Origin of the sequence: Massilia pinisoli (assembly GCF_024753285.1) — a bacterium.
GTDB classification, from domain to species: domain Bacteria; phylum Pseudomonadota; class Gammaproteobacteria; order Burkholderiales; family Burkholderiaceae_D; genus Telluria; species Telluria pinisoli.
In genome coordinates this window covers 1-57,350 of record NZ_JANUGW010000001.1, presented here as the reverse complement: position 1 = coordinate 57,350, position 57,350 = coordinate 1, and the positions used below count along the sequence as shown (strand labels likewise).

The window sequence follows — 57,350 nt, the reverse complement described above, 5'->3', positions numbered from 1 at the left end:
CGCAGGCCTACAACTACACGGTGAACGACGTCAACGGCAAGCCGCAGACGTTCGTCGTGACCGGTCCGGTCAACGGCGCCAAGGGCTTCGCCCGCGGTTTCGAGATCGCCCACCAGCAGTACTACGACTTCGTCCCCGACTGGCTGAAGGGCATCGGCACGCAGGCCAGCTGGACGTACGTGGAGAGCGGGCGCAGGCTGAACCACCCGGTGTTCTCCGCATGGTGCCAGGGTAACGATGCGTCGTCGAACTACAACCTGTACATCAACGGTTGCGACACCGATGCGCGCGCGTTCGGCAACACCCCGCTGCAGGGCTTGTCGCGTCACACGATCAACCTCGCGGTCATGTACGAGCAGCACGGCCTGTCGATGCGCCTGGCGTACAACTGGCGCTCGCGCTACCTGCTGGGCGTGACGCAGTGGGGCAGCCGCGGCAACAACGGCCTGAACACGAATCCGGATTCGGGTGCCGGCCGCTTCCTGATCCCGACGACGAACAACGACCAGGCGTTCGGCCTGCCGCTGTACCAGGCACCGTACGGCCAGCTGGACGGTTCGATCTTCTACGACTTCACGGACAAGTTCCGCGTCGGCCTAGAAGCCACGAATCTGACCAACTCGTACACGCGCCAGATCATGCAGCAGCACGCCGGCGACTTCACGCGCCAGGTGTTCATGAGCGGTCCACGCTACACGGTGCTCGCGCAGTACTCGTTCTGACGACACGAATCCCGCGCCAGCGGGAATCCGTCGGATTGTCTACAATCGACGCTTGAACGACACCGCCGCCGCCGCGGCCCAAGAGGCCACGGCGGCGGCGCCGTTTCCGGCGTTTCCACTTCGCTTGACACAAGGAGCCAACATGAACATCCAAGGCGACATGATCATCGGCCGGCAGGCCGTGCACGGCAGCGCGGGCACGGTGCGGGCCTTCAATCCGGCCACGCGCGCCGAGCTCGAACCCGCGTTCGGGGCCGCCACCATGGACGACCTGGCCGGCGCCTGCCTCCTCGCCGAGGCCGCGTTCGACCCCTACCGCAACGCACCGCTCGAGCGGCGCGCACGCTTTTTGGAAACCATCGCCGACCGCATCATGGACATCGGTCCCCTGCTCATCGAGCGTGCATCGGCCGAATCGGGACTGCCGGCCGCGCGCCTGGAAGGCGAACGCGCACGCACGTGCAACCAGCTCCGCCTGTTCGCCAAGGTCGTGCGCGACGGGCACTTCCTCGCCGCGACCCTGGACTCCGCCCTGCCCCAGCGCACGCCGCCGCGCCCGGACCTACGCATGGGCAAGATCGGACTGGGCCCGGTGGCCGTGTTCGGCGCGTCGAACTTCCCGCTCGCGTTCTCCGTTGCCGGCGGCGACACGGCATCGGCGCTGGCCGCCGGCTGCCCAGTCGTCGTGAAGGCGCACAACGCGCACCTGGGCACGTCGGAGCTCGTCGCGAAGGCCGTGCGCCAGGCCGCCGAGGAATGCGGCATGCCCGAGGGGACGTTCTCGATGCTGATCGGGACCGGGTTCGAGATCGGCCAGGCCCTCGTGTCGCACCCGGCCATCAAGGCCGTCGGCTTCACGGGCTCGCGCGCGGGCGGGCTCGCGCTCGTGACCGCGGCGCAGGCGCGCAAGGAACCGATTCCGGTGTATGCCGAGATGAGCAGCATTAACCCGTTCTTCCTGCTGCCGGGCGCCCTCGCCGCGTGCGGCGCGACATTGGCCCAGGGCTTCGTCGACTCGTTGACGATGGGCGTCGGCCAGTTCTGCACGAACCCCGGCCTCGTGATCGGCCTCGCCGGCGCCGAACTGGACGTGTTCCGCACGGCCGCCACCGAAGCGCTGGCCGCCAAGGGCGCTGGCACGATGCTCACGGCCGGCATCCACCAGACCTATGTCGACGCCGTCGCCCGGCGCTCGGGCCTCGCCGGCGTGGAACTCGTCGCGCAGGGCGGCGCGGAAGGCTGCGGCTGCGCCGCGCAGGCCGCGCTGTACCAGACGGACGCCGCGACGTTCCTCGCCAACAGCGCGCTGGAAGAAGAGATCTTCGGGCCGACGTCGCTGATCATCGCGTGCGCGAATGAGAACGAACTGCTGGAGGTGGCGCGCCACATCGAAGGCCAGCTGACGGCGACGATCCACGCGACGGCCGCGGACCGCGACCTGGCCGGCCGCCTGATGCCCACCTTGGAACGCAAGGCGGGCCGCATCCTGTTCAACGGGTTCCCGACCGGCGTCGAGGTGTGCCATGCGATGGTGCACGGCGGGCCGTTCCCGGCCACGTCGGACAGCCGCACGACGTCGGTCGGTGCGACCGCGATCGAACGCTTCCTGCGGCCCGTGTGTTATCAGGACGTGCCGGCGGAGCTGCTGCCGGAGGCACTGCGGGACGAGAATCCGCTGGGGCTGGCGCGGATGGTCGACGGAACGCTGCAGTAACGCTTGGGCTCACGCGGATGGTGGATGGTTCGCGGCGGTAACGTAGGGTGGACGGCTTGCCGTCCACGCGGCGATACGCGGCGGTTCTAAACCTCTTTCCGATATCGGAGCCGCGTTAACGGCTCCGATATCGGACGCATGCCCATTCACGTCAACTATCACCGCGTGGACGGCGGAGCCGTCCACCCTACGGTGCCAACGTCCACTCGACGGTGTCGGTGGACGCTCCCGCCTGCACCTCGATCCGGTTCGCGCCTGGCGTCAGGCGCACCGGCCACCGCGCGATATGCCCGTCGACCGCGCGCTCGCCCGCGTCGACGCCGTTCACGCGCAGCCGCACGGCCGGCTGGTTGCTGTACACCTTGACTTCCGTATCGGCCACCGTGCGCTTCACGGCACGCCGCGACGTGATGACCACCATCGGCTTCTTCGACCAGTTGGCCTGATACCAGTAATACGCATCCTTGCGCACCTGACGGTCCATGCTGACGAGGCCCTTGTCGTTGACGCCGCGTCCATCGCCTTCGTCGCGGCCGCTCGACGCGAAATCGAAACCCGTCCACACGAACGACGCCCACAGCCACGGCGCGGCCTCGATCTGGCGCCAGGCCGCCTCGTGGTACAGCGCCTGGTACTGCTCCGGGTGCCAGTGGCTCGGGGCCACCGGGCGGCGCGCCGGATCTTCCTGCTGCTGCGCGCTGCCCCCGGCACCGTATTCGCTCAGCGCTTCCGGCGTGCGCGGACGCGCCGCGTGGTTCGCCGTGAGGAACGGGCCAAGGTCTGCGAACTCCTTGTCGTACCAGCCGAAATACACGTTCGACGCGATGGCGTCCGTGTGCATGGCCTGCGGTCCGTCGATGGGCGCACAGCAGTTCGCATACACGGTCGGCCGGCTGGGGTCCTCGTCTTTCACGAGCCGCTGCATCGCGTCCAGCAGATGGGCGCTCGTGTCGTCCACCTTGTAGATCTCGTTGCCCAGCCCCCAGACGAACACGGACGGGTGATTGAAGTTCTGGCGCACGAGTTCACGCGCCTGCTGCGCGGCGTTCGCGGCGAACGCGGCGCTGGCCCCCACCTCCGACGTCAGCGGCAGCTCGGTCCACACGAGGAAGCCCTTGCGGTCGGCCAGCGCGTAACTGTGTTCGTTGTGCTGGTAGTGGGCGAAACGCAGGCCCGTCACGCCGAGGTCGTCCAGGATGCGATAGTCGGCGTCGATGTCGGCGTCGGACACGGCCGTGCCCTTGCCCGGCGCCCAGGTCAGGTGCACATTGACACCGTGGACGCGATACGGGCGATCGTTCAGCAACAGGCCGCGATCCGGATCCAGCCGCACGGTACGCAGACCGACCTCGCCGTCCACACGGTCGAGCGGCGCCGCGCTGCCGGCGCGCGCCACCGTCACCTCGCTGGCGTACAGGTACGGATCGTCGACGCCTTGCCACAGGTGCGGCTTGGCCAATACGGCATCCAGTTCGACAGGGATCGTCGCGCGGGCGGGCAGCACGGCCGTACCTCGCGTCGTCGCCACGATCTTGCCGGCCGCGTCGCGCAGGCGCGCCGTCACGGTCACGCGCTCGGGCCGCGCGCGCTCGTTCGTCACGCGCGCGCGCCAGTGCAGGCGCGCGCGTTCCGGCGTCATCTCGGGCGTGCCGACGTACACGCCGGGACCACCGAAGTCCAGCATGTCGATGTGGACGTCCTGCGTGGCCACAAGGCGCACGCTGCGATACAGGCCGCCGTACAGCGTGTAGTCGCCGCCCAGCGGTGCGACGTCGGGCTGGCGCGCGTTGTCGACCCGGACGACGAGCTCATTGGCGCCGGCATGCAGGCGTTCGGTGACGTCGAAGCGGAAGCGCGCGAAGCCGCCCTCGTGGCGGCCGACGTGTGTCCCGTTCAGCCACACGTCCGTCGACAGCGCGGCGCCGTCGAATTCGAGGAAGACGCGGCCCCGTCCCGGCCGCGGCGCGGCGAGGCTGCGGCGATACCAGCCCGCGCCGCGGTAAGGCTGCGCCGTCGTGCCGTCAAGCGCGTTGAACGTGTGCGGCAGCGCGACCTTCGTCCACGTGCCCTGTGCCGGCGCCGACGCGTCAGCGCCATCGCCCTTGATGAATTCCCAGCCGTCGTCCAGGCCGACGACCGTGCGCGGCGGCTGCGCCGCGTGGGCGCAAGCCATCCAGGCGCAGGCCAAGGTCAGCGTAAGGACGCGGAGGATGTGGTTCGCGAAAGCGCGCATCGATGTATCCGATATAAAAAAAGGGCCCGCGAACGGGCCCTCGTATGAACCGTGAGGATCAGTGGTTATGGCGCGGCATGTCGTGGCCCACGCCGCGGTACGGCAGTGCGAGCTCCATGCACGCACCCGTGTGCAGCTGGCCGACGGTGGCGCGGTAGATCTGCTGCCACGGCGTCTGGTTCGGCGGGATCGCCGGCGGCGCGTCCTTGCGGCGCGCTTCCAGTTCCGCGTCGGAGATCTTGACGTCGCAGCGGCCCGTGTTCAAGTCCACGCGCACGACGTCGCCCGTGCGCAGCAGCGCCAGGTTGCCGCCGGCCGCGCTTTCCGGCGACGCGTTCAGGATCGACGGGCTGTCCGACGTGCCGGACTGACGGCCGTCGCCCAAGGTCGGCAGCGCCGTGATGCCCTTCTTGATCAACGCATCGGGCGGTTGCATGTTGACGACTTCGGCCGAACCGGGCCAACCCACCGGACCCGACCCGCGGATCACGAGCATCGTGCGCTCGTCGATGTTCAAGGCCGGATCGTTGATGCGGTGGTGGTAATCGTCCGAACCGTCGAACACGACGACCTTGCACTCGAACGCATTTTCCGACCCCGGCTCCGACAGGTAGCGCGCGCGGAACGCGTCGGAGATGACGCTCGTCTTCATGATGGCGAAGTCGAACAGATTGCCCTTCAAGACCATGAAGCCGGCCTTGTCCTTCAGCGGTGCATCGAACGGCCAGATCATCTCGCGGTCGTGGCTTTCGCGGCCCACGAGGTTCTCGGCCATCGTCTTGCCGGTGACGGTCGGACGCTGCGAGCGCAGCATGCCCTTCTGCTCCAGCTCCCACATGATGGCGGGCACGCCGCCGGCACGGTGGAAACGCTCGCCCAGGTATTTGCCGGCCGGCTGCATGTTCAGCAGCAGCGGCACGTCGTAGCCGTATTCCATCCAGTCTTCGGGCGCGATCTCGACGCCGGCATGGCGCGCCATCGCCACGATGTGCGGCTGCGCGTTGGTGGAACCGCCGATCGCGGCGTTGACGACGATGGCGTCGATGAAGGCGTCGCGCGTGAGCACCTGCGACGGGCGCAGGTCCTCGAACGCCATGCCGACGATGCGGCGGCCCGTTTCATAGGCCATCTGGCCGCGCTCGCGGTACGGTGCGGGGATCGCGGAGCAACCCGTCAGCGACATGCCCAGCGCCTCGGCGACGGCGTTCATCGTCGATGCCGTACCCATCGTGTTGCAGTGGCCGGCGGACGGCGCGGACGCGGTCGCGATGTCGATGAATTTCTGTTCGTCGATCTCGCCCGCGGCCAGGCGGCGGCGGCCTTTCCAGATCGCGGCGCCGGAGCCGACCAGCTCACCTTCGAACCAGCCGTCCAGCATCGGGCCGCCGGACAGCACGATGGCGGGGATGTCGACGGTGGCGGCGGCCATCAGCTGAGCGGGCGTCGTCTTGTCGCAGCCCGTCGTCAACACGACGGCGTCGATCGGATAGCCATGCAGGATCTCGACGAGGCCGAGGTACGCCAGGTTGCGGTCGAGCGCCGCGGTCGGGCGGCGGCAGTTCTCGAAGATCGGGTGCAGCGGGAATTCCATCGGGATGCCGCCCGCGTCGCGGATGCCGTCGCGCACGCGCTTGGCCAGGTCCAGGTGGATGCGGTTGCACGGCGAGATGTCGCTGCCGCTCTGGGCGATTCCGATGATCGGCTTGCCGGAGCGGAGCTCTTCCGGGGTGATCCCGTAGTTCATGAAGCGCTCGAGGTAGAGCGCCGTCATGTCGATACGCTCCTCGTTGTCGAACCAGTCCTGCGACCGGAAGCGCTTCGGTTTGCTGTTCTGTTGTGTCATTCCGTATTACTCCTGCAGCCGCAGCACATGGTGCGGCAATCCGGCCGTCTCGGCGCGGAAGGTGAACAGCGCGCCCGCGAGCGGCTGCTGAGACAGTTCCTCGGCCGACAGGCCCTTGCGTGCCGACGTCGCGTAGACGGTGCGCAGGTCGTCGCCGGCAAAGGCCAGCTTGGTGATGTTCGAGCACGGGAAGCGCACTTCGCCCACCTTGCGGCCCGCGGGATCGCGGCGTTCGATGCGCCAGCCGCGGAACACGGCGATCCAGACGAAGCCTTCGGCGTCGACGGCCATCCCGTCCGGCCAGCCGCCGTCCGTGATCTCGGCGTACAACCGCTTGTTCGACAAGCTGCCATCTTGCGCCAGGTCGAAAGCATACACCCGTTTATCCAGCGTGTCGGTGTGATACAGCGTGCGCCCGTCCGGGCTCACCGCCGGGCCGTTCGTGATGATGTAGCCGTCGTCCATGCGCACGACGTGCTCGCCGTCGAAACGGTACAGGACACCGGACGGCGCTTCTTCCGCATCGTCCATCGACCCGAACCACAGGCAGCCCTGCGCGTCCACGTGGCCGTCGTTGAAGCGGTTGCCGGCGACGTGCTCCTCGACCTTCACGAACGGGACGAACTCCCCGGTCGCTTCCACGAAGCGGTACAGGCCATCCTCCAGCGAGACGACGAGGCCGCCGTCCGTGGCGCGCACGACGAAGCTGACCTGGCCCGGCGCGTCCCAGCTCTTCCGGTCGGAACCGTCGGCCGCGCAGCGGTGCAGGCGGCGGCCCTTGATGTCGACGAACCATACCTGCCCGTTCGGCGCATCCCACAGGACGCCCTCGCCCAACGTGGCGCCGACTTCCCACACGACGGTGGGTTGCGTGGCGATCTCGCTCATGCGCCGTACCATCCCGCGTCGACGAAATACTCGCGGCCGGAGATGTGGCGCGCATTGTCCGACGCCAGGAACAGCGACAGCGCCGCCACGTCTTCCATCTGGACGCGCTCGGGGATGCACTGGCCGGCCAGGATGCGGGCCTCTTCGTCCGGGTTGTGCCACAGCTTCTTCTGGCGCGGCGTGACGACGGCGCCCGGGACCACGGTGACGGCGCGGATGCCGTGCGGGCCGAATTCGCGCGCCATGTTGCGGGTCATGCCTTCGATGGCGGCCTTCGCCATCATGTACAGGCCCAATTGCGTGTGCGGCAGGTGCCACGAGATCGAGCCGAAGTTCAACAGCACGCCGTACTTGCGCTCTTTCATGCCGGGGATGACGGCCTGCGCGCAGAAATACTGGTGGCGCAGGTTCACGTTCATGCGGCTTTCCCAGTACGCCGGCGTCACGTTCTCGATGTCGTGGCGGTCGTCGTTCGCCGCGTTGTTCAGCAGGATGTCGACGCCGCCCGCTTCCTCTTCGATGCGCGCGAAGGTCGACTTCAGCTCGTCGAGGTTGGTCAGGTCGCATTTGATGAACTTCGGTGCGATGCGCGAGCCGGCCAGCGTGGCCTCCAGCTCGCGCGAGGCTTCTTCGGCGATGTCGAGGAAGTACACGCGGGCGCCCTGGCCGGCGAAGGCCGTGGTCAGCTCGGCGCCGATGCCGCTGCCGCCGCCGGTGATGACGACCCGTTTGCCTGCCAGGTCGGGGAACGTCGCGTAGACGAATGCTTGGTTTTGTTCGGACATGATTTTGATTATTTTGAGAGCAGGCCACGCTGGGCCAGGTTGGCGTACAGCGCGCGTACGCCGAAGGTCCACGGTGCGATCGCATCGCTGCGCTGGACAGTGTTGACCAGCGTGCCCAGCGACGGCGTGGAGATGCTCACGCGGTCGCCCGCGTGGTGGGTGAAGCCGCCGCCTTGCGCATCGCGGTCCTTGATCGGCGAGAACATCGTGCCGAGGAACAGCATGAAGCCGTCCGGGTACTGGTGGTGCTTGCCGCAGGTCTGGCGCACGAGGTCCAGCGGGTCGCGGCTGATCTCGCGCATGAAGCTGGCGCCTGCCAGTTCGAAGCCGTCGTCGACGCCTTCGATCCGCATGCGCACTTCCGCGTTGCGCAGGGTGTCGATGTCGAAGTCGCCGTCGAACAGGCGGATGAACGGGCCGATGGCGCAGGAGCCGTTGTTGTCCTTCGCTTTACCGAGCAGCAGCGCGCTGCGGCCTTCGATGTCGCGCAGGTTGACGTCATTGCCCAGCGTGGCGCCCACGACTTGCGCGCGGCTGTTCACGGCAAGGACGATTTCCGGTTCCGGGTTGTTCCAGTGCGACGACGGGTGCAGGCCGACGGCGGCCCCGTGGCCGACGGCGGACATCGGCTGCGACTTCGTGAACACTTCGGCGTCCGGGCCGATGCCCACTTCCATGTACTGCGACCACATGCCGCGCGCCGACAGGTCGGCCTTCAGGCGCATCGCGGCCTCGCCGCCCGGTTCCAGTTCCGACAGGTTGGTGCCGATGGTTTCCTGCAGCTGCTGGCGCAGCGCGCTGGCGCGGGCCGGATCGCCCTTCGCCTGTTCCTCGATCACGCGTTCCAGCAGGCTGACGGCGAACGTCACGCCGCAGGCCTTGATCGCCTGCAGGTCGCACGGCGCCAGCAGGCGCACGTCCGCGCCCTGATCGCCTTGCAGCGCGGCGGCGACCAAAGCGTTGACGTCACCGAGATCCTCGCCTTCCGCGCCGCGCGCGATGGCGACGAGGTCGTCGCGCTCGAGCAGTTCGGACACGGTCGAGGCGTGGCGCGTGATGTCGACCACGCGGCCCTTGCGCACGGCGACGACGGCCGGGCCGTTGATGTTACCTGCACGCCAGACACGGCCGACCATCAAGGCCTGGTCGAGGTCCTGCGGCAGCGGATTGGCTTGGATAGCTGTCATGTTGTTCTCTCTTGGTTTATGCCACCGTGAGCGTCGTCTTCTTCAAGTCGACGCTGTTCGGTCCTGCGAAAATGGTGAACGTCCCCGGCTCGACGACGCGCTTCATCGCGACGTTGTAGAACCACAGGTCGGAAGGTTTGATGTCGAACGACACCGTGCGCTGCTCGCCCGGCTCCAGGGTGACGCGCTGGAAGCCCTTCAGTTCCAGCAACGGACGGGTGACGGAGCTGACGTCGTCGCGGATGTACATCTGCACGACTTCGTCGCCGCGCGTTGCGCCCACGTTCTTCACGTCCACATGCACGCGCGTGGTGCCGTTGACTCCGATGCGGTCCTTGTCCAGGCGCGGCGCGGCGATCTCGAAGCGCGTGTACGACAGGCCGTAGCCGAAGGGGTACAGCGGGGTCGTCACGTCGTCGATGTAGCCGCGGCGGCTGCTCGGCTTGCGGTTGTAGAACATCGGCAGTTGGCCGACGTCGCGCGCGATCGTCACCGGGAGCTTGCCGCCGGGGTTCGCGCGGCCGAACACGAGGTCGGCGATCGCGTGGCCCGTCTCCTGTCCCATGTACCAGCATTCCATCAAAGCGTCGGCACGCTCGGCGAGGTAGTTCACGGACAGCGGGCGGCCGTTCAGCAGCAGCACGACGGTCGGCTTGTTCAGCGCGAAGATGGCGCGGGCAAGATCGTTCTGCTGGCCGATGAGGTCCAGCGACGTGCGGTCGCCCAGGTGGTTGTCGGCCCACGCTTCGCGCGCCGTCTGCTCGTTGTCACCCAGGACCATGACGATCGTGTCGGCCTTCTTCGCCGCTTCCACCGCCTCGGCGATCAGGCGCGCGTTGACTTCCGGCTTCGTCCACACGATCTCGTCCTGGCCCCACACATGGCCTTCCGTCAGGCGCACGCCTTCCGCATAGTCCAGCGCAAAGCCGTGCGCCTTCGATTCTTCCTGCAGCGCCTCGTACACGGAGACGACGTGGCGCGGCTTGTCGGAGTAGCCGCCGATCGGCGTGTCCTTCCCGTGCGTGCCGACCAGCAACAGCTTGCCGACCTTCTGCGGCGCGAGCGGCAGCAGGCCTTTATCATTTTTCAAGAGGACGGCGGTGCGCTGCGCGGCCTTGCGCGCGAGCGCGATGGCTTGCGGCGTGGCCGTGCGGGCATCCGCTTGCGCGACGTCGGCATACGGATTCTCGAACAGGCCGGCCTCGAACTTCAGGCGCAGGATGCGGCGCACGACGGCGTCGATTTCCTTCGTCGTGATCTTGCCTTCCTTGACCAGCTCTCCCAGCACCGCGTAACCGGCGGGGTCCGGCGTCTCGATGTCGACGCCGGCCTTGAACGCGGCGAGGCCGCCTTCCTTCACGGAGCCGACGAGGTGGTGGCGGCCGCCCAGTTCCGCGACGGCCATATAGTCCGACACGGTCAGGCCCTGGAAGCCCCATTCCTTGCGCAACACGTCCGTCAGCAGCCAGCGGTTCGCGTGCGACGGGATGCCGTCGATCTCGTTATACGACGGCATCACGGCCGCGATCTTCGTTTCCTTGATGATCTTCTCGAACGGGGGGAAGAAATCTTCGCGCAGCGCGCGCTCGCCCACGTTCGCGGGACCGATATTCGTGCCCGACTCGGGCTGGCCATGGCCCGTCATGTGCTTCAGCGTCGCATAGACCTTGTCCTTGGCGAGCGGCAGCGAATCCCCCGAGAAGCCCAGCACGGCGGCCTTGCCCATCGTGCCGCACACGTGCGGGTCTTCGCCGTACGTCTCTTCGATGCGGCCCCAGCGCGGCTCGCGCGCCACGTCGACGACGGGTGCCAGCGCGAGGTTGGCGCCGCGCGCGCGCATCTCTTGTGCGGCGAGCGAGAAGATCTGCTGCACGAGTTCCGGGTCGAACGTCGACGCGAGGCCGATCGCCTGCGGGAAGCTGGTCGCCTCCGGCGCCACATAGCCGTGCAGCGATTCCTCGTGCATGAAGACGGGGATGCCCAGGCGCGTCTGCTCCAGCGCCCATTTCTGCACGGCGTTCACGTATTCCGCGGTCTCTTTCGGGCCGCGGTTGCCGACGGCACCCGAGTTGCCGGCGTTGTTGTCGGCGCCGACCTGGCGGTCGGACGGGCGCGCGAACATGCCCATCCCGTTCGGGTGCACCTGTTTCGCCTTCTCGGCCGAAAAGCTCGTGTCCGCGTTCTGCAAATCCTTCTTGGTGAGCCACACGCACTGCAACTGGGCGATCTTCTCGTCGAGCGTCATGCGCCCCAGCAGATCGTCCACGCGCGCCGCCACGGGCGCGTTCGCGTTCTTGTACACCGGCGCGGCGGCCTTGGCTGCCAGCGCGCCCGGCACGACGGCCATGCCGGCCGCGCCGCCGACCGTGGCCAGAAACTCCCTGCGTTTGATACCCATCGACTTTGTCTCCAACTTGTTTTTGTAAGTGAGCCTGCCTGGCATGCGGTGGGTCTACGCCCAACATTCCAATAACAAAAATGTTACCGCAACCATTCCAGTCTAATCGGCGGATTTAGCCCTTGTCAATCAATTATTCGGAAGATGTCCGGCGAAGGCGACGCAAGCGGCCCGCGCGTCGGCGGAAACGGCCGGGAAAGAGGGAAAATGGGATGTTTGCGTGAACAGCTTATGCGCCTTGCATAAGCGGAGAAAGATGTGGCGGGGATGATGGCCGCGGCGGACGCCGCGGCCGGAAGGGTGATCAGCCGGCGCGCTTGGCCGCCGCGAGCGGCAGCAGTGCCGACGGACGGGTGCGCGGCGCGGCGTCGGACTGGCGGCGCACCAGTTCGAAGTCCATGCGGACCTGTTCGGGTTCCGCCACCTCGCCCTCGCGCAGCGCGCGCACGCGGCGCACGAGCGCCTGGACGGCTTCGCGCGCCATGCCGGCGATGGGCTGGCGCACGGTCGTCAGTTCCGGCCAGATCGTCGTCGCGAGCGCGGTGTCGTCGAAGCCGGTGACGGTGAGGTCACCCGGCACGTCGAGGCCCAGCCGGTGCGCGACGGCGACAGCGGCCGCCGCCATGTCGTCGTTGCTGGCGAAGATGGCGGTGGGACGCTCTTCCAGCGCCAGCAGGTGCTCGGCCGCATCGAGGCCGGAGCGGTAGGTGAACATGCCCGGCACCACCAGTTCCTCGGATGCGTCCGCGCCCATCTCGGCGATCGCCGCCCGATAGCCTTGCAGGCGGCGCGCGCTGGCGGTCTGGTTCGGATGACCGACGACGAAGCCGATGCGGTGGTGACCCAGGTTGATCAGGTGGCGCGTCATCGCGTGCGCGGCCTCGAAGTCGTCGATGCTGACGGCGCCCACGCGGCTGTCCGGCAGACCGCACGCGACGACGACGGCGGGGATGCCGGCACCGGCGATCGTCGACAGCACGGCCTCGCTGTCGCACAGCGGCGGCGGCAGGATGATGCCGTCCAGGCCGTTCTCGACGAGGCGCTTGGTCTGCTCGGCTTCCTGCTCGCCGGCCTCGCATTTTTCGACGAACAGCTGGACGTTGTTCAGGCCCGACTGGCTCAGGAGACCGACGAGGAATTCGCTCAAATAGGCGGCGCTCGGGTTACTGTACAAGAAGCCGACGCGGATCGGCTTGGAGCCGGCGAGGTTGCGCGCTTCCTGGTTCGGCGTGTAATTCAGCGCCGCCACGGCCTCCGCCACCTTGCGGCGCGTGCTCTCGCGCACGAGGCCCTTGCCGTTCATGACGCGCGACACCGTCATCGCGGACACGCCCGCGAGCTTGGCGACGTCCGCCATCGTCGGCTGGCCCCGGCGCTCCACCTCTTCCTGGACGGACTCTGCTTTGGCTTTGGTCATGTTCTCCCGCTTCCTGTCGATTTTTTGTTTGCGCTATCTTAACACTGCCGGGGCATGCAAAGATAGCCATAAAAGTGACCGTAAACACTCAGAAATCGATTTCGTAATTCAAGAGTTTGCGCTAACATTCGAACGCCGGGCGGGCCGCCGCACCGGCACCATAACGATAACGGAGACTACGATGCAGTATTTGATGCGGTGTGCACGCGCACGCCTGACGGCGGCGCTCGTGCTGACCGCCCTCCTCGGCCTGTTCGCCACGCACGTTGCCCGTGCCGCCGACGAAGACGGCTACGACTTGTGGCTGCGCTACCGGCCCCTGCCCACGGCCCCGCGCGCGGCACTGGCCGCGGCCGCCACCGGCATCGCGGCCCCAAGCGACACCCCGACCGTCCGCGCGGCCACCGCGGAACTCCGGCGCGGCCTCGCCGGCCTGCTGGGACGCACGTCCGACAAGATCGCCTTGGCCGCCCAACCGCGCGCCGGCACCGTCGTCCTCGCACGCGCCGCGAGCCTGCCCGCAGGCCTCGCCGATGCCGACGCGTTGCGCGCCGCGCTCGCCAAGGCCGGCACCGAGGGCTATGTCGTGCGTCGCGCGCGCGTCGACGGCGCACCTGTCACGCTGATCGCGGCGAACACGGACATCGGCCTCCTGTACGGCAGCTTCGCATGGCTGCGCCAGCTGCAGCTGGGCGCCGCGCCGGACCGGATCGCCCTTCTCGACGAGCCGGCGCTGCCGCTGCGCGTGCTGGACCACTGGGACAATCTGGACCGCACCGTGGAGCGCGGCTATGCGGGCGAGTCGATCTGGAACTGGTGGGAACTGCCGAACATCGTCGACCCGCGCTACACGGATTACGCGCGCGCCAACGCGTCGCTGGGCATCAACGGCGCGGTGCTGAACAACGTCAACGCGAAAGCCGAGATGCTGAGCCCCGCCTTCATCGCGAAGACGGCCGCCATCGCGGACGTGCTGCGGCCATACGGCATCCGCGTGTACCTGTCCGTGCGCTGGTCGACGCCGCTGGAGCTGAAGGAGACGAAGACGGCCGACCCGCTCGACCCGGCCGTCGCGGCATGGTGGGCGCGCAAGGCGGACGAGATCTACCGCACGATCCCCGATTTCGGCGGCTTCCTCGTGAAGGCGAATTCGGAAGGCCAGCCGGGGCCGCAGGACTACGGCCGCAACCACGCGGACGGCGCCAACATGCTGGCGCGGGCGCTCGCGCCGCACCACGGCGTCGTCATGTGGCGCGCGTTCGTCTACAGCCCGCCCACCCATCCCGCCCAGGCCAGCGACCGCGCCGCGCAGGCGTACGACCAGTTCCAGCCGCTCGACGGCAAGTTCGACGACAACGTCCTCGTGCAGGTGAAGAACGGCGCCATCGACTTCCAGCCGCGCGAACCGGCGCACCCGCTGTTCGGCGCCATGCCGCACACGCCCCTGATGATGGAATTCCAGGTGACGAAGGAATACCTGGGCTTCGCCACGCACCTCGTCTACCTCGGCCCGCTGTTCCAGGAAACGCTGCGCTTCGACACGCGCGCGGGAGGCCAGCCGATGACGGTAGCGCGCGTGCTGGCAGGCGCTCAGCAGGGACGCGTGGGCGGCATCGCCGGCGTCGCGAACATCGGATCGAGCCGCAACTGGACGGGTTCCACGTTCGACCAGGCCAACTGGTACGCGTTCGGCCGGCTCGCGTGGAGCCCCGACCTGGACAGCCGCGCCGTCGCGCGCGAATGGGCGGGACTGACGTTCGCGCCGGATGCGCGCGTCGTCGACCCCGTCGTCGACATGATGATGCGCTCGCGCGAAGCGGCTGTCGACTACATGACGCCCCTCGGCCTGCACCATATGATGGGCACGGGCCACCACTACGGTCCCGCGCCGTGGGTCGACGACCTGGGACGCGCCGACTGGAACCCCGTGTACTACCACCGCGCCGGCAAGGACGGCATCGGCTTCGACCGCACGGCGACGGGCAGTAACGCCGTGGCCCAGTACGCGCCCGAGGTCGCGCGCCGCTTTGCCGACCCGGCCACCACACCTCCCGAGCTGCTGCTGTGGTTCCACCACCTGCCCTGGGATTTCCGCATGCCGTCCGGCCGCACCTTGTGGGACGAGCTGGTCGCGCACTACGACCATGGCGTGGACGAGGTCGACGCGATGCAGGCCGAGTGGCAGCGCCTGCGGCCGTACGTCGACGCGCGCCGCTACGTTGACGTCGCCCAGCGCCTCGCCCAGCAGCGGCGCGAGGCGCAGTGGTGGCGCGACGCGTGCATCGCCTATTTCCAGCAGCGCTCCGGCCTGCCGCTGCCGGCCGGCGTGCGCGCGCCCGACCACGCACTTGATCATTACCGGTCGCTGTCTTTCCCGTTCGCGCCCGGTCACGGCTGACCCGCATTTACACCACCACGCAAAACAGAAGGACACAACATGACTACACGACGAGAGATCATCCAGGCGCTCGCCGGCGCCGCCCTGCTGCCGGGCATCGCGCCGTTCGCGCGCGCCCAAGGCCCCGCCGGGGAAGGACTGAAGGACATCGCCGCCCGCAAGGGCATGCGCTTCGGTACCGCCATCAGCGCCGGCCGCAACCAGCTCGGCGACGCGGCCTACCGCGGCCTCGTCGAGCGCGAATGCAATCTGATCGTGCTGGAAAACGAGATGAAATGGCAGGCGCTGGAACCGGCGCCCGGCAAAGCGAACTTCGGTCCCGCCGACGACGTGATCGCGTGGGCCAAAAACAAGGGCATCGCCGTGCGCGGCCACAACCTGTTCTGGCAGGCCGAGAAGTGGCTGCCGGCCTGGGTCGCCAAGCAGAACTTCGGGCCGCAGCCCGCGAAGACCGTCGAGCAGTTGATGCGCACGCACGTGAGCACCGTGTGCGGCCACTTCGGCAAAACCATCAAGAGCTGGGACGTTGTCAACGAAGCCGTCGACCCGGCCGACGGCAAGCTGCGCCAGAACGCGCTCACGCGGCCGCTGGGCGCCCTCGAGCAGATCGACCTCGCGTTCCGCCTGGCGCACGAATACGCGCCGCAGGCGCAACTCGTGTACAACGACTATATGCGCGGCGACGCGGGCAGTGCGAAGCACCGGGCTGGTGTCCTCGCGCTGCTGGCCGACCTCAAGAAGCGCGGCACGCCGGTCAACGCGCTGGGCCTGCAGAGCCATATCGGCTCCTGGGATGAAACGGACAAGGGTCATGCGGACCTCGTCGAATGGCGCAAATTCCTCGACGAGGTGACGGGCATGGGCTACGACCTCCTGATCACGGAACTGGACGTGAACGACCGCCGCCTGCCGGCCGACATCGCCAAACGAGACGCCGGCGTCGCGGCGGCCACGCGCGACTACCTGGACGTCACCTTGTCGTACCCGCGCCTGCGCGACATCCTCGTGTGGGGCCTCGCGGACAACGTCAGCTGGCTGCAGACGTGGGACGAGGCGCCGCGCACGGACAAGCTGCCGATGCGGCCCACGCCGTTCGACGCGCAATTGAAGGCGAAGCCAATGCGCCAGGCGATCGCCGATGCCATCAAGGCCGCGCCGCCACGCCAGGCTTGAGGCTGCGATATCATTTTGGACATCGGTTGGCGCAAAGTTGTTATTAGTGCGTCGGCCGAACCAACTCTATACTCGCGCGATAACTCAACTACAGGTTACGCCCCCCATGAACCCGAATCGCCGCCGTCTCCTCGCCACCTCCCTCGCCAGCGCCGCCGCCGCAGCGGCTGGCGTGCCCTCTTCCTCCGCCAACGCGGCGACGCCGAAAAAGACCGCCGCCGCGGCAGCAGCCGGCGCCGTGCTGGCACCGACGCCGCCGATGGGCTGGAACAGCTGGAACTCGTTCGGCCCCACGATCACCGAAGCGCAGGCGCTGGAAAACGCCGACATCATGGTCGCGAAGCTGCTGCCGTCCGGGTACACCGTCTTCACGGTCGACATCCAGTGGTACGAGCCGAACGCGAACAGCTACACGTACCGCAAGGACGCGGAGCTGACGATGGACCAGTACGGCCGCCTGCAGCCGGCACCGAACCGCTTCCCGTCCGCGGCCGGCGGCGCCGGCTTCAAGAAGCTCGCCGACCAGATCCACAAGCGCGGCATGAAGTTCGGCATCCACCTGATGCGCGGCATCCCGCGCCAGGCCGTGCAAAAGAACACCGCTATCCTCGGCACGAACCTGCACGCGCAGGACATCGCCGACACGAAGGCAATCTGCGAGTGGAACGGCGACATGTACGGCGTCGACGTGACGAAACCGGGCGCCCAGGAATACTACAATTCCGTCTTCAAGCAGTACGCCGAATGGGGCGTGGACTTCGTCAAGATGGACGACATGTCGCGCCCGTACGAGCGCAACTGGCCTGAAGTCGAGGCGGCGCACAAGGCCATCGCGGCCAGCGGCCGTCCCATCATCCTGTCGCTGTCGCCGGGCGAGATGGACCTGCGCTGGGACCGCCACGTGCCGCACTACGCGCAGATGTGGCGCATCTCGGACGACTTCTGGGACGAGTGGCGCCTGCTGGAAGAACAGTTCCAGCGCCTGGAAAACTGGAATCCCGTGATGGGTCCGGGCTCCTGGCCCGACGCCGACATGCTGCCGCTGGGCCGCCTCGCGCTCGGCGCGCGCGACACCAAGTTCACGCCGGACGAGCAGCAGACCCTGATGACCTTGTGGGGCATCGCGCGCTCGCCGCTGATCATGGGCGGCGACCTGCGCCACCTGGATGCGAAGACGCTCGCGCTGCTGACGAATCCCGAGATGCTGGCAGTGAACCAGCGCAGCCGCGAGAACCGTCCGCAACGCGCCGATACGGGCACCCGCATCTGGAGCGCCCGCTCGGCCGACCAGCACGACCTGCAATACCTCGCGCTGTTCAACACCTCCAACGCGCCGGTCGACTTCGCGTTCGACCTGTCGCGCCTGAACCTGGGCAACCGCACCGTCGCCGTGCGCGACCTGTGGGCGCGGCACGATCTGGGTACGGTGCGCGGCAAGATCAACGCCACCGTGCCGCCGCACGGCTCGGCCCTGTTCGGCCTGAAGGCCTGATCCGCTCCCGCCGGGCCGCAGCGGCCCGGCGGGCAGCGACGGACGCATGGCGCCGGGCGGCAGTATGCTATAGAATTTGTAGCACTCGCCGACCAGCGCGGCCGCCACCCTCCGTCGCCCCATGACATTCAATCCGCTCACCGGCGAGTTCGCGCAGCTCGCGCACGAAACCGCCTTCCTCGCCCACAAGCTGCCGCAGACGCGTGCCCTGCTCGGCTTCACGCTCGTATTCTGCACGTTGTTCTACCTGGCGTTCGCCGTCAGCGACTTCGCCGCGCTCGGCTACGGTCCCCAGTTCCTGCAGTTGTGCGCCGCGCGTGGCATCGTGGCCGCGACGGCCGGCACGTGCGCCTGGTGCGCGTACCGCACGCCGCTGTCCGTCCGCGCCACACGCGTCGCCGCGTCAACCGCCGAAATCGTGGCGCTCGGCTGCTTCATGTTCATCGCCGTGCGCCGGCCGGGCGAATTCCACTGGCATGCGATGTCGCTCGCGATCATGCTCATCGTGATCTACCTGTACATCCCGAACAGCTTCGCCAACGCGCTGCTGCTGGCGTCCGGCGCCACCGCCGCATTCCTCGCGCTGGCGCTGCGGTTCGGGCGCATGTCGGCCGCGGACGTCGTCACGATGGTCATGCTCCTGCTGCTGGCGAACGCGTTCGGCGCGCTGGCGGCGCGGCGCTTCAACTGCGCGTCGCGCGAAGAGTACCAGGCGCGCACGCAGTTGCAACACGCGGCCGCGCGCGACCACCTGACGGGCTGCTTCAACCGGCGCCACCTGCACGACCACCTGATGCGCCCCGGCCCGCGCACGGCGGGCGGTCCGCTGACGGTGGTCCTGTGCGACATCGACAACTTCAAGCGGATCAACGACACGTATGGCCACGCATGCGGCGACGCCGTGCTGCGCAGCTTCGCCGATCTGCTCGGCGCGATGACGCGCGACGGCATCGACAGCGTCGTGCGCTACGGCGGCGAGGAATTCCTCGCGATCCTCCCCGGTACGGACGTCGACGGCGGTATCCGCCTGGCCGAACGCTTGAGGACGCGTTTCGCGGCGACGGGCGTCGCAGCCGGCGACGGCACGACCCTGGTGCGCACGACCGCGAGCTTCGGCGTCGCCTGCGCCGACTCCGGGAGCGACGACGCGGACCGCGTCCTGCGCGACCTCATCGCCGCCGCCGACAAGCTGATGTACGACGCCAAGCGCGGCGGGCGCGATCGCGTCTGCGCCCTGCGGCTGGCGTCGCCACGGGCTCCGGTCAGTACGCCGTCACCGTGAAGTTCCGTGCGCCGAAGTTCATGCCGCCCGCGGACGACGTGATCTCGAACCCGAACTGCACGTCGCCGACGGTCACATTGCCCATCCAGCCCATGTTCTGCAGGTAGCGCAGGATCGCCAGGACGTCGACGTTCGGGCTGTTCGTGTTCGACGTGCGCAGGAACGAGAACACCTGGTTGTTGCCGTTACTGCCGCGGAAGACGTTCCACGTGCTGCCGCCCACGTTCACGTTCCAGTAGACCGGGATCGCGCACCCGTTGCCGTCCCAGTTGTACGAGATCGGCTTGACGTTGCCGCAGCCGTTCGACCAGCCCGTGGAATTCGCCCACAGCATGATCTCGTAGGCGTGGTTCGTGTCCCAGATGTCGTACGTCGTCTCCCACGCGCCGCCGCCTGGCGTGGTCGTCGTGACCGAGGACGTCAGGCGTGACAGGGAACCGACCTGCTTGCCGACGTAGTAACTGATGTGCGGGTACGACTTGATGCCGCCCGTGTTCGGGTGGTCGGCCCACACGCCCCAGTCGGTGGGCGAATTGACCCACAGCGTTTGTGGGCCAGCGCCCTGTCCCCAGACGTCGTTGTTGAAGTTGTATGGGCCGAACTGGGCCGAGCCGTACTGCGCGGAGGTTGCCCACGTCGCCGCGTGCGCCGGAAGGGTGAAGCCGATTGCGATTGCCAATGCTGTCGTGCAAAGTGCCTTCTTCATCGTATCTCCTCTTTGTATGCCCCACGTGATGCGGACGGACGTCCGCGCGGCAGCCGGGGGCGTGGCATGCCGCAGCCTGCATCGAGTCGAACGGCGGGCGAGCGGCCGCGGGCGCGGCGATGATCTTTGTGATTGTGGAGCGATCGTAGGGACGGCTGTTCAGCGAGTCAATCGTGCTAACACTCTTTGTTAACCGCTATCAGTCAGGCATGGCATCTTCGTATGGCAAAAGCGGTTTTCGATATAGGTCGCTCAGTCGCGCACTTTGCCGCGCAGCGCCTTGACCTGCCCGCTGCGCGTCTTGGCCTCGAGCCGGCGCCGCTGCGACCCCAGCGTGGGCCGAGTCGCCTTGCGCGCGCGGGGCACGTCGGCCGCGGCGTCGACGAGCGCCTGCAGCCGTGCGAGCGCGTCTTCCCGGTTACGTTCCAGGCTGCGCGAGCGCTGGGCCTTGATGACGACGACGCCCTCGCGCGTGATGCGCGCGTCCGGGAGCGCGCGCAGGCGGTCCTTCACCTGCGGCGGCAGCGACGAGGCCCCGATGTCGAAACGTGCCTGCACGGCGTTCGACACCTTGTTCACGTTCTGCCCGCCCGGCCCTTGCGCGCGCACGGCGCTGAACTCGACGTCGTCCGGGTCGATCGTGACCGCCATGCCGCGCCGGATCAGTGGACCTGGTTGCCCAGGACGGCGCCGTTGGCGGTGCCGTACACGTACGGTCCGTTCAGCGACGAGCCGTCCGCGTAGGTCTGCGCGGCCTGCTGCGTCCAGGCCGACAGGTTGAACGTCGCCTGCGACTTGAAGCTGTATTGCGGGGCAGTCGGATACGGCGATGGCTGCGCCAGCTGGGCGCTCATGCGGTAGACCTGGATGCCGGCGTTGTCGTTCAGCGGCTTGCCGGCCACGCATTGCGACGGCGTACGCACGATCTTCGTGAAATAGGCGGAGTTCTGCGCCGTGTACGACGGCGTCGTGTTGTCCGTGTTGTACGGATTGGCGACGAGCTGCGCCTTCACGCTGCCGCGCGGGCCGGACACGAGCAGCGCCGTCTCCTCGTCGATGCCGACGCCCACCACGGCATCGAACGCCTCGGCGCCGCCGGGACAGCCGTTGCCGATGCGGGCGACGAAGCCGAACAGGCGCCCCAGGCGATCGCGCGTGTTGAAGTGGTCGTCCGTGATCGTCTTTTCCAGCGACGGGATGGCGAGGAAGCTCCCGGTCTGCACGAATTTCTTCGACGACGTGTTCAGCGGATCGATCGTCATGGTGCGGTTGAACGGATCGGCCAGGGCCTGGCCGGACGTGACGCTGCCGTTCAGCGCCGCGAACGCGTACTGGCCCAGCATCGCATTACCGGCGCTCGTGCCGCCGACGGGAATGCCCGCGCTCATTGCCTTCTGCAGCGCGGTGTCCAGCGCCGTGCCCTGCCAGAAATTATAGTAGTCCGCCTGGTCGCCGCCGGCGATGAAGATGGCGCTCGCCTTGGCGATCACGCCCTGCACGAACGGGTCCTCCGCGGCCTTGCGTGTCGGGATCACGAGCGTTTCGACGGACGTCACGCCCAGGTCGATGCCGCCGACCGTCTCGTAGTTCTTCGGCGTCGTCGGGTCGACCTGGCCCAGATGGCTGTAGATATAGCCGTTGTACGCATCGGTGCCGGTGGCGCGCAGGATGACGAAGCGGCCGCCCGTCGCACGCGTGATGCCCGCCTGCGCGATCATCCAGCGGAACGCCTCGCCCACGTCGTAGCCGCCGCCCATCAGGACGACGGACGGTGTGCACGCCGTGCCCACGCACGACACGGGCTTCGCGCTGACGGGCGCCGACGGCGTGCCGACAGCGCTGTACGTATAGGTCGACCCGGCCCACGCGCCCTGGGCGGCAAGGAACGGGACGGCGGCGAGCAAGGTCTTGACGATGGCTTTCATGCGGACTCCGTGTGGTCGATGCGTTCGGACTGGTGGCGACGCCACCGTGGCTGGCCCAGCATATTATCTTTTTTGCACCGCTGGAACCAGAACTGCCAATCGAATGCCGTCATTCGACATTTGCGCCACAGGCACCGAGCAGGTATCGTCATGGTCCACGATGACCCGCACCGAAAGAACCGCACGATGAGTTACGACCTGATGGTGTTCGCGCCCGACGTCGCGCCCGCGAAACGCCCCGCCTTCCTCGACTGGTACGACGCGCAGACGGCCTGGGACGAAGGCCACGGCTACGACGACCCCGCCGTCGCCGCGCCCGCGCTGCAGGCGTTCTACGCCGACCTCGCGGCCGAATTCCCGCCCGCGCCGGCCGACGTGCCGGAGCCGACCCCGGAATCCGGCACCGACTACACGATCGGCCGCGCGCTGATCTATATGTCGTTCCTCGACTGGGACAAGATCGACGCCGCGTGGGAAGCCGTGCACCGGCTCGCGGCCAAGCACGAACTGGGGTTCTTCGACGTCAGTTCCGACCTGGCCGAAGTCTGGCTGCCCGACCGCAAGGGCGGGCTGCGTGTCGCGCATTCCGACTGATTAATCGACGCCGATGCGCGGGCTTTCCGGCGGGCCCAGATAGCTCGGCTTCAACCCGCCCGCATCGATCACGATCCGTTGCAGCACGATGCCCGGATCCAGTGCCCACACCTTCAGCGTATGGCGCCCGGCCGCGTTGACGGCGTGCGCCGTCGTGAACTGCGCCACGCCGTCCGACACGATCTTCTCCCAGTGCCGCAGCGAGCCGTCCGCGTGCACGTCGACGATCTGCGGCGGCTCGTCGTCGATGGCGACGGCGTAACGCAGGCCCGCTCCCGGCTGGAATTTCAAGGTCGGCGACAACGTGGCCTGCACGTCCACCTTGCCCGGCTCGAACAGATAGACGTCGTACTCGAGCCGCGGCGCCGCGGCAGGCAGCACGCCCGGCGCGACGGCGGGCATGGTCGTCATGCCCGACAATGTGCGGCCCAGGCCGGGCACGCGCAGCCATGACCGGCCTTCCGGCGCGACGGCGCGCGCGTAGTGCTCGGCCTCGATGGCGACAGTGCCGCCCGTCTCGACGAAGCCAACGACGGACGCGGCGCGCTGGTCCCCGTGCCGCAGCGGCACCTCGATGGTGGCGGCCTGCCCGTCCGGGCCCGTCACGACCACGTTGCCAGCCTGAGCACCTGCCGGCACCCGATCCCAGCGCACGTCGACCTCGATGCGCTGCGTCCCGGCCGTCGTGCCTTCAACCTCGCTCAGCGAAATCCACGGCGCGTCCGCGCGGGCATGCCACACGAGCGGTGCCGCGCCGCGGTCGAACACCTCGACATAGCGGGCCGATTTGTCGAACGGTTCGAACGGCGGCAGGCGCAGCGTGGCCGACGTGGGCCACGCAGCCTCGCTGCCCTCCACGGCCACACCCAGCGCAGGCGCTGCCGGAAGCGCGATCTCGCGCACGTCGGGCATGATGTTCGTGTCGGGGTCGCGCCAGCTCGTGTAGCCGATATGCGTCTGCGCCATCATGTGATTCCACTTACCGCCGTTGATCTCGTGGTACGCCCGCGAGATCGCCGCGTCCTCGGCGAACAGGTCGCGGGCGCGCGCTGCGAGGGCATTCGTGTCCGCACGGCCTTGCTGCGCGTGGATACGGTTGGCCTGCACCGTCGCATACAGTTCGCCGAGCGTGCCGGCCGCGCGCACGGGATGTTCGACGAGCTGGAAGAAGGCATCGCGCTGTGGAGGTGCGAGACGCGCCTTCACCCGCGCCGCGCGCGCGGCCAGGTCGCGCCAACCGGCGACGATGCGTTCGGTCTCGCGGTAGTTCGCAACGCTGTACGTGTCCGGCGTCAGCTGCTCAGGCTTGCGCCGGCCGTTGTAGCGGGCGTACGTGGCGACGATGTCCGCGATTTCCGCCGCGTCGGCCGCGCCGAATTCGCGCGTCGCCCACAGCTTCAAGTAGTCGGGCAGGCGCTCCGCCGGCCACGCTTGCGGGTTCCACGCATAGGTCAGGAAGAACTCGATCGGCACTTCCATCGGCTTCAGGTCGCCGACGTTCACGATCCACAGGCGGTCGGCCCCGTAGCGCCACGCCAGGTGCATCTGCTCCCACACTTTCGGCAGCGGCGTCACGTTGATCCATTTGTACGAGCGCGGGCCACCGACGTAGTCGAAGTGGTAGTAGATACCTGCGCCGCCTGCGCGCCGGCGTTCGTCCGGCGTCGGCAGGCGGCGGATATTGCCCCAGTTGTCGTCGCACCACAGCAACGTGACGTCGTCCGGCACGCGCATGCCCTTGTCGTAGTACTCCTGCACTTCCTTGTACAGCGCCCACAGCTGCGGCGTCTGTGCCGGCGGCTTGCCCGTTTCCTCCCCGATGATCCGGCGCTGGTCGGCGACGATGCGCTCGAGCAGGTGCAGGTCCGCGTGCTCGGCCATCGGCTCGTCGCCGTCGCCGCGCATGCCCATCGTGACGACCTTGTCCCAGTCGCGCGCGCGCTGGAAGCCGCCGCGCCAGAACGCCTGCAGCCTGTCCTTGTTCGTGTCGTAGTTCCACTGCTTCGGCCCCATGCCGATGCGGTGCCACTCCTGCTGGGCGCGCATCATCGGTTCATGGTGTGACGTGCCCATGACGATGCCCATCTCGTCGGCGAGCGGGCCGTTTTCCGGGTCGTCGTCGAAGAACGCGTTGTTCCACATCGCGGGCCACAGGTAATTGCCGCGCATGCGCAGGATCAGTTCGAAGACCTTGGCGTAGAACCGATGGTTCAACCCGCCGAATTTTTCCTTCGCCCAGCCGGACAATGCCGGCGCCTCGTCGTTCAGGAAGATGCCCCGGTAGCGCACGACGGGCGCGTCGACGACGCGCGTGCCGGCCGCCACGGCGAGCACGTCGTGGTGCGGTGCCGGCACGTCGGCCCACCAGTGCCACGGCGAGACGCCGATCTGTTCCGACACCGTGTACAGGCCGTAGATCGTACCGCGCTTGTCGCTGCCCGCCACGACGAGGGCGCGCGCGACGCCGGGCAGCGGATTGCGCACGGCCTGCACGAGATAGCCTTCCCATTTGCCGCGCAGCGCCTTCGTATCGATCTTGTGAGCACGCACCAGCCTGTCGATCAACGCGCTTTTACCGAGCGTGCCCACGATGACGACGTCGGATCCACGCGCCACGGTGTCGGATGCCACGAGCGGCGGGCGTGTGCCGGACACGCGCTCCACGTCGCCTTGCAAGTCCGCCGCGGCGCGGCGCACGCCGGCGAAATCGGCGGGGTCGACGACGATGCTCGCGCCCTGGCCGGCGCGCGCCAGCACGACGGCGTCGGGGCCAGGTTCGAAGGTCACGAACGGACGCTCGCCCAGCGCCCAGGCGGGTTGCGCGACGGCGGCGGCAAGCAGGAAGGCTGCGGCGAACGATTTCATGGGTTCCCTGGTCGTGGATGACAGGTCTTCAGGAGGTCCAGCGGGACGGCGTCCGCCATCGCGCGGTAGCCGGCCGGCGACGGATGCAGGCCGTCGTTGTCGAGCGCCTGACGCAGATGGTCGGGACGAGCGGAGTCGCGCAGCGCGGCATCGAAATCGACGACCCCGTCGACGACGCCCGCGCCGCGGATCCACGCGTTGTAGGCCAGTCGGTCGGCCTCGTTGTCCGGACCCGGCGCGTAATAGCCGCTGCCGCCGTACGGCGTGATCGTGGCACCCAGCACGCAGACGCCCCGCGCATGCGCATGCGCGACGATCTGGCGGTAGGCCTCTTCCAGGTCGTGCACGAGCCGCCCCCGTTCCGCCGGGCTGTCTTCCTTGCTCCGATGCTGCACGCCGAAGTCGTTCACGCCGATCATGACGATGGCATGCGAGACACCGGGCCGCGCCAGCACGTCACGGTCGAAGCGTGACACGAGGTTCGGCCCGAGCCCGTCGCGCAGCATGCGCCCGCCGCCGATGCCCGCGTTGACGACGCCGACCTCCGATACGCCCGCGGCACGCAGGCGCACGGCGAGGCCGTCCGTCCAGCGCGCATAGGTATCCGGCTGGACGCCGTAGCCGTCCGTGATCGAATCGCCGATCGCGACGACCGTGTGCGTGCCGCTACCCGCCAATACGTCGACGCCGGCGATCTGGTACCAGCGCGTGAACGTGTCGGCCCCAGGCCAGCTCGCCGCCCGCACCTGGTTGCCCGCAACGCGGAAGCTCGTCGCGCGCGCGCCCGGATGGCCCGTCTGGCGCGCGGGCGCCTCCGTGAAATGCAGCGAGATCGCGAGGTCGGCACCGGCCGCGTGGACCAGCTCGACGGGGTCGCTCACGTATTCTGCACCGGCGGGTATCGTCACGGCCGCAGCACCGCCGAAGCGCAGCGGCCGTACGCTGGCGGCATCGACGTCGGCCTTGCCGGGCGTGGTCGCCAGCGCGACGCTGCCCCCGTCGATCACGAGCGGCGCGGTGCCGAACACGTTGCTGAGCCGCACCCGCAGCCGGCTGCCGCCCAGTGACACGCGCACGACCTGGCGCAGGCTCGCGTCCCGCCACTGCGCGGCCGGCAATTCGTTCTGGCCTTCCGGCACGAGTTGTGCGCTACCCCAGGAGGCCACCCAGTGGGCACCGGCAGGCGGATCGGACGCTGCGCCGGATGGGGCGGAAACACAGCCGGCAAGGGCTACGCAGAGGAGGCTCGCAGCCAGAATCGATTGACGCGACATCGTTATTCCTTCACACTGAGCAAATGGTTGCGCTACCATTCTAGTGTAGAACAATGTTACCGGCAACGCGAACAATGTTTTTCGTATGCCCGTCATCACCAGGAGACCGTTATGCCCCTCATCCAGCGCGCCGTCAGCCCCATCGTCACCGAGATGCAGGTGATTCCCGTGGCCGGCCGCGACAGCATGCTTTTGAACCTGTGCGGCGCGCACGCGCCCTACTTCACCCGCATCCTCGTGCTGCTGAAGGACAGCGCCGGCAACACGGGCATGGGCGAAGTGCCGGGATCGAACGGCATCCTGCGCGCGCTGGAGCGCCTGGTGCCGCTCGTCACCGGGACCGAAGTCGCGCGCTACAACCTCACGTTGAACGCGCTGCGCGGGGCCGTGGCGGGACCCAGCCACCAGGTGACGACGAACGCGGAGGCGGCCGTCATGAAACAGCCGCACGAGATCAACCTGCGGCTGGAAAACGTCGTGACCGCGGTGGAAGCGGCATTGCTCGACCTGCTGGGCCAGCACCTGGGCGTGCCGCTGTGCGAGCTGCTCGGCAACGGCCGCCAGCGCAGCCACGTGACGATGCTCGCCTACCTGTTCTACATCGGCGACCGCACGCACACGGACCTGCCCTACGACGGCGACGCCGCAAAGGACGGCTGGTACAAGGTGCGCGACGAGGAAGCGCTGACGCCCGAACGGATCGCGGATCTCGCCTCGGCCGCCGTCGATAAATACGGCTTCCGCGACTTCAAGCTGAAGGGCGGCGTGATGCGGCCGGAGGACGAGGTCGAGGCAGTGGCCGCCATCAAGCGGCGCTTCCCGGACGCGCGCGCGACGCTGGACCCGAACGGCGCGTGGTCGCTGGCGCAGGCGATTGCCGCGTGCAAGGGCCAGGGCCACGTGCTGTCGTATGCGGAAGACCCGTGCGGACCGGAAGACGGCTATTCGGGCCGCGAGGTCATGGCCGAATTCAAGCGCGCCACCGGCATCCGCACGGCGACGAACATGGTGGCGACGGACTGGCGCCAGATGGCCCATTCGCACCTGCTGGGCGCCGTCGACATCCCGCTCGCCGATCCGCACTTCTGGACCATGCAGGGTTCCGTGCGCCTCGCGCAGTTGTGCCACGACTGGGGCCTCACATGGGGCTCGCACTCGAACAACCATTTCGACGTCTCGCTCGCCATGTTCACGCACTGCGCAGCCGCGGCGCCGGGCGACATCACGGCGATCGACACGCACTGGATCTGGCAGGAAGGCCGCGCACGCCTCACCAAGGAACCGCTGCGCATCGTCGGCGGCCAGGTCGTCGTGCCGGACGCGCCGGGCCTCGGCATCGCGCCCGACATGGCGCGCATCGAGGAAGCGCACGCGCTGTACAAGAAAGTGGCAGGCGCCGCGCGCGACGATGCGATGGCCATGCGCTACCTCGTCCCCGGCTGGACCTACGATCCGAAGCAGCCCAGCTACGCGCGCTGACGGTCAGTCGGCGGGCGCGCCGGCACAGACCTCGTAGACCCAGCGCCGCAGCCAGCGGTGCGCCGGATCGGCCTCCATGCGCGGATGCCACAACATCGACACCGTGAGCGGCGGCGTGCCGACCGGGAGTCCGAACGTGTGCATGCCGTCGCGCAGCCGCGCGGTGTGGCGCTCGGGGACGCTGGCGACGAGGTCGGACGCGCGCGCCAGCGCGAGCGCCGTGGCGAACGAGCCGACGAGCACCGCGACGGGCCGCTCGAGGCCCAGCGGGGCGAGGGCCGCATCGATGGCGCCCCGTTCGCGGCCGCGGCGCGATACCGACACGTGCCGGCAGGCGGCGAACCGCGCCGGTGTGACGTCGCCCGCCGCCAGCGGATGGTCCGCCCGCACGGCGCCGACGAACCGGTCGCGGAACAGCGCGCGCGTGCGGATTTCCGGCGCCGTCTCTTCACCGATCACGCCGATCTCCAGGTCGATCAGGCCTTCGCGCAGCGGTGCGCTGTCCTTGTTCACCTTTTGCACGAAGCGCAGGCGCACGCCGGGCGCGTCACGCTCCAATCTCTCCAGCAGCGCGGGGCCGTAGTTTTCCACGAAGCCGTCCGTCACGCGCAGCGCGAACATGCGCACGATGCTCGCCGGGTCCACGTCCTCGGCGGGACGCAGCATACGGCCTGCATCGAGCACGAGGCGGCCGGCCTGCTCGCGCAGTTCCAGCGCGCGCGGCGTGAGGACGAGGTCGCGGCCCGCGCGTACGAGCAGCGGGTCGCCCGTCGCGGTGCGCAGCCTCGCCAGCGCGCGGCTCATCGCGGAAGGGCTGAGCTTCAGCCGCCGCGCGGCGCCCGCCACGCTGCCTTCGGTCAGCAGCACGTCGAGGGTCACGAGCAGGTTCAGGTCGGGCATCGTCATCCGCGCACGATAGCACAGCCGTGGGGCGGCCGGCCCGGCATGGCGCCGCGTGCACGGTGTCATTGCGCCGCGCGCGCCTTCCGCCGGCGCGTCGGCTCGCCTACGCTGATGGCTCGACCACGACTGTCACGATCATGACCATTTCCCCAGCCACGCTGTCCCCGCCCGCGCGCACGACGGCGCCGGGCGCCCTGCCCGGCCTCGCGCTGTCCGTGCTGCTGTCGTCGTTCGGCGCGAGCAGCGTCAACGTCGCCCTGCCCACGTTGCAGCGCGCGTTCAGTACCAGCTTCGCGGCCGTGCAATGGATCGTGCTGGCCTACCTGCTCGCCGCGACGGCCGCCGCCGTCGGAGCGGGCCGCCTCGGCGATGCGATCGGCCGGCGCCGCGTGCTGCTGGCCGGGATCGTACTGTTCACGACCGCGTCCGGCGCCTGCGCCCTCGCCCCCTCGTTACCGCTGCTCGTGGCCGCACGCGCGCTGCAGGGACTCGGCGCCGCCGTCATGCTGGCCCTCGGCATGGCGCTGGCAGCCGGGCACACGCAGGGCCGCACGGGGCGCGCGATGGGACTGCTGGGCAGCATGTCCGCCGTCGGCACGGCGCTCGGGCCCGCGCTGGGCGGCCTGCTGCTCGCAGGTCCCGGCTGGCGCGCCGTGTTCGCCGCGATGCTGCCCGGCGCCGTGCTGGCGTTCGCGCTCGTGCGCCGCCTCCCGGACGACGCCACCGTCCGCAGCGGCGGACCGTTCGACGTCGCGGGCCTGCTGCTGCTCGTCGGCACGCTGCTCGCGTTCGCGCTGGCCGCCACGGGCGCCGGCGCGCATTGGTCGTACGGCGTCGCCGCACTGTGCACCGCGGCTTTCGTGCTCGTCGAGGCGCGGGCACGGGCGCCGCTCGTCCCGCTCGCGCTGCTGCGCGACCGCGTAACGGCGACAGGCTTTGCGACAAGCGCGCTGACGATGGCGCTGATGATGACGACGATGCTCGTCGGCCCGTTCTACCTCGGGCGCGCGCTGGGCCTTGGCGCAGGCGGGGTCGGCCTCGCGTTGGCGGCCGGCCCGCTCGTCGCGGCGCTGGCGGGCGTGCCGGCCGGACGCCTCGTGGATCGCCACGGCGCGCGCCGCACCGGCATGGCGGGTCTCGCGGCAATGGCCGTGGGAGCCGGCGTCGTGGCGCTGGCGCCGCGCGCGGCCGGCGTGGCGGGATGGATCGTGCCGCTGGCCGTGCTGACGACAGGCTATGCGCTGTTCCAGGCCGCGAACAACACGGCCGTGATGGAAGCGGCCGGCATCGACCGGCGCGGCGTCGCGGCGGGACTTCTCAATCTGGCCCGGCAGCTTGGGCTGATCGCCGGGTCCGCGCTGCTGGGGGCCGTGTTCGCGGCGGGCGCGCCCGATCCGGCGCATGCGGCGGCGGCGCAGGTCGCGGCGGCCACGCATGCGACGTTTGCGCTGGCCGCGCTGTTGCCGCTGCTGGGACTGGGCGCAGCGTCGCTGGTCCGCGCGCGCTAGTTCAGGCGGCGATGGCGCCCGGCACCTCGCACTGCAGGAATTTGTCGAACTCCGGCAAGGCCATGGGCCGCGCGAACAGATAGCCCTGCGCCTCGTCGCAGCGGCAAGCGCGCAGCGTTTCCATCACGTCTTCCGTCTCGATGCCTTCGGCGACGACCTTCAGGCCCAGCGCATGCGCCATGTGCACGAGGGCGGAGACGATTTCGTCGCCGTTCGCATCGAGCGACTGTTCGAGGAAGAACGAGCGGTCCAGCTTGAGCACGTCGACGGGGAAGCGCTTCAGGTACGACAGGCTCGAATAGCCGGTGCCGAAATCGTCCAGCGCCAGGGTCACGCCCAGGCGCTTCAGGCGGCGCAGCACGTCGACGGATTGTTCGGTGTCGTCGATCAGCGCACTTTCCGTGAGCTCCAGCTCCAGCGCGCGCGGCGGGAAGCAGGAGTCGCGCAACGCCTGCTCGACTTCCGTCACGAGGTCGGCGGAGCGCAGCTGGCGGGCCGACACGTTCACCGACACGTGCAGCACCGTGCCGTATTTGTCGCCGAGGCGCTTGCCGACGCGGCACGCCTCGCGCAGCACCCATTTGCCGATCGCCTCGATGTGCCCGCGCTCTTCCGCGATCGGGATGAATTCGAGCGGCGATACGCGGCCCAGCTCCGGATGCGTCCAGCGCAGCAGCACCTCCACGCCGCGCAGGCGCAAGGTACGTACGTCGATGCGGGGCTGGTAGTACAGCTCGAACTGGCCCAGCTCCAGCGCGCGCCGCAGCGCCGCCTCGATCTGGAGGCGGCGCCGCGCCTCGACGCTCATCTCCGGTTCGAAGAACTGGTACGAGCTCTCGCCCAGCGCCTTCGCCTTGTACATCGCCGTGTCCGCGTTCTGGAACAGGAGGTCCGGCGTCGCCGCGTCCTGGCCGGACAGGCTGATGCCGATCGACGCCCCCACGCACATCTCCAGGCCGTCGACGTAGAACGGGACGGTCAGCGTCTTGAGCAGCCGCTGCGCGATGCCGGCCGCCGCCTCGCGGCCCGTGCACGACGCCGCCACGACGAATTCGTCGCCGCCCAGCCGCGCCACCACGTCGCCCGGGCGCATGCACGACTGCAGCCGCTGGCCCACCTGCTGCAACAGCTTGTCGCCGGCCGCATGGCCCAGCGAGTCGTTGACTTCCTTGAAGCGGTTCAGGTCGATGAACATCACGGTCGTCCCGGCCTGGCTTTGCGTGCGGCCCAGCATCGCCTTCAGGTGACCGTTGAGCCACGCGCGATTCGGCAGGCCCGTCAAATCGTCGCGCGTGGCCAGCTCCTCGAGGCGCGCCTCCGCGCGCTTGCGGTCGGAGATATCGTGGAAGAATACGGACAGGCCGTCCTCGCGCGCGTACACGCGCAGGGTCAGCCACACGCCCGCGGGCGCGTAGAACGCTTCGAACGACGCGTTCTCGCGCCGGTCCATCGCGCGCCGGTACGTGGCGGCGATCGGCGTGTCCTCCAGTCCCACGGCCAGGTCCCATAAGACCTTTCCGCTCGACGAACCCGGCTCGACACCGGCGAAGACTTCGGCCAGCGTGTTCGCGTAGATGATCTCCCAGTTGCGGTTGACCGTGAAGAAGCCGTCCTCGATGCTTTCCAGGATCGTGCGCACGTCGAGTGCTTCCTGATGTTCGGTGACGTCGGCAAATGCGCCGCTGAAGCCTTCGCACGTGCCGTCGGCGGCACGGCGCGGCAAGCCCGACACGATGATCCGCCGTTCCCGCCCGTCCACGCAGGCGACGGCGACCTCGGCGTCGAACGCCGCCTGTCGCGCCAGCGCATCCGTCAGGCGCGCGGCCGCATCGTGCCCGTCGACGGCGTGCGCGCGCACCCAGTCGGCGAGGGGCATCCCGACCGGGAAAGCCGGCAGGTCCGCGTCCTTGTCGACGGCGGACGCGCAGGCGCCCTGGCGGTCCGTGGTCCAGATGCTCGCGATGAACGTGGTGGGCTGTTGCATAGAATGTGAAATGGCGACCGTCTTGCCTGCATTATGCGGCAGGAATATTGCCGTAGGAAAATTCCTACCAACATACGGACATTGGCTGTTGCCCCATTACAACTCAACGGCAGAAGGCAGAAAAAAGGCCGGTGAGCACGCGGGTGCTCATCGGCCTTCTTTCGGCGTGGCAGACGTATTTACTGGCGCAGCAGCGTGCGCAGCGTGCGCGACAGGTCCTCGGCCGAGAACTTGGCGACGTAGGCATCGGCACGCACGTTCTTCACGTGTTCCTCGTTGGTGGTGCCCGACAGCGACGAATGGATCACGACCGGCATGTTGCCGAAGCGCGCGTTCGACTTGATATTGCGGGTCAAGGTAAAACCGTCCATCTCCGGCATCTCGAGGTCGGTCAGCACGAGCGCGACCTTGTCGTGCACGCTCTTGCCTTCGGCCTCGGCCGCCTCGGCGATGTGGTTCAGCTGGTCCCAGCATTCCTTGCCGCTCTTCGTCATCACGAACGGCAGGCCCATCGCGTCCAGGCCTTGCTCGATCAGCGCGCGCGCGACGACGGAATCGTCCGCGGCGAGGATCACGGCGCCCGGCTTGAGTTTCATCTTGCCGCCGACGGCCTGCTCGATGTTCTCCGTATGGGCGTCCGGGTTCAGGTTGCGCAGGATCGTCTCGACGTCCAGCACCTGGGCCAGGCGGGCCGGCTGGCCGTCCGCCGCTTCCAGGCGCGCGATGCTCGTGACCATGCCGCTGCCGGCGCTGTGCTCGGCCGACATCACCTGCGTCCAGTCGAGACGCACGATTTCCTCGACGCTCTCGACGGCGAACGCCTGCGTGGTTCGCGCGAATTCCGTCACCAGCATGATGTTCAGGCCCGTCTTCGGCGTGACCCCGGCGATGCCCGGCAGGTCGAGGACCTGGATGATCTGGCCGCGCAGGTTGACCACGCCGATGACGTGGTCGGGCGCGCCCGCGACCTTCGTGATCGTCGGCATGGCGACGATCTCGCGGATCTTGAAGACGTTAATGCCGAACAGCTCGCTATGCTCGCCCTCGGCGTCGCCGCCCAGACGGAAAAGCAAAAGCTCGAATTTGTTCGTGCCCGTGAGGTTGCTGCGCTCGTCGACTTCCTGCTGAACCGATTTCATGTCCCGTCCTAAAATGGTTGATTCTTTTGGGAAATTCTAGACGTGAACCGGTCGTCGGTGTAAATGCAAACTTGAATCTCGGTAACTTTTCGGCGAATTCGTACCAAAAAACCACAGACATTTGACGAAATCGTAATGCGGGCGTTGCCAGGATCACAGCAACGAGCCGGCATCGACCTCGCGCAGCGCCTGCCGCGCCATCTCGAGGATGCTGTCGAACGACTTCGCGGCCGCGATGAATCGTCCATTATGGCAAAAGCCCGCGTCCGGCACGCCCGTGACGGCGGCCAGGTCGGCATCGCGCAGGCCGGCCCAGGCGGCCGGCAGGTCGGCCCTCGCGTCGAAACTTTCCGCGCTGACGGGCACCGTGTGGATCATGTGGCGCTGCTCGCCCACGTTGTAGCTGATGACGAACAGCACATTCGGCATTTCCTTGCGCACGATCGCGGTCCACGGCAGCGCGCCGTTCTTCAGGTACAGCACGCGGCCGCCCTCGAGCAGCTCGGCGTGGCGCACCTGCTCGACGGCGAGCAACGCGCCCACGCGGTATTTGACGGCATTGATCATCAAATCGGACAGCAACTCCAGCACGCGGCGGAACTGGGCGTCCCGATACGCTTCCGCCGGCGCGCCGTAGCCCAGCCGCTGCTCGTCCATCCAGTTCGGATTGAAGCCGGAGACGATGGCCGACAGGCCGTAGCTGCCGGGTGCGTTGCGCGCGGCCCCGACGTCGGACAGGTCGAGGTATTGCACGACGTCGGCATCGATCGCGTACGCCATCTGCTGCGCCGCGTCGTCCGACAGCTTGTGGCCCGCATGCCGTTCGGCCAGCAGCGCGACACAGCGGGCGCCGTATTCACGCCACACGAGGCCCGCGCTGGCATACGGCACGCCGCTGACGCGGGCGCCGTCGAAGCCTTTCTGGTGATGGTCGAACCGCCCCGCGGCGGGATTCCACTCGCCGCCCACGTCGATGACGACGTCGCCCTTGGCGATGATGGCCGGGTCGCGCGTGCGGACGAGTTCCGCCTCCGGGTACAACAACATCAGGACGGCCACCGCCCACGCGTCGTCCGCGTGGAATTTGCCGCTATGGGTCACGATCAACATGCTTGCTCCAGTTCGAATGGCCGGCCCAGCGCCGGCGCGCGCACCGCACGAGTGCGCCGCATGCCTGGATGATACCGGCTTTGGCCGGAGGGCCGGGCACGAGTATCATGTCGGGTGTCCACCGTCCAAGGAAACGCCATGCCGATCCGCCTGCCCGCCCTGCCCCTCGCGTTCGTGCTGGCGTTCGGCCTGGCGCCGGCCGCCACGCGCGCGGACGACGATGCCAAGGCCCGCGCGGTGAAGGGGTCGCTCGTGATCGCCGGGGGCGCACTGCGCGCCGACAATGCGCCCGTCTGGAGCCGGATCGTGGAACTCGCGGGCGGGCGCGGCGCGCGCATCGCCGTGTTCCCGACGGCGGCAGGCAATCCGGCACGCTCCGGCCGCGCGACGGCCGAGATCCTTGCGCGCTACGGCGCCCAGCCGTTCGTCGTGCCGGTGTCCGCGCTGCTGGCCGGCACGGACGTCAAGCGGGCCGCGGACGACCCGGCGCTCGCCGCCAGCGTGCGCGCGGCCGGCGGCGCCTTCTTCACGGGCGGCGACCAGGGCCGCATCACCGCGGCCCTGCGCCATTCGGACGGCACCAACAGCGCCGTGCTGGATGCAGTATGGGACTTGTACCGGCGCGGCGGCGTCATCGCCGGCACGAGCGCCGGCGCCGCCATCATGAGCAAGACCATGTTCTTCGAAGGCCGCGCGCCGCTGCCCACGCTGCGCGACGGCATCACGGACGGCCGCGACATCGCCCCCGGCCTCGGCTTCATCGGCGACGACGTGTTCGTCGACCAGCATTTGCTGATCCGCGGCCGCTTCGCGCGCATGCTGCCGGCGATGCTGGCCAAGCACTATCGCCTGGGCCTGGGCATCGACGAGAACACGGCGGCCGTCGTCGGGCCGGACCGCTCGATCGCCGTCATCGGCTACAAGGGCGCCCTGCTGCTGGACCTGGGCCATGCCACCGTGGACAACGCCCGTCCCGCGTTCAACGTGGCGGACGCCCGCATCAGTTACCTGGACAGCGGCGACCGCTACGACCCCGCGACGGACCGCTTCACGCCCGGCCCGGACAAGGAAAAGGTCGACCCGGCCGACCCGTCGTTCCGCGGCCCGCTGTTCGTCCCGGACATCCTCGGCAACACGGCCGTCGTCGACCTGTTGATGAAGCTGTGCGACAGCGACCAGGCGCGCGCCACCGGCATCGCGTTCGGCGACCCGACGGGCGCGACGCCCGACCGCGGCTTCGAATTCACCTTTACGCGCACGCCCGAATCCGAGGGCTGGACGTCGACCAAGGCCGACACGTATTCCGTCTACCGCGTGCGCATGGACGTGCGGCCGATCAAGCTGACGTTGCCGCTGTACCGGGCGGAATAGCGCCCCGCGAGCGAGACAGGGAGGATCTTCTATTTCCTGTCCGCGAACACCCGCTCGAGCACGAATGCGACCCGTCGTTCGACCGCAACCTGCGGAAGCACGCACAGCGTATAGCCGGCCTGCCGATAGGGCGCCACCGTCGCCTCGAACGACCGCGCGGCCCGCGCGAACGGCGCACGCCGCCATTGATCGCAGACGTAAATCTCGGGCCATGGCTCCGCCACGAACACGGTGTCGGCATAGGGACGGACTCCGGATTCCGCCCGATACGCGGGATCGATATCGAGCCCCAGCAGTTCCATATGCCCGATCGATTCCGGAATGCCGCGATCGAAGAACACGGGTCCCGGCAAGGATGTCGCCAGATCATATGCCCGGATGTTCCGCGCGACGACTGCATCCATGAACGCTTGCAGGTCGGTTGCCGGAAGGAGTCCGCCTCCGGACGCTTCCTGCTCCCGCACGATGGACAGTGCGGCTTCGGGCACGACGGAGAAGCCTCGTTGGGCGAGTGCGCTCAGCAGCGTCGACTTGCCGGCACCGGAAGCGCCCGTGATGACGTAAAACGTGTCGTCATTCATCCGATACGCCCTGCTAACGCGCGATCGACACGGCCAGCGTTTCCTTGACCTCTTCCATCACGACATAGCTCTTCGACTGCCCGCCATCGGCCACATGGAGGATCTCGCCGAGCAGTCGCCGGTATTCCGTCATCTCCGGGATACGCGCCTTGATCAGGTAGTCGAAGTCGCCCGACACGAGGTGACACTCCATCACTTCCGGAATCGCCAGCATGGCGCGGCGGAAGCGCTCGAACGCCCCTTCCGATTTCTGGTGCAGCGTGATTTCCACGAACACGAGGATCTGCAGGCCCAGCGCGCGCGGCGCCACGCGGGCATGGTAACCGGCGATGACGCCGTCGCGCTCCATGCGCTTGACCCGCTCGATGCAGGGCGTCAGCGACAGGCCGACGCGCTCCGCCAGGTCCTTCATCACGATACGGCCGTCGTCCTGCAGGATGGACAGGATGTGCAGATCGATACGGTCCAGCACACGATTCGAATCTTTTTGTACGCGCATGATTTTTCACTGAAAAGTGAATTACAAACCGAAACTATTATGGCAGTTCCACTACTACAATGGAAACATATTCTAAAACCTGCAGCACCAACGAGACACAGGGACAGCTATGCGCGTAATCGTACTCGGCAGCGGCGTGGTCGGCGTGACCACCGCATATTACCTGGCCAAGGCCGGCCACGACGTCACCGTCATCGACCGCCAGCCGGGTCCTGCCCTCGAGACCAGCTTCGCCAACGCGGGCCAGATCTCGCCGGGCTACGCATCGCCGTGGGCCGCGCCGGGCATCCCGCTGAAAGCCTTCAAATGGCTGTTCCAGCGCCATGCCCCCCTCGCGATCCAGCCGGACGGCTCGCTGTTCCAGTTGCAGTGGATGTGGGAAATGTATAAAAACTGCGACGCGGATCGCTATGCCGTCAACAAGGAACGCATGGTGCGCCTGGCCGAGTACAGCCGCGATCGCATCCGTGCGCTGCGCGCCGAGACGGGCATCGCGTACGAAGGCCGCCAGCAAGGCACCTTGCAGCTGTTCCGCACGCAAGCGCAGTTCGACGGCGCCGCGAAGGACATCGAAGTGCTGAAGCAGGCCGGCGTGCCGTTCGAGCTGCTCACCCGCGAACAGCTGGCCAGCGCTGAACCGGCGCTGGCCCACGTGCGCGACAAGCTGGTCGGCGGCCTGCGCCTGCCGAACGACGAGACCGGCGACTGCCAGCTGTTCACGACGCACCTCGCGCAGATGGCGCGCGAGCTGGGCGTGCGCTTCCAGTTCGATACGGCGATCGAGCGCCTCGACATCGCCGATGGGCAGGTCGTCGGCGTCCAAACGAGGCGGGGACAAGAGCGAGGCCGGGTCACGGCGGACCGCTACGTGCTGGCGCTGGGCAGCTATTCGCGCCTGCTGCTGAAGGACCAGTTCCGCGTCCCCGTGTACCCGCTGAAGGGCTATTCGATCACGGTGCCCATCGTCGACGGTGCCAAGGCGCCCGTGTCCACGATCCTCGACGAAACCTATAAAATCGCCGTCACCCGCTTCGACGACCGCATCCGCGTGGGCGGCATGGCGGAGATCGCGGGCTACAGCAAGGCGCTGAATCCGCGCCGGCGCGAGACGCTGGAACTCGTCGTGAACGACCTGTTCCCCGGCGGCGGCGACGTGTCGCGCGCCACGTTCTGGACGGGCCTGCGCCCCATGACGCCGGACAGCACGCCGATCGTCGGCGCCACGCCACTCAAGAACCTGTTCCTCAACACGGGCCACGGCACGCTGGGCTGGACGATGGCGTGCGGCTCGGCCAGCGTCATCGCCGACCTGGTGAGCGGCAAGGTCCCTGCGATCCACGCGGACGACCTGGCCGTGTTCCGCTACGCCGGTTCGCAACACGCCGCGATCCGTCCGGCGCTGGCCAAGGCATGAACGCGGCCGCCCATCCCGCCCACGTGGCGCAGGCCGCGCGCGCCGGCGCCGTGCTGACGGTCGACCTGGATGCCATCGCGGCGAACTATCGCCTGCTCGCCGCACGCGCGGCGGGCGCCGTCGTCGCCGGCGTCATGAAAGCCGATGCGTACGGCCTCGGCATGGACAGGGTCGCGCCCGCGCTCGTGCGCGCAGGCTGCCGCGTGTTCTTCACGGCGCACCTTGACGAAGGCATCCGGCTGCGCGGCATCGTACCGGCCGACTGCACGATCCACGTGCTGCACGGCCCGCCGCCGGGCACCGCCGCCGACTTCGTCCCGCATCGCCTGATTCCGGTATTGAACGACCCCGGCCAGGTGCGCGAGTGGAGCGCCCTGTGCGCGCGGCTCGGCCGCCGCCTCCCTGCCGCCGTGCAGGTCGACAGCGGCATGTCGCGCATGGGCCTGTCGCCCGCCGACCTGGCCGCGCTGGGCGATCCGCGCGGCTGGCTCGCGCCGTTCGACCCCGTGCTGTTGATGAGCCACCTGGCCTGCGCGGACGTGGCAGACCACCCGATGAACGCCCGCCAGCGCGAGCGTTTCGACGCGATCCGCGCCGCGTTTCCCCCGCTCCGCGCGAGCCTCGCGAATTCGTCGGCCGTGTTCCTCGGCGCCGACTTCCATTACGACCTCGTACGGCCGGGCGCTGCGCTGTACGGCATCAATCCACAACCTGGCCACACGAGTCCCCTGCGCCAGGCCGTGTCGCTGGACGCACGCATCGTGCAGGTACGGACGATCGCCGCAGGGGACGCCGTCGGCTATGGTGCCCGCTACGTGGCGGACGGCCCGCGCCGCATCGCAACGATCGGCATCGGCTACGCGGACGGCTGGCTGCGCGCGCTGTCCGGCCGCGGCTGCGCCTACATCGACGGCGTGCGCGTTCCCATCGCGGGCACCGTGTCGATGGACAGCATCACGCTGGACGTCACGGGCATCCCGGACGCGCGCCTCGCACCTGGCATGACGGTCGAGCTGCTGGGCCCGAACCAGCACGTCGATACCGTCGCGGCCGAGGCGGGGACGATCGGCTACGAGGTGCTGACGCGGCTGGGCGCCCGGTTCGAGCGGATCTACCTCGGCGAAGGCTGATCGGCAGCGGCGCTTGGCGCTTACGCGAGCAGGTCGGTGCCGTACGAATTGTCGACGGTGCACGCCCACCGTCCGCCGGCCTCGCGCCGGAACACGTACGTTGCACGGCGCGTCACGTTCACATGCCCGTCCGCCTCGTCGTAGGCGAGCGTGGATTCCATGACGACGAGGGCCGTGTCGCCGCCCTCGATCACTTCCATCCGGCCTTGCCCCACGACGAAGCTGTGCCGCACGTGCTCGACGATGCGGACGAAGGCCGCGCGGACGACGTGTTCGAGGGATGGGATGCCATGTAAGTCTCCTTGTGGGCGGGCCATGGAGACAGGTGACTGCACGACCCGCCTCCAGGCGGGTTGCAGTAACAAGCGCTAACCCACCATCGTGTCGATGGTGGTAATAATCGCCTGGCGGGTGACGCGGAATCGGTCCATGTTGCGATACTAGCAAACGCGCGCTGCCGTCGCAACGGCCGGGCTTGGGGCGCCGTCCCCGTGAGAATCCGCGCATTTTGGGCGGCCGCGCCATGATATCGTTGCGAACGACCCCACCGCACCACACGCCTTTCGTCATGAAGAACCTCGTCGCCGCCGCTTCCCTCGCCCTGCTGTCTGCCCACGCATCCGCCTGCCCGCTCTCCAAATCGCTGGCGGACCGCTACGGCATCACCTTCTCCGGTTTCGCGACCGCGATCCCGGCTGCAGCGGCCCCGGACACGGCGCACGGCGGCCCGTTCGTCCGCGTCGTGATCCCCGAGGACCCGTACGTCGCCGACGGCTTTCGCCACACGGCGGTGATGGACACGCGCACGAAGAAGGTCTGGATCCTGCGCACGGGCGGGTTCGTCGGCGTGTACGAATGGTATGGCCCCGTCGACGCCATCGACGCGTCGCTCGACCACTGCAACCTGGAACCCATGATCACGCCGCCCGCAGCTGCGCCACGGCAGGCGGCGCGGTCCTGATTCACTTCTTGCGGTGCAGCCGCTGCACGCTGACGGGTTTCCCTGCGACGTATTCGATGAACTCGATATGGCGCCGATCGTAAATCAACGGAAAAATGATCCGCACCGCGTCGGCGGGGTTGCCGCACGTGCCGTCGCCCAGCTTCAGCAGATATGTGGGAATGCTGCCGGGGACGCCGGCGACGAATTTCTTGCCGTGGCCATCCACGTACACGGTACCCGGGCGTTCCTTGTGCAGGTCGAAACGCCGCGTGCACGTGGGCGCCGAGCGTTTCGGCGGGCGCCACGACAGAGTCGCGTCGTCGATCGCAAGGATGGCGTACCGGCCTTGCGCCTGGTCCGGATCGTCCGCCACCCAGCGCCCGTTGAACAGCGGCGGCTCGGCGCCCAGGACCGGACCGCAGGCCAGGGCCGCGACGAAGGCAAGCAGCGGGACCCGGCAGCGCGGGCTGGAAACGAATGTCATGTCAATGTGGGTGGAGCGGCGCGACGGGCCACCATGATAACGTCTTCGCGCTGGAACGGCACCGTATGAACACACGAGCAGACACCATCGACGACATCGGCCGCTACGTCATGCCGTCGTTTCCACCCTGCCCGTCCGACCTCGGCTTCCTGTTCGGCACGCGCCACGGCGTGCCCGAATTCTGCGACGCCGCGCTCCGCCTGTGGCAGGACGGCATGTTCCGCCGGCTGCTCGTCTCCGGGGGCCGCACCGGTGGCGCGCCGTTCGCGGAAGCGGACGTCATCGCGGACCACCTCGTCGGCCTCGGGATACCGGAGACGGCGCTCATCCTGGAAACGGCCGCGACGAACACGGGCGAAAACGTGCGCTTCGGCCGGGCCAGGGTCGCCGAGGTGATGGACGTCGCGGCGATCGGCAGCGTCGTCGTCATCGGCAAGGTCTGCTCGACGCGGCGCTACCTGATGACGTTGCGCCGGCACTGGCCGGGCCTCTCCGTCACGGTCAGCCCCGTCAACTATTTCGGCGTACCGGCCGACCGCTGGCACGAGCACGATGAATTCCGCGCGCGCGTGCTGGGCGAATTCGCCAAGATCCCGCGCTACCTGGCCGAAGGCTTCCTGACGGAGATCGACGACACTTCGACCGCGGCCGAATCGTCGGAGCATACACCGCGCTAGCATGGGCGCATGGAACTCATCGACTACCTTAACACGCACTTCCTCACCCGCGCGCAACTGCTCGCGGCCTGCGCGACCGCCCCCGCGCGGCTCGACGCATTCACCGCGGCCGGTACGATGCCCGCGCGGTCGTACCGGCTGCAGGTGCACATCGACTGCACCTCGTATTTCGGCGCGCATGCGGAGGACCACGCCATCGACTGGCATGCGCGCGGCAACGTCGCCTGGCTGCGGATGTTGTTGGAAGGCGCAGAGGATCCGTATGCGTGCTTTGCGGCGCGCTACCGGGCGGCGCTCGACACGCTCGACTTGTACCGCGCCGCGCCCATGCCCGCGCTGATGGCGGACGCGCACGTGCGCGAGGAATGGGGCCACTTCATCGCCGGCACCTATGGCCTGTGCACGCGCACGGGCCTGCCGGAAGACATTGCGGCGAAGGAGCTGGCGATCCGCGTCATCCGGCTGCTGACGGACGATGGCCGGCCGCTGGACGGTACGGAACGCATGCGGCTTGGCGATGCGATCGACCTGCTCGACCATGCCAGCAGCCCGTTCGCCCCGCACGAACGGGCGCGCAGCTCGCGCGGCCGCTACGTCGACGCACTGCGCCGGCAATACGATCTCAAATAATTCGGGGAACCTGTCACGAACGGGCGCGCCGTTTCGTCTAATGGACAGGAGGATGCATTTCGCACCCTCGTCCATTCGAAAGGAACCGTCATGTTGCACGCTCCCCGCATCAACCTGTTCGCCAACGCCCCGTCCGCGCTGAAGGCCATGGTCAACCTGTCGCAGACCGTCAAGCAGGGCGTCCTCGGCCCGCGCCTCGTCGAACTCGTCAACCTGCGCGTGTCGCAGCAGAACGGCTGCGGCGTGTGCGTCGACATGCACTGGCGCGACCTCGTCAAGCAAGGCGCCGACCCGCGCCACCTGAACAGCGTGGCCGCCTGGCGCGAATCGCCGTTCTTCAGCGACCGCGATCGCGCGGCGCTGGCCTGGGCCGACGCCGTCAACGGCCTGCCCCACCGCGACGACACGGACGCCGCCTGGCCGCAGCTGCGCGAGCATTTCAGCGACGCCGAGATCGCGGAGCTGGGCTATACGATCGCCGTCATCCGTGGCTGGAACGCGATCAACCTGTCGCTGCGCAATCCGATTCCCGTCGAGCCGCCGGCCGGCATGTGATCAGCGCACGGCGGCGGAATCGAACAGCGGGTTCTCGATGAGACCGAGGACGTTGCCGAACGGGTCGTTCAATTCCGCCACCTTGATACCCTCGCCCACGTCCTGGATCGCCGTGCGGACGGTGGCGCCCAGCCCGACGATGCGCTCGACGTCGGCGGCGATGTCGTCCACGCCCCAGAACGCGGTGGACCCGGTCGTGCCGGGCGTGCCGTCGGGGACGAGGCCCAGCTCGAAGCCGCCGACGGCGAAACCGACGTAGAACGGCTGGTCGAAGTAAGGCTGGACGCCGAACACGTCGGCGAACCAGGCCTTGGCGCGGCCCAGGTCGGCCACGGGATAGGTCACGGTGCGTAATCCCTTGATCATGGAAGTCTCCTGTCGAAAAACCACATGATGCCCGTTCCATGGCCCGGTGGATTGGAAAAATGGAAGATGCGCCCGCGCGCACAAAAAAAGGGCAGCCGAAGCTGCCCTTTTGCACACGGTCGACCTTAGTTGCTGTAGATGATGCCGCGACCGGTACCGCTGAAGTAGATGCGGCCGTACGAGTTCCAGTCGCCCGCGATGGCGCCGATGCCGCCGTACTGGTGAGCGTCGTCGTTGAAGCGCGACCAGGTGGCGCCCGCGTCGTCGGAACGGTAGATGCCCCACACGCCGTTGCGCGTGCCCACCACGTAGACGGCGGCCGTGTACGATGCGCCGGCCTTGGCCTTGCCCAGGGCGATGGCGCTGGTGCCCTGCGCATCCCCCGTCGTGCCTGAGCCCTTCACCGTCGCGAAGCCGCTCAGCTTCGTCCAGGTCGCACCGGAATCGGTCGAGTGGAACAGAGCTTCACCGTCGGCCAGCCACAGGTCGCCCTCGGCGTTCGGGTTCGCCACCATCGACGTGGTCCAAAACGCGTTCGGCGCCAGCTTCGCCGACGTCGAACCCGCGCTCAGCGTGAACGTATGACCGCCGTCCGTCGAGACGTAGACCTTGCCCGCCGTGCCCCACGACGCGCCGCCCGAGTCGTAGGCGTAGACCTTGCTCGCGTTCTTGCGGTCCGCCACGAGGCGGTAGCCGCGATCCCAGCCGTTGGCGACGCTCGGCAGCGCCGGCAGGTTCGTTGCGGTCCAGTTCGAGCCGCTGTCCGTCGAGTACGACGGCACGGAATTGGCAGGCGCCCAGATCACGTTGTTGCGCGACGGGACCACCAGGCTCGACGAACCGCCCTTGTTCGTCGCGGCACCCGCGGGAAGCGCGGCGAAGTTCTTCCACGTTGCGCCGCCGTCGCCGGACCAGAAGCCAAACGCAGTCCCGGACGAGTTGACGACGCCCGAACCCGCGATGTAGTTCGGGTCGGCCCACGCCAGGTCGGCGGCGTTGCCGTTGCTCCAGTTGTTAAACGGCGTCTTCGTCGGCGTCGCCGCGAGGTCCGTCTGCAGCCACGTGCCGATGTCGCCCGCGCTGATGATGAACTTGTACGACGCACCCGGCGGCGGCGTGACGATGGCGTTGGTGGCCGTCTCCTCGAGGTTCGTCACGTTGCCGCTCCAGGTCGGCGAGGTCGCCGAGGCGTTCAGCGTCTCCACGATGCCGCCGCCGTGCACGTGCGAGATGTGGTCGGGGTTGCTCGGATCGATCTCGATGTCGTCCACCCAGCCGCTGACGGCGCCGCCGCCGCCGGCATGCGGCATGCCCTGCTCGATTTCCTTCCACGTCGCACCGCCGTCGACCGACAGCTGGACGACCTGGCCGGAGCCCCAGGTGTTGGAGACGCCCAGCGCGATGTGGGCCGTCGAACCGGAACCGTAGACGGACAGGCCGCCGTAGCCGCCATTGTCGTAGCTGGCGAGCTGCGTGAAGGTCGTGCCGTCGAACTTGTACAGTTTGCCCGGACCGGCGATCGACGGGCCGCCGCCCTGGCTGAACGGCACGTAGATCATGCCGTCGGACGCGCGCACCATGTGCGGGATGAAGCCGGAGACCGGCGTCGTGACCGGTGCCCACGACGCGCCGCCGTCAGTCGATTTGTACAGGTTCGATTTCAGCCCGGCCGCGGTGACGTAGTCGGGCGCGATGGCCACGTAGATCGTCTGCGTGGCCGTGCCGCTGCCCTTGGTGCTCGTGTCGAACAGGACCGTCTCGATGCCGCCGTCATGGGTCTGGTCCGACGTCATCGTGATGGACGACAGCGACGTGACCTGCGCCCAGGTCTTGCCGGAGTCCGTGCTCTTCCACAGGCCGGCCATGCGCGAGCCGAAGAACAGCGTCGACGGCTTGTTCGGGTCGACCATCAGGCGTTCGCCGAGCGGACGGCCGCCGTTGTTGCCGCCCATGGCGAACGGCACGTCGTAATGCGTCCACGTGGCGCCGCGGTCGCTCGAGACATAAATGCGGCCATTGCCTTCAAACGTGTACATCCCGGTCATCATGTACACGAGCTGGTCGTTGTTCGGATCGAGGGCGATACTTTCGATGCCGTGGAAGCGGCTTTCCGGTCCACTGAATCCAATGCCGTCCGTGATCGGCGTCCAGGACTTCGACGTGTCGTTCCAGCGATACGCGCCGCCGATGTCGGTGCGCGCATACAGCACGTTCGCCGACGTCGGGTGATAGATGAGGCCCGTGACGTAGCCGCCGCCGCCCCATTTCACGCTCGTCCACGTGGCAGATGCGCCGCTGGCGTCCGTGCCGGGGCTCGTGGTGCCGGTGCTCCCCGTGTCGGTGGTGCCGCCGGTGGAACCCGTCGAACCGGTACTCCCGGTGCTGCCCGTGCTTCCCGTGGCGCCCGTGCTGCCGGTGCCGCCCGTGCCGGCGGGCGTACCCGTACCGGCCGTGGTGCCGGAAGTGCCGGAACCGCCGCCACCGCCACCGCCGCAACCTGCGGCAAGGCTCATCGCGAGGATCGCCAGGACGATGGTGCGCTTCCTGTATGTCGTGTTCATGAAAGTCTCCGCCAAAAAGGGAAAGTTGTCATTGGAATGTGCCGGTATGGTGGGCAGCATGGCTGCGCCGGACCGATACGTCACCCGGCCGCTGGGGCGGTGACGGTTTCCGGCAGTCGGAGGAATCCAGCTTTGGCGCGACCTCGACATCGCTGTCGTGCCGGCCGTCTTTCACGCGTACGCAACGGCGTTTTGCGTTGCACGCGCGTTCACGGACCCGCGGCGTGGCCGATTGGACCCGTTGCGTCTCTTGCATACCTCGTACCCTTGCGGCATTGTGGGAGACGCCACAAGGGTTGGCAATTATCAAGACCGCCAAACCGCTGAATGAAATTTCTCAGTAGAAGCGGTGTTAGCGGAACGACAAGCGGCCCAGAAGGCCGACGAGCAGGCGTGCGTAGCGCCCGTCGGGATCGAGGTCGGGATCGAAGACGGTGACCGTCATGCCGGCGCACCGTGGATCGGGCAACAGGCCGGAAAGGACGAGCACGAGGTCGTCCGGCGCGATACCGGGCGAGCCAGGGCTGTCGACGGCCGGCATGACGGCGGCGTCGAGCACGTCGACGTCCAGGTGCACCCAGAAACGGTGGTGCGATGCAGCGTCGAGCGTGCGGCGTGCGCGGGCCAGCACGGCGTGCGCTCCCATCTCGTTTGCCGCGAACACGTCGATGCGTTCGATGGCCGTGTCGTTCACGTCCGGCCACGCGAAATCGGGGTCGCGCCCTTCCCGCTCGCCGATCTGAACGACGTGACGGTCGTGCACGAGCGGCGTCGGCACGCCGGGCCAGTCCGTCATCAACGCCTCGCCGCGACCCGTCGCCAGCGCGAGATCCATGCCGGCCACGGCACCCAGCGTGGTCGCCGGGTCGTAGTTGCCGGGATGACGGAAGTCGCTGTGACCGTCGGCGTGGACGAGCGCCAGCGGCCCATGGCGGCGCGCGCCCGCCAGCGCGCCGAGCAGGATCGAGCAATCGCCGCCGACGACGAGCGTGAACGCAGCGCGCGCACATGTGGCGTCCACGTGGTCGGCCAGCGCGAGGTTGAACGCGCGCATGGCGATCCCGTTGCGCAGCCGGGTGCCCGGATCGGGGCCGGGTTTCCATGCCGGCCGCGCCATCACGATGGGCGCGCCGGCACCGACCGCGTCCAGCAGGCCCGCGTCGAACAGGGCGTCGGGTGCGCGCCAGGTGCCCGGCTCATGCCCGGGCCGCAGGGGACGCAAGCCGAGGTTCGATGGCGCGGCGATAACCTGGACGATCCGCCCGCTCATGCGGCCACCCGGCGCACGAACGACTCCGGCGTCGCGTCGGCGAACTGGCGGAACGCGTGGATCAGGTGCGACTGGTCGTAATAGCCGCAGTCGCCGGCGAGCAGCGCCCAGTCGATGGCGCCGGGCCGCGCCCGCAGCGCCGCATGCGCGCGGCGGAAGCGGCATACCATGGCGAACGTCTTTGCGGGCAGGCCCACGCGCTCGCGGAACAGCAGCGCCAGGTGCTGGCGCGTGACGCCCAGATCGGACGCGACGTCATCGATGCGCTGCGCGCCGCCGTCCGCCTCGATCCGCGCGACGGCCGCGCGCGAGAGCAGGTCCGCGCGTACGGGCTCGCGTGCGCGCAGGCGCGCGAGCAGCGCCTGCTCGACGATCGCCAGCCGTGCTTCGGCCGTCTGCTCGCGCTCCCACAACGCGGCGGCCAGCGCCTCGGCATCCGCGCGCGGCCACAGGTCGGCGAGCGCGGGGTGGCCGTCCTGCAGTTCGCACAGCGGCAGGTCGAAGAACGCGCGCGCGGCACCGGGCAGGAAGCGCACGGCGACGGTCAGCACGGGCGTCGCCATCGACACGTGATGGGGACGCGACATCATGCCCGCGACCTTGCCCAGCGGCGCCGCGTCCTGCCACAGGATGTCGATGCAATTGTCGGGCAGGACGCGCGTGCGCACGGGCGCGCCGTCCGGCATGGCGAGGCTCGTCCACAGGCAGGCGACGTGGCCGGCCAGCGCCGGATGGGGCGGGAATTCGCGGTACAGGTGCATGGTGGTGCCAGTATAGACCGCCCGGCGGATGTCACGCCGCGACGCGGCGCGCGACACGGTGCTGGCGGTGAACGAGCGCGCAGCCGAGCGCGAAGCCGATGCCGGCCAGCCCCCACACGATGGCGGCGACGACCTGGAACGTGGTGCGCAGTTCCGGATGCGTGACGGCCAGCGGGACGAGGATCAGGGCGCGCGGCAGACAGACTGCGGCCATCGCGGCAAGGCCCGTCCGCAGCAACGGCGGACGGCGCACGATGCCCAGCGCCGCGCCGGCATACCAGCCGCACGTGGCCATCAGCAGCGCGATGGCCACTGCGCCCACGGGCGCGAGCCAGGTGCCGGCGCGGGCGGACGCGACGACGGACGGCGGGGCGCCGAAATAGGCATACCAGGCTGGGCCGGCCGGAATGGCAGCCACGTGGATCAGCGCGCCCACGACCGCAATGGCGGCGGCCAGGGCGATCCATGGCCGGCTCGAATCGTGCATGGCTGTCTCCTTGTCGTTGATTTAGAGGGAACCCACGTGATCATGCCATGGCGGCCACAGCCAAAGTGCGCGCATTGTCACGAGCACCCTATCAGAACGCACGGGGCCGCCGCGCTGGCGTCCGCGCGATGGGCGCCTATACTGGGGAGATTCGTCTCAGCCAGCGCGCCGGGTTTGCCCCGGTGCATGTCCTTCCCTCGCGTTCGCGTCGCAGGAAGCGATGTCGCACGCCTCGACCACAGGAGACACAGCATGCTTGCATCCCACCTGACCCACCGCCGCACGTGGCTGGCACTCGTCCTGGCCGCCGCCAGCGCCGCGCCGTACGCCGCCGCCCCCGACACCGACGCCGACCTCGCCACGGCCATGAGCGACACGAACAGCCGTGCCATGCGCGGCCGCGAGCTCGTGCCGCCGGGCGTGATCCTGAACCTGAAAGGCAAGCAGAGGAGTCTCGTGTGGCAGGGCAGCTACATCGTCAACACGACAGGTTGCATCGATTGCCACACGCACCCGAGCTATTCGCCCGGCGGCGACCCGTTCAAGGGTCAGCCGGAGCGGGTCAACGCCGAGCAATACATGTCCGGCGGGCGCCAGTTCGGCCCCTTCACGGCGCCGAACCTGACGCCGGACAACGCCGGCCGCCCCGCCGGTCTCACGCGCGACCAGTTCGTGCAGACGCTGCGCACCGGCCACGATCCGCGCGATCCGGCCGGCGACATCCTGCAAGTGATGCCCTGGCCGGCCGTCGGCAAGATGACGACGAAGGATTTGTACGCCATCTACGAATACCTGCGCGCGATCCCGTCGCTGCCCGACAATCCGAACCCCGGGCCGTGACGGGATCGTCGCTCACTGCATCGTACAGGTCTGCAGCGCCGTGTCGACAGCGTAGTTGCGCGCCGTGTCCCAGTACGTGAAGCTGTAGCGCACGACGTCGCCGATCTTCAGGCCGCCGGCGATGTACGTGTTCGTCGTGCCGTCCAGGCGCATGCGCACGTTCTGCTGGGTGCCGTTGTTCACCGTGTAGTGGACGTCGGCCCAGCCGCCCGTCGTCGTCGTGAACTGCAAGGTGGTCGCCGACGTCTGCGTCGCGTACGTCGGGCCGGATGGCGGCGGGGTCGAGGTGCCGGAGTCCCACACGATGTCGTCGATGGCGAACTGGAACGTCGACGCGGGCAGATTGTTCGCGTCGCTGGAGATCATGAAGATGTCCAGCAGCGACTGCAGCGCCACCTTGGGCCCGATCAGCGTGGACACGGGAATGCTGCCCTGCGCCCAATCGCCGTTGCGCACGAGGCCATAGGCCGTCGTGTTCGCGGGGAAGTTCACCCAGTTCTGGTTCGTGTACGTGTCGCCGACGCCGATGTTGAACGACACGTTCGCGGGGATCTTGATGCGGAACTTCATCGTGCCGTTGCGGTAGTTCGTCAGGTCGCGCGCCTGGCGCGTCTGCACGCCGCCGCCGAACCACTGGCCTGGCGCCGTGTACGCCCAGGCGATCACGTTGCTGCCTTCGTACGGCGGCATAGTGCCCGCGCCGGACGAGGCGCTGTTCCACAGGTAGATGTCGGAACTCGTGCCGGCCACGAGCTTGTTGTTCACCGGCGTGTTGTCCGTGAAGACGCCGAACTTGCCAGCCACTTCCGGCACGGTCTGGTTGCCCAGCTTGACGCTGCCCTTCCCGTCCAGCTGGTACACGCGGATGTAGTCGACGTACATCGTGCCCGGCAGCGGCGCCGTCACCTGGCCAGGGGTCGCGGCATCCGTGAAATTGCCGCCCACGGCAAGGTTCAGCAGCAGGTAGAACGGCGCCTGCAGCGACGTCGAATTCACCGGGAGCGGCGCATCGTACATATCGTGCTCGACGCCGTTGTCGACGGTCGTGAAGCGCATCTGGCTCTCGGTCCAGTACAGCCGGTACGTGACGAAGCGGTTCGCCAGCGACGTCGTCGGCACGTACCAGTTCTTCGTCTGCCACGCGGTCGACGCGGCACAGCTCTCGTTGCCCGGCACACACGCGGCCTGCTGCCACGTGATCACGTTGGAGCCGACGAAGTTGTTGGCCGACGGCGAGCCGGCCGCCGCGCGCACGGACGCCTTGTGGCCCATCTCCATGATGTCGATCTCGCCGTTGCGCGGCCACGTCTGCGCGCTCGTGCCCAGCATCCACGCGGCGGGCCACAGCCCCGTTGCGATGTTCGGGGTCGCCATGCGGATCTCGATCATCCCGTACTGCACCTGCACCTTGCCGTGGGTGTCGACCTTCCCGGAGGTGAACACATTGCTGCCCACCGTCTGGTTCTGCGCGCGGATCGCGAGCGCGCGCGTGCCCGGCTCGAACGGCACGTCCGCGATCGACACGTTGTTCGGGCTGTAGTACTCCAACTCCTGGTTGCCGTAGCCGCACAGGTTGATCTGGCAGCCGTTGCCGTCCGTGGCCGTCCAGCGCGACGCATCGAGACTCGGGCCATTGAATTCCTCGGACCACAGCAGCTGGCCGACGGCCGGGCTCGTGACACCGGCCGACGCGTGCATCGCACATGCGCACAGCCCGGCGGCAGCAACTGCGTGGAAAGCTTTCCATACAGAGCGAGATTTCTGGTTGTCGTTATTCACTTCGACTCCTCTGTTTCACTGCGAAGAATTGCGGACGTCCTGGACGCACGCCCACGCCGTGCCGGCTCGATCACCGGTCTTGTTGGGATTTTCGTGGATACTCGAGTTGGAATCGTTTCCAAAACGGAGACGAAAATATAGCCCTGTTCAGCCGATGCGTCAAATCGAATCGTGCGCGCCGTTGATCCAATCTCGGCCACGCCGGGGCGGCAGCGGCGTCAGCGCCGCAACGAAGGCAACAGGCGGTTGGTGCGCGCCTGATAGGCCGCGTAGTCGCCGCCAAAATGGGCGAGCATCATCGCTTCTTCGTGATCGATCCGGGCAAAGTACAACAGGCTGAATGCGAGCAGAAACGCCGGGGCCACGACGGCATTGCCGATCAACAGCAGCTGCGCAGTCGCGATGACGAACAAGGCGGTGTACATCGGATGCCGGATCCTGCTGTAGATGCCGTCGCAAACCAGGTGATGCGCCTCCTTGAGCTCCAGAGTCGAGGAAAACTGGCGGCCCAGGTCGCGATGCGATTTCCAGAACAGGAACACGCCGGCCACGGCGAGCGCCGCGCCCAATGCGCCTTGGGAAAGCGCGACCTCGTAGTCGGCGAAACGGAACCACGGCGTGAGGAAGTACAGCAGCGGCATCGTCGTCGAGCCCGTGAACACGAGCAGCAGGCAGAATCGCTCCATCGCCCCCTTGCGCGATTCGACGGTGCCGATCTTCTTGTTCCTGACTTCCAGCGGCGCGCGAATGATGAAGCACAGGACGAACATGGCGATGAAGACGCCGTCGAACACTCCCGGATGATGCATCGCTCCCCCGTCGATGGTTGGTTTGCGTGGATGGTACCATCCGCAGCCTTGCAGATCACTTGCTTTCGCGCCGCCGCGATGTGAAGATCGCTACCTGTACGGTGAAATCCGCGGGCTCGCCACCGCGCTCGCGGGCTTCGGCTTCCCATTCCTGCTCGTGCAGGCACACCTCGTCAACCTGGCGGAGACGGGCGGCGTGCTGCTGATCGCGCCGGGCATCCTCGTGCGACCCATGTGCGCGATCCTCATCCTCATCTTCGCCACGGGCGTCGTCCTGATCCACTGGCAGCTCGGCTTCTTCATCCTCGGCCCGGGCGAAGGCGGCTGGGAATTCAGCGCCCTCCTCATCGCCTGTTTCGCCGCCGTCGCCCTCGATCACGGGCCGGCTGGTACACTCGCGCGATCGACAGATCAACTCCAACCGAACCGACCATGAAGCATGCAAGCAGCGGCCTCGTTTACTCCACCGACGGCGGCCGCATGTGCCCCGGCTGCCGCCAGCCCGTCGCGTCGTGCGCGTGCAAGGCCGCCGCCGTACCCGCAGGCGACGGCATCGCGCGCGTGTCGCGGCTATCGAAGGGCCGCGGCGGCAAGACCGTCACCATCGTCAAGGGCCTCGCGCTCGATGCGGCTGCGCTGGCGGCGCTGGGCAAGCAGTTGCGCACCGCATGCGGCTCCGGCGGAACCGTGAAGGATGGTGTGATCGAGGTGCAGGGCGATCACTGCGACCTCGTGATGGACGTCCTCGGCAAGCAGGGGCATCGTGCGAAGCGCGCCGGTGGCTAAACCGCGGCCCGTCAGAACAGGGCACCCTGCGGGCTCGTGAGTCGCGCGAAGCTGTCGTCCAAAAAAGGCAGGATGCCGTCCGCGACGGGCTCCAGCTGCTTCGTCAGGTAGTGCTCGTAGTCGATCGGAGTGCGCCGCGGGTCCAGCGTGTCCATGGGTTCCGGGCCCGACGTCGTCATCACGTAGCGGATCCACCCGCCATTGCGATACGGCGCAGGGCGGCCCTGGCGCACGTGGAATTCGTCGGCCGCGCGCGCCGCGCGCACGTGCGGCGGGACGTTGCGCTCGTACTCGACGAGCGGCCGGCGCAGGCGTTTGCGGTACACGAGCTGCTCGTCGAATTCGCCGCGCAAGGTGCGCGCCACGTAGTCGCGCACATAGTCCTCGTACGGTTCGCCGCGGAACACGCGGCCGTACAACTCTTGCTGGAAGGTCTGCGCCAGCGGCGTCCAGTCCGTGCGCACGGTCTCCAGGCCCTTGAAGATCATCTCCTCGCCGCCGTCAGCGCCACGCACGAGTCCCGCGTAGCGCTTCTTGCTGCCCTCTTCCGAGCCCCGCACGGTCGGCATCAGGAAGCGCCGGAAGTGCGTCTCGTACTCGAGTTCCAGCGCGCTCTCCAGCTGCAAGGTATCGGCCAGGTGCGTCCGCCACCAGCCGTTCACGTGGTCGACAAGCGCGCGGCCGATGCGCGCGGCCTCGTCCTCGCCGTGCGCGCGGCCGAGCCATACGAACGTCGAATCCGTGTCGCCGTAGATCACCTGGTAGCCCTGCGCCTCGATCAGCTCCCGCGTGCGATGCATGATCTCGTGGCCGCGCATCGTGATCGACGACGCGAGACGCGGGTCGAAGAAACGGCATCCGGTCGTCCCCAGCACGCCGTACATCGAGTTCATGATGATCTTCAGCGCCTGCGACAGCGGCGCGTTGCGCGCGCGCTTGGCGGCATCGCGGCCCTCCCACACACGCGTGACGATGCCCGGCAGGCAGTGCTGCGTGCGCGAGAAGCGCGCGCCTCGGAAACCCGGCACCGTGTCCTGTTCCGGCTCCTCGAGACCCGCGACGAGGCCCACGGGATCGATCAGAAACGTGCGGATGATGGACGGGTACAGGCTTTTATAGTCCAGCACGAGCACCGAGTCGTACAGGCCGGAGCGCGAATCCATCACGAAGCCGCCGGGGCTGTCCGCACCGGGCACGTCGCCGATGTTCGGCGCCACGCGGCCGAGCCGGTGCATCAGCGGGATGTACGCGTGTTCGAATGCGGCGACGGACCCGCCGCTGCGGTCGGCCGCCAGGCCCGTCACGCTGGCGCGCTCCAGCAGGAAGGTCATGAGCCCCGACTTCTCGACGATGCGCGTGACGAGCACGCAGTCCTGCAGGTTGTACGTCGCCAGCGCCGGCTTGTCTTCGTCGAACATGCGGTCGATTTCCGCCATGCGGTCGTACGGATTGTCGATCGCCTTCCCTTCGCCCAGCAGGCTTTGCGCCACGTGCTCCAGCGAGAACGACGGGAAGCTCCACGTGGCCGAACGCAGCGCCTCGATGCCGTCGATGACGAGGCGGCCCGCCACGCCCGCGAACCAGTGCTCCTGGCGCCCGCCGTGTTCGCGCCATTCGATCGCGCTGCCGTCGCGGCCCAGCCGGAGCGGGCGCTGCATCTGCTGCGCGTGCTGCTGCAGGATGCGCAGGTCGAACTGCACGAGGTTCCAGCCGATGATGGCGTCCGGGTCGTGGCGGCGGAACCAGTCTTCCAGCCGGTCGAGCAGGTCGCGGCGCGTTTCGCACACCTCGTAGTCGAAATCGAGCCGGGACGCATCGCCGTTCGCGGGCCCCAGCATGTACACCTGGCGCTGGCCGCAGCCTTCCAGCGCGATCGAGCGCAGCTCGCCCTGCATCGTCGTCTCGATGTCGAGCGACGCGGTCGACAGCACGGGCCGATAGTCCTGCACGGGCTTCAGCTGCGCGTCGACGAGAAGCCGCGGGTCGGCAGCGTCGGGCGTGCCCGCATAGGCGACGGGCGCGGTAATAAAACGCTCCATCAGGTAGCGCTCGGGCGGGCGCACGTCCGCCTCGTACACGTCGATACCGTGCTCGCGCAAGCGCTTTTCCAGCCGGAGCAGATGGCGGTACTGCGTGCAGTACAGGCCCAGCACGGGACGGTGGTGGAAGTCGCGCAGCGACAGGTCGCGCAGTTCCACGCCCCGCTCGCGCGCCAGCAGCAGCTTCGCCGTGTCGCCCTGCTCCGCCGGGATGAACGCGACGGCCGGCTGCGGCGCCAGCCGCACGCGGCGCGGGCCGTCCGGCGTGGCGAGCCAGAACTCGACTTCGACGCCGGCATCCGTGTCGCGCCAGTGGCGCGTGAGCAGGAAGCCCTGCGCCAGGAAGCCCTCCGTGTCCATGGCTCAGGCGTCCAGCGGGTCGGCGTCGAAGCGCGCGACCTCCGCGTCGGTGAAGCCGGCCGCACGGCGGGCGGCCACGTTGAACGGCCCTTTCAGCACGGGCGCCTTGTACTGCGCCGTCAGCGCGTCGTACGTCGCCACCGGTTCCAGACCTCGCTGTGCGCACAGGTGGAAGTACCAGCGGTTGCCGATCGCCACGTGCCCGACCTCGTCGCGCAGCAGCACGTCGAGGATGCGCGCGGCCGCCTCGTCGCCGGCCTGCGCGAGCTTGGCACGCAGCGGCGGGATCGCGTCGAGGCCGCGCGCTTCCATCGTGCGCGGCACGAGGGCCATGCGCGCGAGGACGTCGCCGCTGGTCTTCGCGACCATCTCCCACAGGCTGTCGTGGCCGGGAAAGTCGCCGTACGCCCAGCCGAGCGCGCGCAGGTGCGCGGCCAGCAGGTCGAAATGACGGGCTTCCTCGGCCGCCACGCGCAGCCAGTCGGTGTAGTAGGCGTCCGGCATGCCGGCGAAGCGCCAGACGGCGTCCAGCGCGAGGTTCACGGCATTGAATTCGATGTGGGCCAGCGCATGGACGAGCATCGCACGGCCTTCCGGCGTGGCCATCGAGCGACGGCCGACGAGGCGCGGGGGCACGAGCTCAGGACGCGCGGGACGGCCCGGCACGATGGCGTCGTCCGCGTGCAGGACGGCTGCCGCGTCGAGCGTGCACGTACCGGCAGCGGCGGCCGCGGCCAGCGCGGCCACGCCTTGCGTCTTCGCGCCCGGATCGGTCTCGGTCAAACAGGCCAGCGCGCGTGCGCGCAGCGCCAGGGGAAGCGCCATGGTGGTCCTCTGCGACAAAAGGCGGCAGTTTACCATCCGGCGCCCCTCGGCGCGAGGCGGGACCCTGAGGTGGGCTCTCTTATTGCTGCTGGACGGGCGGCGGGCTGCTTTGCGGCGGAACGTTCGGCTCCTGCATGTCGGGCTGGTGCATGTTCTGCGGCGGCAGGCCGCTCGTCTGGCCCGTGCTCGGCGGGACGGCGTCGTCCTTGCCCGCGCCCGCGCCGGTGGCTCCCATCGTCGAGTTGCCGTAGGCCGTGGCGCCCGGCTGCGCGGGTGCGGCCGGGGCGGCGGTCGTCGTGGCGACGACCCGTTCCGACACCTCGCCCTTCGGTGCCTGGGCCAGCAGCTGCGGTGCATGGGCCATGTCGTGCTGGTAGATCTGGCGCGCCTGTTTCAGGCAGGCGGCGCGGCTGCCGGCCGACTTGTGCTTGCACGCCGTCTGCTGCTCCGCGTAGGCGGCATTGATCTCCTTCTTCAAGGTGGCCATGCGCTGGGCCTTCGTCGTGTCGCCCGTGGTCCAGCGGGCCGGGTCTTTCGCGGCCTTCGGATGGTTGCCGGCCAGTGCAGGCACGGTGGCCGCGCACAGCGCGCACGCGATCCATGCGCCGCGCAGGATACTTGATGCTTGACTCATCTCGACCTCCTGATAGCGTAGAAAAGGCGACGCCGGACGGCGTCGACCGGGATCCCGTCGGCTCGGGGCCGGGCCGCGGCGGCGACCGCGGCCGGGCCCGGAATCGACGGGTATGCGGTCAGTATAGTGCGAGCGCGCGGATGACCTGCGTTCCTTTCCTCTTGTCAAAATAATTAGTAAAAATTTCAACACCAATAACGCCGCCATACGAATATTTCATAGATGACGCGAAAAATGGATGGGGTCGCCATGGCGTTTCGTGCCTAGAATCCGGGCGTACTGGCCGATAGCGCCTTGACAATAACGATACCGGAGACCGATGACGCACCCTTTATTCGCTCTGCCGTCCCTTGCGCGCCGCTGCCGGCACGCCGCCTACGTTTCCGCTTGACGAGACAAACCTCATGAATCTGATTTCCCGCCTGGACTCCATCGTCTTCCTGATCTACTTCGTCGTCGTCGCCGGCTACGGCTGGTGGGTGTACCGCCGCAAAAAGTCTGCGAACACCTCGGCCTCGCACGACTACTTC

General features: G+C 68.3%; 49 protein-coding genes (1 of these 49 running past the window's edge). 19 read left to right on the top strand and 30 right to left on the bottom strand.

Annotated features, from left to right (window positions below):
* Positions 1-722: the end of a TonB-dependent receptor gene (locus NX784_RS00245; RefSeq protein ID WP_258814662.1), read on the top strand. Its footprint begins 2,341 nt before the window's first position; 722 of the gene's 3,063 nt are visible here — the last part of the coding sequence; its start codon lies off the left edge, out of view; it ends in the stop codon at positions 720-722.
* A gap of 142 nt (positions 723-864) precedes the next feature.
* Entirely contained in the window at positions 865-2,436 is a 1,572-nt protein-coding gene (locus tag NX784_RS00240; RefSeq protein WP_258814661.1) for an aldehyde dehydrogenase (NADP(+)), read from the top strand.
* Positions 2,437-2,623: 187 nt separating this feature from the next.
* Here the strand turns inward: NX784_RS00240 and NX784_RS00235 are convergent, their stop codons facing one another.
* The 7 genes from NX784_RS00235 to NX784_RS00205 all read right to left on the bottom strand — a co-directional run bounded on the left by NX784_RS00235 (position 2,624) and on the right by NX784_RS00205 (position 13,187).
* A complete protein-coding gene (locus NX784_RS00235; protein WP_258814660.1) occupies positions 2,624-4,669 on the bottom strand; it encodes a glycoside hydrolase family 2 protein in 2,046 nt (681 codons plus the stop codon).
* Between the two features lie 58 nt (positions 4,670-4,727).
* Positions 4,728-6,512: an IlvD/Edd family dehydratase gene (locus NX784_RS00230; protein WP_258814659.1), complete on the bottom strand. Its 1,785-nt coding sequence runs from the start codon at positions 6,510-6,512 to the stop codon at positions 4,728-4,730.
* Positions 6,513-6,518: 6 nt separating this feature from the next.
* Positions 6,519-7,400, bottom strand: coding sequence for an SMP-30/gluconolactonase/LRE family protein (locus NX784_RS00225; RefSeq protein ID WP_258814658.1), 882 nt, complete (start codon positions 7,398-7,400; stop codon positions 6,519-6,521).
* Complete coding sequence (gene xylB, locus NX784_RS00220) at positions 7,397-8,185, bottom strand: D-xylose 1-dehydrogenase (RefSeq protein WP_258814657.1); 789 nt, start codon at positions 8,183-8,185, stop codon at positions 7,397-7,399. The genes NX784_RS00225 and xylB overlap by 4 nt, the downstream gene beginning before the upstream one ends.
* Positions 8,186-8,193: 8 nt before the next feature.
* Positions 8,194-9,372, bottom strand: coding sequence for a fumarylacetoacetate hydrolase family protein (locus NX784_RS00215; RefSeq protein ID WP_258814656.1), 1,179 nt, complete (start codon positions 9,370-9,372; stop codon positions 8,194-8,196).
* Between the two features lie 16 nt (positions 9,373-9,388).
* Complete coding sequence (locus NX784_RS00210) at positions 9,389-11,770, bottom strand: glycoside hydrolase family 3 N-terminal domain-containing protein (RefSeq protein ID WP_258814655.1); 2,382 nt, start codon at positions 11,768-11,770, stop codon at positions 9,389-9,391.
* A gap of 304 nt (positions 11,771-12,074) precedes the next feature.
* Positions 12,075-13,187, bottom strand: a complete 1,113-nt coding sequence (locus tag NX784_RS00205) for a LacI family DNA-binding transcriptional regulator (RefSeq protein ID WP_258814654.1) — start codon at positions 13,185-13,187, stop codon at positions 12,075-12,077.
* Between the two features lie 181 nt (positions 13,188-13,368).
* On the opposite strand from NX784_RS00205, the gene NX784_RS00200 reads away from it, so the two are divergent.
* The 4 genes from NX784_RS00200 to NX784_RS00185 all read left to right on the top strand — a co-directional run bounded on the left by NX784_RS00200 (position 13,369) and on the right by NX784_RS00185 (position 19,532).
* A complete protein-coding gene (locus NX784_RS00200; RefSeq protein WP_258814653.1) occupies positions 13,369-15,585 on the top strand; it encodes an alpha-glucuronidase family glycosyl hydrolase in 2,217 nt (738 codons plus the stop codon).
* A gap of 39 nt (positions 15,586-15,624) precedes the next feature.
* Positions 15,625-16,758, top strand: coding sequence for an endo-1,4-beta-xylanase (locus tag NX784_RS00195; RefSeq protein WP_258814652.1), 1,134 nt, complete (start codon positions 15,625-15,627; stop codon positions 16,756-16,758).
* A 106-nt stretch (positions 16,759-16,864) separates the two neighbouring features.
* Positions 16,865-18,250, top strand: a complete 1,386-nt coding sequence (locus NX784_RS00190; protein WP_258814651.1) for a glycoside hydrolase family 27 protein — start codon at positions 16,865-16,867, stop codon at positions 18,248-18,250.
* Between the two features lie 121 nt (positions 18,251-18,371).
* Positions 18,372-19,532, top strand: a complete 1,161-nt coding sequence (locus NX784_RS00185) for a GGDEF domain-containing protein (RefSeq protein ID WP_258814650.1) — start codon at positions 18,372-18,374, stop codon at positions 19,530-19,532.
* On the opposite strand, the gene NX784_RS00180 is transcribed toward NX784_RS00185, so the two are convergent.
* The 3 genes from NX784_RS00180 to NX784_RS00170 form a co-directional block, all read right to left on the bottom strand.
* Positions 19,513-20,238 (bottom strand): GH12 family glycosyl hydrolase domain-containing protein, encoded by a 726-nt coding sequence (locus NX784_RS00180; protein WP_258814649.1) that lies wholly within the window; start codon positions 20,236-20,238, stop codon positions 19,513-19,515. The genes NX784_RS00185 and NX784_RS00180 overlap by 20 nt on opposite strands.
* A 252-nt stretch (positions 20,239-20,490) precedes the next feature.
* Positions 20,491-20,889, bottom strand: a complete 399-nt coding sequence (gene arfB / locus NX784_RS00175; RefSeq protein ID WP_258814648.1) for an alternative ribosome rescue aminoacyl-tRNA hydrolase ArfB — start codon at positions 20,887-20,889, stop codon at positions 20,491-20,493.
* An 11-nt stretch (positions 20,890-20,900) separates the two neighbouring features.
* The gene (locus NX784_RS00170; RefSeq protein ID WP_258814647.1) at positions 20,901-22,163 is read right to left on the bottom strand and encodes a cyanophycinase; all 1,263 of its coding nucleotides are present in this window, start codon (positions 22,161-22,163) and stop codon (positions 20,901-20,903) included.
* Between the two features lie 150 nt (positions 22,164-22,313).
* Here NX784_RS00170 and NX784_RS00165 point away from each other — a divergent pair, with 150 nt between their 5' ends.
* Entirely contained in the window at positions 22,314-22,757 is a 444-nt protein-coding gene (locus tag NX784_RS00165) for a hypothetical protein (protein ID WP_258814646.1), read from the top strand.
* On the opposite strand, the gene NX784_RS00160 is transcribed toward NX784_RS00165, so the two are convergent.
* The gene (locus NX784_RS00160) at positions 22,758-25,622 is read right to left on the bottom strand and encodes a glycosyl hydrolase 115 family protein (RefSeq protein ID WP_258814645.1); all 2,865 of its coding nucleotides are present in this window, start codon (positions 25,620-25,622) and stop codon (positions 22,758-22,760) included.
* Positions 25,619-26,788, bottom strand: a complete 1,170-nt coding sequence (locus NX784_RS00155) for an SGNH/GDSL hydrolase family protein (protein ID WP_258814644.1) — start codon at positions 26,786-26,788, stop codon at positions 25,619-25,621. Before NX784_RS00155 ends, NX784_RS00160 begins: the two co-directional genes overlap by 4 nt.
* Positions 26,789-27,007: 219 nt before the next feature.
* Between NX784_RS00155 and NX784_RS00150 the strand changes: the two genes are divergently transcribed.
* Positions 27,008-28,375: an enolase C-terminal domain-like protein gene (locus NX784_RS00150; protein WP_258814643.1), complete on the top strand. Its 1,368-nt coding sequence runs from the start codon at positions 27,008-27,010 to the stop codon at positions 28,373-28,375.
* A 3-nt stretch (positions 28,376-28,378) separates the two neighbouring features.
* Here the strand turns inward: NX784_RS00150 and NX784_RS00145 are convergent, their stop codons facing one another.
* Positions 28,379-29,281: a LysR family transcriptional regulator gene (locus NX784_RS00145; protein ID WP_258814642.1), complete on the bottom strand. Its 903-nt coding sequence runs from the start codon at positions 29,279-29,281 to the stop codon at positions 28,379-28,381.
* A 134-nt stretch (positions 29,282-29,415) separates the two neighbouring features.
* Between NX784_RS00145 and NX784_RS00140 the strand changes: the two genes are divergently transcribed.
* Entirely contained in the window at positions 29,416-30,786 is a 1,371-nt protein-coding gene (locus tag NX784_RS00140) for an MFS transporter (protein ID WP_258814641.1), read from the top strand.
* 1 nt (position 30,787) lies between these two features.
* Here the strand turns inward: NX784_RS00140 and NX784_RS00135 are convergent, their stop codons facing one another.
* The 3 genes from NX784_RS00135 to NX784_RS00125 form a co-directional block, all read right to left on the bottom strand.
* A complete protein-coding gene (locus NX784_RS00135; RefSeq protein ID WP_258814640.1) occupies positions 30,788-32,770 on the bottom strand; it encodes a putative bifunctional diguanylate cyclase/phosphodiesterase in 1,983 nt (660 codons plus the stop codon).
* A gap of 179 nt (positions 32,771-32,949) precedes the next feature.
* On the bottom strand, positions 32,950-33,909 hold the full coding sequence (locus tag NX784_RS00130) for a chemotaxis protein (protein ID WP_258814639.1): 960 nt from the start codon (positions 33,907-33,909) through the stop codon (positions 32,950-32,952).
* A 153-nt stretch (positions 33,910-34,062) separates the two neighbouring features.
* Entirely contained in the window at positions 34,063-35,019 is a 957-nt protein-coding gene (locus NX784_RS00125; protein ID WP_258814638.1) for an MYG1 family protein, read from the bottom strand.
* A gap of 138 nt (positions 35,020-35,157) precedes the next feature.
* On the opposite strand from NX784_RS00125, the gene NX784_RS00120 reads away from it, so the two are divergent.
* Positions 35,158-36,390 carry a cyanophycinase gene (locus NX784_RS00120; RefSeq protein ID WP_258814637.1) on the top strand — a complete coding sequence of 411 codons (1,233 nt, stop codon included), beginning with the start codon at positions 35,158-35,160 and terminating at the stop codon, positions 36,388-36,390.
* 29 nt (positions 36,391-36,419) lie between these two features.
* On the opposite strand, the gene NX784_RS00115 is transcribed toward NX784_RS00120, so the two are convergent.
* Together NX784_RS00115 and NX784_RS00110 are read right to left on the bottom strand one after the other, a co-directional pair.
* Positions 36,420-36,971: an AAA family ATPase gene (locus tag NX784_RS00115; RefSeq protein WP_258814636.1), complete on the bottom strand. Its 552-nt coding sequence runs from the start codon at positions 36,969-36,971 to the stop codon at positions 36,420-36,422.
* A gap of 13 nt (positions 36,972-36,984) precedes the next feature.
* Positions 36,985-37,470 (bottom strand): Lrp/AsnC ligand binding domain-containing protein, encoded by a 486-nt coding sequence (locus NX784_RS00110; protein WP_166859392.1) that lies wholly within the window; start codon positions 37,468-37,470, stop codon positions 36,985-36,987.
* A gap of 109 nt (positions 37,471-37,579) precedes the next feature.
* Here NX784_RS00110 and NX784_RS00105 point away from each other — a divergent pair, with 109 nt between their 5' ends.
* Both NX784_RS00105 and alr read left to right on the top strand, forming a co-directional pair.
* Positions 37,580-38,884 carry a D-amino acid dehydrogenase gene (locus tag NX784_RS00105; RefSeq protein ID WP_258814635.1) on the top strand — a complete coding sequence of 435 codons (1,305 nt, stop codon included), beginning with the start codon at positions 37,580-37,582 and terminating at the stop codon, positions 38,882-38,884.
* Entirely contained in the window at positions 38,881-40,014 is a 1,134-nt protein-coding gene (gene alr, locus NX784_RS00100) for an alanine racemase (RefSeq protein ID WP_258814634.1), read from the top strand. The genes NX784_RS00105 and alr overlap by 4 nt, the downstream gene beginning before the upstream one ends.
* A gap of 20 nt (positions 40,015-40,034) precedes the next feature.
* Here the strand turns inward: alr and NX784_RS00095 are convergent, their stop codons facing one another.
* A complete protein-coding gene (locus NX784_RS00095) occupies positions 40,035-40,331 on the bottom strand; it encodes a YybH family protein (RefSeq protein WP_258814633.1) in 297 nt (98 codons plus the stop codon).
* Positions 40,332-40,582: 251 nt separating this feature from the next.
* Between NX784_RS00095 and NX784_RS00090 the strand changes: the two genes are divergently transcribed.
* Complete coding sequence (locus NX784_RS00090; protein WP_258814632.1) at positions 40,583-40,975, top strand: hypothetical protein; 393 nt, start codon at positions 40,583-40,585, stop codon at positions 40,973-40,975.
* A gap of 1 nt (position 40,976) precedes the next feature.
* Here NX784_RS00090 and NX784_RS00085 read toward each other — a convergent pair whose 3' ends face one another.
* Positions 40,977-41,441, bottom strand: coding sequence for a hypothetical protein (locus NX784_RS00085; RefSeq protein WP_258814631.1), 465 nt, complete (start codon positions 41,439-41,441; stop codon positions 40,977-40,979).
* 65 nt (positions 41,442-41,506) lie between these two features.
* Between NX784_RS00085 and NX784_RS00080 the strand changes: the two genes are divergently transcribed.
* The 3 genes from NX784_RS00080 (at position 41,507) to NX784_RS00070 (ending at position 43,303) form a co-directional block, all read left to right on the top strand.
* On the top strand, positions 41,507-42,118 hold the full coding sequence (locus tag NX784_RS00080; RefSeq protein ID WP_258814630.1) for a YdcF family protein: 612 nt from the start codon (positions 41,507-41,509) through the stop codon (positions 42,116-42,118).
* Positions 42,119-42,127: 9 nt separating this feature from the next.
* A complete protein-coding gene (locus tag NX784_RS00075; RefSeq protein WP_258814629.1) occupies positions 42,128-42,748 on the top strand; it encodes a DUF6058 family natural product biosynthesis protein in 621 nt (206 codons plus the stop codon).
* A 90-nt stretch (positions 42,749-42,838) separates the two neighbouring features.
* Positions 42,839-43,303: a carboxymuconolactone decarboxylase family protein gene (locus NX784_RS00070; RefSeq protein WP_258814628.1), complete on the top strand. Its 465-nt coding sequence runs from the start codon at positions 42,839-42,841 to the stop codon at positions 43,301-43,303.
* Here the strand turns inward: NX784_RS00070 and NX784_RS00065 are convergent, their stop codons facing one another.
* The 5 genes from NX784_RS00065 to NX784_RS00045 all read right to left on the bottom strand — a co-directional run bounded on the left by NX784_RS00065 (position 43,304) and on the right by NX784_RS00045 (position 48,748).
* Complete coding sequence (locus NX784_RS00065) at positions 43,304-43,669, bottom strand: VOC family protein (RefSeq protein WP_258814627.1); 366 nt, start codon at positions 43,667-43,669, stop codon at positions 43,304-43,306. It abuts the gene before it with no gap.
* A gap of 125 nt (positions 43,670-43,794) precedes the next feature.
* On the bottom strand, positions 43,795-46,230 hold the full coding sequence (locus NX784_RS00060) for a sialidase family protein (RefSeq protein ID WP_258814626.1): 2,436 nt from the start codon (positions 46,228-46,230) through the stop codon (positions 43,795-43,797).
* 352 nt (positions 46,231-46,582) lie between these two features.
* A complete protein-coding gene (locus NX784_RS00055) occupies positions 46,583-47,500 on the bottom strand; it encodes an arginase family protein (protein ID WP_258814625.1) in 918 nt (305 codons plus the stop codon).
* Positions 47,497-48,261, bottom strand: a complete 765-nt coding sequence (locus NX784_RS00050) for a helix-turn-helix domain-containing protein (RefSeq protein ID WP_258814624.1) — start codon at positions 48,259-48,261, stop codon at positions 47,497-47,499. Before NX784_RS00050 ends, NX784_RS00055 begins: the two co-directional genes overlap by 4 nt.
* Positions 48,262-48,292: 31 nt before the next feature.
* Positions 48,293-48,748 carry a hypothetical protein gene (locus tag NX784_RS00045; protein ID WP_258814623.1) on the bottom strand — a complete coding sequence of 152 codons (456 nt, stop codon included), beginning with the start codon at positions 48,746-48,748 and terminating at the stop codon, positions 48,293-48,295.
* Between the two features lie 252 nt (positions 48,749-49,000).
* Here NX784_RS00045 and NX784_RS00040 point away from each other — a divergent pair, with 252 nt between their 5' ends.
* Entirely contained in the window at positions 49,001-49,588 is a 588-nt protein-coding gene (locus NX784_RS00040) for a hypothetical protein (protein ID WP_258814622.1), read from the top strand.
* Positions 49,589-49,600: 12 nt separating this feature from the next.
* Here NX784_RS00040 and NX784_RS00035 read toward each other — a convergent pair whose 3' ends face one another.
* Both NX784_RS00035 and NX784_RS00030 read right to left on the bottom strand, forming a co-directional pair.
* Entirely contained in the window at positions 49,601-51,286 is a 1,686-nt protein-coding gene (locus NX784_RS00035; protein WP_258814621.1) for a glycoside hydrolase family 16 protein, read from the bottom strand.
* A gap of 299 nt (positions 51,287-51,585) precedes the next feature.
* Positions 51,586-52,161 carry a protein-S-isoprenylcysteine O-methyltransferase gene (locus NX784_RS00030; RefSeq protein ID WP_258814620.1) on the bottom strand — a complete coding sequence of 192 codons (576 nt, stop codon included), beginning with the start codon at positions 52,159-52,161 and terminating at the stop codon, positions 51,586-51,588.
* A 37-nt stretch (positions 52,162-52,198) separates the two neighbouring features.
* Here NX784_RS00030 and NX784_RS00025 point away from each other — a divergent pair, with 37 nt between their 5' ends.
* Together NX784_RS00025 and NX784_RS00020 are read left to right on the top strand one after the other, a co-directional pair.
* On the top strand, positions 52,199-52,612 hold the full coding sequence (locus NX784_RS00025) for a DoxX family protein (protein WP_258814619.1): 414 nt from the start codon (positions 52,199-52,201) through the stop codon (positions 52,610-52,612).
* The gene (locus NX784_RS00020; protein WP_258814618.1) at positions 52,609-52,962 is read left to right on the top strand and encodes a translation initiation factor Sui1; all 354 of its coding nucleotides are present in this window, start codon (positions 52,609-52,611) and stop codon (positions 52,960-52,962) included. The genes NX784_RS00025 and NX784_RS00020 overlap by 4 nt, the downstream gene beginning before the upstream one ends.
* Positions 52,963-52,973: 11 nt before the next feature.
* Here NX784_RS00020 and NX784_RS00015 read toward each other — a convergent pair whose 3' ends face one another.
* From NX784_RS00015 to NX784_RS00005, 3 genes are all read right to left on the bottom strand, one after another.
* Complete coding sequence (locus NX784_RS00015) at positions 52,974-55,361, bottom strand: DNA polymerase II (RefSeq protein ID WP_258814617.1); 2,388 nt, start codon at positions 55,359-55,361, stop codon at positions 52,974-52,976.
* Between the two features lie 3 nt (positions 55,362-55,364).
* Positions 55,365-56,186 (bottom strand): ferritin-like domain-containing protein, encoded by an 822-nt coding sequence (locus NX784_RS00010; RefSeq protein WP_258814616.1) that lies wholly within the window; start codon positions 56,184-56,186, stop codon positions 55,365-55,367.
* Between the two features lie 79 nt (positions 56,187-56,265).
* Positions 56,266-56,820: a hypothetical protein gene (locus tag NX784_RS00005; protein ID WP_258814615.1), complete on the bottom strand. Its 555-nt coding sequence runs from the start codon at positions 56,818-56,820 to the stop codon at positions 56,266-56,268.
* Positions 56,821-57,350: the final 530 nt, after the last annotated feature.

Coding starts and splice junctions, on each gene's coding strand:
- NX784_RS00020 (WP_258814618.1), top strand. CDS start 52,609: ATGAAGCATGCAAGCAGCGGCCTCGTTTACTCCACCGACGGCGGCCGC.
- NX784_RS00160 (WP_258814645.1), bottom strand. CDS start 25,622: ATGAAATCGTTCGCCGCAGCCTTCCTGCTTGCCGCCGCCGTCGCGCAA.
- NX784_RS00115 (WP_258814636.1), bottom strand. CDS start 36,971: ATGAATGACGACACGTTTTACGTCATCACGGGCGCTTCCGGTGCCGGC.
- NX784_RS00015 (WP_258814617.1), bottom strand. CDS start 55,361: ATGGACACGGAGGGCTTCCTGGCGCAGGGCTTCCTGCTCACGCGCCAC.
- NX784_RS00070 (WP_258814628.1), top strand. CDS start 42,839: ATGTTGCACGCTCCCCGCATCAACCTGTTCGCCAACGCCCCGTCCGCG.
- NX784_RS00055 (WP_258814625.1), bottom strand. CDS start 47,500: ATGAGCGGGCGGATCGTCCAGGTTATCGCCGCGCCATCGAACCTCGGC.
- NX784_RS00235 (WP_258814660.1), bottom strand. CDS start 4,669: ATGCGCGCTTTCGCGAACCACATCCTCCGCGTCCTTACGCTGACCTTG.
- alr (WP_258814634.1), top strand. CDS start 38,881: ATGAACGCGGCCGCCCATCCCGCCCACGTGGCGCAGGCCGCGCGCGCC.
- NX784_RS00210 (WP_258814655.1), bottom strand. CDS start 11,770: ATGGGTATCAAACGCAGGGAGTTTCTGGCCACGGTCGGCGGCGCGGCC.
- NX784_RS00200 (WP_258814653.1), top strand. CDS start 13,369: ATGCAGTATTTGATGCGGTGTGCACGCGCACGCCTGACGGCGGCGCTC.
- NX784_RS00170 (WP_258814647.1), bottom strand. CDS start 22,163: ATGAAAGCCATCGTCAAGACCTTGCTCGCCGCCGTCCCGTTCCTTGCC.
- NX784_RS00085 (WP_258814631.1), bottom strand. CDS start 41,441: ATGACATTCGTTTCCAGCCCGCGCTGCCGGGTCCCGCTGCTTGCCTTC.
- NX784_RS00165 (WP_258814646.1), top strand. CDS start 22,314: ATGGTCCACGATGACCCGCACCGAAAGAACCGCACGATGAGTTACGAC.
- NX784_RS00060 (WP_258814626.1), bottom strand. CDS start 46,230: ATGAACACGACATACAGGAAGCGCACCATCGTCCTGGCGATCCTCGCG.
- NX784_RS00135 (WP_258814640.1), bottom strand. CDS start 32,770: ATGCAACAGCCCACCACGTTCATCGCGAGCATCTGGACCACGGACCGC.
- NX784_RS00205 (WP_258814654.1), bottom strand. CDS start 13,187: ATGACCAAAGCCAAAGCAGAGTCCGTCCAGGAAGAGGTGGAGCGCCGG.
- NX784_RS00140 (WP_258814641.1), top strand. CDS start 29,416: ATGACCATTTCCCCAGCCACGCTGTCCCCGCCCGCGCGCACGACGGCG.
- NX784_RS00050 (WP_258814624.1), bottom strand. CDS start 48,261: ATGCACCTGTACCGCGAATTCCCGCCCCATCCGGCGCTGGCCGGCCAC.
- NX784_RS00145 (WP_258814642.1), bottom strand. CDS start 29,281: ATGACGATGCCCGACCTGAACCTGCTCGTGACCCTCGACGTGCTGCTG.
- NX784_RS00120 (WP_258814637.1), top strand. CDS start 35,158: ATGCCGATCCGCCTGCCCGCCCTGCCCCTCGCGTTCGTGCTGGCGTTC.
- NX784_RS00125 (WP_258814638.1), bottom strand. CDS start 35,019: ATGTTGATCGTGACCCATAGCGGCAAATTCCACGCGGACGACGCGTGG.
- NX784_RS00065 (WP_258814627.1), bottom strand. CDS start 43,669: ATGATCAAGGGATTACGCACCGTGACCTATCCCGTGGCCGACCTGGGC.
- NX784_RS00150 (WP_258814643.1), top strand. CDS start 27,008: ATGCCCCTCATCCAGCGCGCCGTCAGCCCCATCGTCACCGAGATGCAG.
- NX784_RS00075 (WP_258814629.1), top strand. CDS start 42,128: ATGGAACTCATCGACTACCTTAACACGCACTTCCTCACCCGCGCGCAA.
- NX784_RS00090 (WP_258814632.1), top strand. CDS start 40,583: ATGAAGAACCTCGTCGCCGCCGCTTCCCTCGCCCTGCTGTCTGCCCAC.
- NX784_RS00180 (WP_258814649.1), bottom strand. CDS start 20,238: ATGAAGAAGGCACTTTGCACGACAGCATTGGCAATCGCAATCGGCTTC.
- NX784_RS00215 (WP_258814656.1), bottom strand. CDS start 9,372: ATGACAGCTATCCAAGCCAATCCGCTGCCGCAGGACCTCGACCAGGCC.
- NX784_RS00035 (WP_258814621.1), bottom strand. CDS start 51,286: ATGCACGCGTCGGCCGGTGTCACGAGCCCGGCCGTCGGCCAGCTGCTG.
- NX784_RS00105 (WP_258814635.1), top strand. CDS start 37,580: ATGCGCGTAATCGTACTCGGCAGCGGCGTGGTCGGCGTGACCACCGCA.
- NX784_RS00130 (WP_258814639.1), bottom strand. CDS start 33,909: ATGAAATCGGTTCAGCAGGAAGTCGACGAGCGCAGCAACCTCACGGGC.
- arfB (WP_258814648.1), bottom strand. CDS start 20,889: ATGGCGGTCACGATCGACCCGGACGACGTCGAGTTCAGCGCCGTGCGC.
- NX784_RS00040 (WP_258814622.1), top strand. CDS start 49,001: ATGCTTGCATCCCACCTGACCCACCGCCGCACGTGGCTGGCACTCGTC.
- NX784_RS00005 (WP_258814615.1), bottom strand. CDS start 56,820: ATGAGTCAAGCATCAAGTATCCTGCGCGGCGCATGGATCGCGTGCGCG.
- NX784_RS00045 (WP_258814623.1), bottom strand. CDS start 48,748: ATGCACGATTCGAGCCGGCCATGGATCGCCCTGGCCGCCGCCATTGCG.
- NX784_RS00225 (WP_258814658.1), bottom strand. CDS start 7,400: ATGAGCGAGATCGCCACGCAACCCACCGTCGTGTGGGAAGTCGGCGCC.
- NX784_RS00230 (WP_258814659.1), bottom strand. CDS start 6,512: ATGACACAACAGAACAGCAAACCGAAGCGCTTCCGGTCGCAGGACTGG.
- NX784_RS00110 (WP_166859392.1), bottom strand. CDS start 37,470: ATGCGCGTACAAAAAGATTCGAATCGTGTGCTGGACCGTATCGATCTG.
- NX784_RS00080 (WP_258814630.1), top strand. CDS start 41,507: ATGAACACACGAGCAGACACCATCGACGACATCGGCCGCTACGTCATG.
- NX784_RS00195 (WP_258814652.1), top strand. CDS start 15,625: ATGACTACACGACGAGAGATCATCCAGGCGCTCGCCGGCGCCGCCCTG.
- NX784_RS00185 (WP_258814650.1), top strand. CDS start 18,372: ATGACATTCAATCCGCTCACCGGCGAGTTCGCGCAGCTCGCGCACGAA.
- NX784_RS00240 (WP_258814661.1), top strand. CDS start 865: ATGAACATCCAAGGCGACATGATCATCGGCCGGCAGGCCGTGCACGGC.
- xylB (WP_258814657.1), bottom strand. CDS start 8,185: ATGTCCGAACAAAACCAAGCATTCGTCTACGCGACGTTCCCCGACCTG.
- NX784_RS00190 (WP_258814651.1), top strand. CDS start 16,865: ATGAACCCGAATCGCCGCCGTCTCCTCGCCACCTCCCTCGCCAGCGCC.
- NX784_RS00010 (WP_258814616.1), bottom strand. CDS start 56,186: ATGGCGCTTCCCCTGGCGCTGCGCGCACGCGCGCTGGCCTGTTTGACC.
- NX784_RS00095 (WP_258814633.1), bottom strand. CDS start 40,331: ATGGCCCGCCCACAAGGAGACTTACATGGCATCCCATCCCTCGAACAC.